The organism is Ruegeria sp. AH12 (assembly GCF_056541465.1).
The window spans coordinates 1-56,467 of the sequence record NZ_JBQFYL010000012.1 but is presented as its reverse complement, the minus strand read 5'-3'; the positions used below and the strand labels follow the sequence as shown (position 1 = coordinate 56,467).

Here is a 56,467-nt window from a genome sequence, read left to right as displayed (position 1 = left end):
TCATATAAGTCGGCTTGGACGGCACTTGGGTCGACAGCCCCAACTGGTTGGCTGCCATGGCAGGGGAGGGCTGTAGAACCTGGTTGTCTTTGCGTGCAATCGCTTTGGCTATGTCATCGGCTGACGGAGACAACAGCCCTATTCGGGCGCTCTTTCTCGGATAGTCATAAAGCCCACGCGTTAACCGTCGGATCATCCCTTGATCCGCCAAACGCGACAATGCCTGATCCACGCTTGCGCGGGAGCCAATATCCAGAAAGTCGGTTGGCGCAAAGATTGCGCCCCGGCCTTTTCCGATGATGCGTTGTCTAATCGATGAGGTGATCATAGCTTTCTCCTTGTCAGAAAATATAGTACTTTTTTCTGACATTCAAGTTAGGGGAATATCTGGGTGTTTTTGTAAGTAGGGCGGGAAGCCGTCATTCGCCGCGTTTGCCCAATGGCAAGCTTCTCGACACGGAAGCAGCCATTCGTCGTTGAGTGGCCAGTAGGGCCTGAACATTGCAGGATCTTGCCAAGCACCGAGGGTATCGTCGGAGGGCGTCAGTTACCTTTTCACGCGCCAAGAGTCTTGTCACTTGGTATTTTTTGTGAAACATTCCGCGTAACTTTGATTCACAGGCTGACTTATGTACGACAAAGAAATTCTCAGCTTGCTCCAGCGGGACCTTCGCGAGCCGTTCATTGAGACAATGTTCGATGCATTGCGCGGTGCCTACGCCGCTGCCTACGATGACATATCGCAACCGCCAGGAGGTTTCGTGATCCAGCGTCCCAGTGCAGAATGGGACCCCGTGGATCTCCAAGCCGTTCGTGATGGTCGTCGAGATAACGGCATGAAAGCTCTGATGAGGTCCTGCAGCGACCATGGCGCGCCGTATCAGTTGAAAACACTGGCCTGTAACGGGCAGAAGATCGTGGTTGGCCAGCTTGGTCAACTGCTCGTCCTGGCAGAACCAATCGACAATCTGAGGGCGCGACCGGAGCACGCAGCTTACAAAGCGGATCTCGCTGCATCACATTTCGCCGTGCGCCAGCTTGAAATGGATCTGCGTGACGGCTGGCGGCAAAGAATAGATGCGCGAAACACAATGCTTGTGGTCATTCAGCACGGCATGAGGGTGGGCGGCTTCAACCGGCGCGACACCTCGCTCGCCATGATGCGTCTTGCCGTACCAGATGCATCATTCGGATCGTGGCTTTTCCAAGCAAACGTCATGAATGGTGAGTTGGGCTCCGTTCTAGGATGGACCCAAGTTGAGAAGGTGGGAGAAGCCCGCCCGAAACAGGAGGACCGGGTCGTCGTTTCGTTGAAGCGCGGTTTGGGAGAAAGAGACATTGAGCTATGAAAAGAGTGGAAGGTTTCGTCAGCGAAAGACTGACGCAAGCAAGAGAGGCCCATGGCCTTACGAAAGCAGCGCTGAGCGGCATGCTGGAGATCTCGCCCAATGCGCTGACGGCATTGGAAACAGGGGTGTCGTTGCCGCGAGCAGAGACATTTGAAGCTATTGCGGAAAAAACGTCGTTCCCGAGGCAGTTCTTCTTGCGTCCCGCTCCACCCCCTATGAGCGGGCCAGTGTTTTGGCGGCGGCAAGCCTCAGAACCACTGCGCTCCCAAGGTAAGACATCGCAGAGAATTGAATGGGCCGCGGAGGCTTTCTCGGTTCTTTCTGAATATGTTGACTTCCCGGCTTTCGATCTTCCCCGGTTGGCAGAATGGCCGGGGAACTGGGCCAGTGTCACAAATGAGCAGATTGAGGATTTAGCCGATCATTGCAGAAACGTTTGGGGATTGGGCTCATACCCTATCCCGGATGTTTGCCTCGCCTTGGAAAACATGGGTATCCCAGTTCTCGCCTTCGAAATCGAGAACAGTAAACAGTCTGGGTATTCCCGCTGGGCAGATCACATTGAGCGGCCTGTCGTCGGTGCGAATACCCTTGAATCATCTGCAGTGCGTATGCGGTTTAACCTTGCGCACGAGCTATATCATGTGCTGGCGCACTTCGGTTCAGTAACAGAGAAGGAAGTTCGTCACCCGCAAACCTACCAAGCTATCGAGAAACAAGCCCACAGATTTGCTGGTGCGCTGCTGTTTCCAAGAGACGCTTTCCTGAAGGCAGTCCAGTATCCGTCACTGGAGGAATTCGCATCACACAAACAAGAGTGGGGCATTTCTATTCTTGCTCAGATCAAACGGGCTCAGGACCTTGGCGTTTGTGACTCAGACTGGGCCCGTGCGCTGAACATTCGTGCGTCGAAGAACGGTTACCGAGGAAAGCGCGGCGAGCCTTTCGACAAGGAGATGCCTTTGGAAAAACCGCGCATGCTTCGAAGGGCAATTGATGCAGTCGAGGGTGGAGGCGAGCTCTTGCTGCAGCAAGTTCGTCGCAGGCTTTCTTTGTCGCGTCGAGCAGAACAAGAGATTTTTGGGCGTGTATTGGAGACAACGGGCTCGAATGTCATCCAATTAAAGAACGCAAGGCAGGAGTAGAGATGACCAAAATTAAAGGCAAGAACGATGGCCCTGGTGGGCGCAACGAACACTACGACATCGGGAGGCGAAAGAACGTTCCTCGCAGAAACGTTGTGGCCGAAATCAAGAGAGGCGAGCATCAAGATGCACACGTCGTGAAGATAAATGGCCGCGAATACGCCCGAGATAATCCAGACAAATCCAAGAAAGACAATGTAAACCGATAAGGACGGGTCCGGCCGGTGGAACTAACTTACCCGATCAACTTCATCGGCCACGATGAGTGGCTGCACAGCGGGTACGAGCCAAGCTTGTCGCAGGGCGACGTCATTACACGTGACGGCGAGGTTATAGGCAGTTGGTGTGTGATGGGGTACGACCCCAACGATGAGTATTCTAGCGGCAGGTTTGAGTTCACCGCTCTTGGCGAAGAGACGGTCAAGTTTACGGAAGAATTCGCTTCGCTGGATGTGCGTATGAGCCGGGGCTTTGCATTATCAACTCTCACTAAAACCATCAGGGATTGGTACGAAGTTAACAATTCTGAGATCTCTTGATGCAGCGCCTTTAGCAATTTCCCTAGCGACCGGTAAACCGAGACTGTGTTGTCCCTCGATCTTCGGTTCGGACAAGTCGCATGTGAAATCGCGGGTCTGAAGACGCAAATCATGACTGCGCGGGTCCATCGAACGGAGGCAATCAAAAGCCGCAATGGGGCGTCTTGGACCGAGGATGAATTGGGGCTACGGCGCGCCATTCTCAATGAGATTGTCGGTGAGAGATTACGGTGTTGCAGTGCCCGTGGGTGGCGGCGCAGATGCCGCAGCGGCTGCCGGCGCTGGCGTTGCGCTCGGAGCCGCCAGAATGGTTGCATAGTGCTTTAAAACAGCTTCAATGCGCTCCAATAGTTCTTCGAAGCCAGAAAAATCGACGGTACTGGCATTCGCCCGCACGACCGATTCCGCAAAGGCCACCTTGCCGTAATGCGTGTCATCACCATGATCCTTCTTCGGATCAAAGGATTTCCCGTTCAGCTTGGTTGCCAGCAAGGCTGGCTGGAACAAGTCTTCGATTTCTCGCGGATGGGGCGTAGCGCCTTCCGGCACCTTCACGAGGTACAGGTTTTCGCCGAGATAATAGAAAGGTTCAGTCGTTGCCGTTGTGATCTTGGTGCCGCACTTCTTTTCAGCGTTCTTGAAGACCGTCTTGGGGCCATCATCATTGTCACAGAGGATGATCACGGGGTTGGCCATCGGCTTGTGAGCGTAGTTCTTCAGGTTTTTTGTGTAGCTGGATAACAGCGAGGATTGCCCGGCAGCGCCGTGGCCGAGGTTCAAGATATCCTGCGACGTGCCGGTGGGCTTTAAGAAGTGCACCAGACGGACAACCTTGCCGCCTTCCTCTTTTCCAAGGAGCGGAAATTTCTTGACCAGCGTGCGGATAGCGCATTGCAGATAGGTGATATCCGAGATGCCTTCGGTCACGATGAGCGGCGCATTGGGCGCGGCAAAGTACTTGTAAAACAGAAACTTCCGATAGAGGTTTTCGGGCGCGCGCGGTGGGTTAAACTCACCTGCGGCTTTGGCCAGCTTGTTAATCCTTGGCTTACGGTCTCGCCGCGCCTTAACGAAATAGATGTGCGATAGCGTCCCCTCCAAGGGGTTCAGATTGTCAGTGACATCTGCAGGGTCATCGCTCGGCTTGAAATAGTATCCTGTCTGGAAGAGCGAATTGCACATGGACCGCGCAGCGCGGTAGTAGTCCTGATTGATATTGGCTTTCTCGTTCACCACCAGCCCTGTGACGGTCTGGCGCGAGCGGCGCAAAGACATGCGCGTCTTCACCGGATTAATGAAGAACCCGGACTTCTCAATTTCCTTCCTAAGCGTCTTTCCGACCTCCCAATCAGCGCCGTGTACGTTCACGGCAATTTCGGTCGGGAAGAGCTTCTCGTTGGTCGAGAAGGTTAGATCATCGGCGTAGCGCGTATATGTGCAGCGCGCATCGCGCGCGAGCGCGAGAAGCCGCGAATCCAGGATATTTCCGATCAAGTTCGATATGACCGGCGAACAGGGGCTACCCTGCGGCAGAGCATTATCGTGGCATGCAATCTGGGCGATGATCGTGGCAATTTTCGGCTCCAGGGAGAACATAGAGTCGTGGATGAAAAAGCCGCGAACTCGACCGAAATTGATCGTGCCGAAGAAGTTCTCCAAATCGAGATTGAAGACGAAGCGCCGCCGCCTGTGTACTTCGGCGTTGGAGACGATGGTGCGCCCCTGATGAAAGCCATGCGAGGCAAACCAGAAACGCCGGTCAGTCTTCTTTTTCTCGTGCACGCAGGCATAGAGCAATTCGGCAAGGCGGGTCTGTAGCAAGGCAAGCTGCGGCTCAGGTGCATGAATAGCGCGTACACCGCCCGATTTCTTCGGGATATCGAAAGAGCGGTACTTCTTGGCTGAGTCCATCTTGTAGAGGACGTAGCTGACGCCTTTCGGGGTGAAGCCAAGCAGCTTGGCAAGGTCTGTGAGGCTATTTGCTTCTTGTAATTTTTCTAATGAACTCAAATGCATGTACTCTGATTCAGGTGCTTACGGGCACTCTTATGCGAGCGTCGGCGATACACCGAATAATCGAAATACCGCAAGGGAACCTGAAGGTAAGCAGCCTGCCTACCATTGTTGTCATTTGCCGCGATGCGCAGCAGGAAGTCTGCCCGTAAGCCCTTCAACTATAGCAAGAAAATTCCCACGCTAACAAGTGCTGGTCTAGCGACCATCAGAAAGGGATTTCGTCGTCTGACTCTGGCTCCGGCGGCAACGTAGCGGCGGGAAGCGGCGTGTTCGTTACGACATAAAGATTCAAGATATCATCCCGGTCCATGAACATGACCTGGGAGCGCTTGGTCGCGTCCAACTTGGTGCCGAGCCAATTCTTCGCCGCCTTGGTAATTTCACCGCCGCAGGCGATGAAGGCATGATCGACCAGGACGCGGCGCGAGACTTCGGGATCGAAGACCTCATGGCCCAGCATCATGGTCGTCTGGTTGAGGATTTCGGCGATATTTGCATTCGTCGCGCCAGAGCGCCCTGAGGCATCCAGCTTGCCCTTCTTGGCTTGCAGCCCGAAGTAAAGCACATGCTGCGTCGGCAAGACGTAGCGCATCCACAAATCCTTTCCGTATTCTAACGCTTTGTCCTTGTGCCCAGAGACACTGATCCGGTGGAAGCCAAGCTGCCGGAAGAGCGGGACGAGCACATCCTCGATGAGCTGATCTTCACTGCATTTTTCCAAAAATGCCTCCAGCCGCTCGCGGCGCTGTAGCTCTTCCGCGGAAAGCGGGCGGTGCGGATTGGCTTGCGGCGCGAGGGCTTGGTTAGTCCTGGTGTGGCGGAGATAGCAGATACGGTCATCACCGTAGAAGGCTTCGAAGTTTTCCCGCGCGAGAGCCGCGTTTAGCATCTCCAGAGCCTTCGGCCGGTCGCCCGCCTCGTTTTGGGCATCGCCTTGGTCCATGAGCGTTTCAATTACGCGTAGGAAGCTGTCCGGCGGCGAACGTGGATCAGAGCTCGGCTCGGCCAAGATGGTCTCCAGGGTACTCGCAACCCACCATTTCCGCGTGGAGCCGTCATGGACGTAGTCGGTCTCGGCGTCGGCGAAGAACTCGGTCAGATAGGAGCTACTGCGATACGGAAAAACAGAAGTGTCGCTTTCGAAATTGCCGCAGATCATGTCTGCAATCTGTTCCAAGGTGCGGCGCTTAAATTTCAAGTCTAACCTTCGGCATAAAGTCGGAATACTACGGAGTAGGAGTTTCTGCGGTGTAGCATAATACACGTGCATCGACTGACGAACGTTAGATCGGCATAAAGACCCAGTAAAGGCCTGATGCTCCAACACATATTGCCGGGTGGGAACCAAGGGAAGTGTCTGCTCTCGCAAGGCCGAGAGGCAACATCGGACCCTGACGCGAATGTCAGCTCTGCGAGCTGCGAGCGCAGCATCCGCTAAGCCGACCAGACGGCGGCTTTGGGCCGTTTCCCATCTAAGAAAGGTTAGCCTGCCAACGAGATGGTGCGATCACGTCGAGCTGCTTCGAATCCCTGATCGAAAAATAAAGTGAAGCAAACCAATGATAGTCAATCTGTGCGAGTGGTTTGAGGTATTTGCTTTTTTTGGTCAATCTCAGCAGAGTATTCGAATATTAAGTGCAAAGTAAGGAACACCGACGTTCTCGAAACACGAAATATCGGCATGACACTGACTAGAAGATGGTTCTGAAGGTGTAGACGCCCCGCTGGCCTCGATGTGCCATTATGGGCGCCTTGTTTCTGGTTGCAACAGATCCCGTCAGACAGGCTTTCGTTTGGAACCGGAGTTAGGCCAACCCTAATACAGGGTGGCCTTTCTGTTTTGCAGTGGAGTGTTTACCGATAATACCTCCAACTCTAGCCGCCGTTGTAGATTTCGTAGCACTCGACTGGGCCGATTCTACCATCCAAACAAAGAATGTCATATATGCCCTCAATCGTACCCACAACCTCAGCCCCGTACCCTGCTGCAACCAGAAACAGGGCGCCAAGGAGGTATCGACCATCTTCTTCAACTTGACCTGGCAGCAGCCCCTCCTGAGTTGGCCCCCAATTCAGGTGCGTGCCGTTTTCGAATGCGTATCCAGCAGTATCAGTTCCGGTCAAACCAACATTGGACAAGTCCCAGCTCCAATTCGGATTTATTGCGGGATACTGTTGAGGAGAGTACCGGTTGTTTTGACCCAAATGGCGCTCTGACAGCATGTCGAAGCTAAAGCCAGACGATTGCGTGGCTTGAAAGGTATTGGCTATCCCATCAGCGCGATTGTTTTTTTGCGAAGCTGATGAGTGAACTTTGGGCGCAAAACCGCGTTGGCCATGTTCGCGCAACGGACCAGCCGTGGATGTTCCAGCGCTCAGGATAATGGCAAATGCGGTGATGCATGTAATCAGTGTCTTTTTCATATCGTGGTCCCTCTCGGTTGAGCGTGTCTGATACGCTGAAGATGGAACCAACTTGGCAATTTGCGGTTCTGGTTTATTGTGGTGGCACGTCAAGCTTTTGAGAAAAGCCTTCAAGTTGACGCCGGTTAGCTTGTCCTTCCAAGATGGAGAACACCCATGGCGTTTAGATTGGTGTGGCTGAATCCGTCTGCAAAACTGATGCTTTCCATTTTTGATTTCTTTGCGTTGCGGTTACATCTCCAACCTAAGAACACTGCGACTTTGGGTATTGTGAGAAGAGCTCAGGTTTTGTCATTTCCCGTCGGGTCGCGCTGATGCTGCTTGGCACGGCTGAGGCTCCCAGTTTAATATTTTCGGAAACAACAAAGCGCGGATTGCAAAAGGCGCATCAGTCTCGGGCGGTATTGCGGCATGAAAGAGAACCAAGTGAATTCTGACAGCCAATCCTGGAATGTTCCGGGTTTCGGGGTGCATCACATCGCCAGGCTTCTGGACAACCGCGGCTCGGATATTATTGCGCTGCTGAGATTGGCCAATTTACCCGTTGATCTTCACCAAACACCCCCGAATTTTGTTGATGTCCGCAATGAGCTCCGCCTTTTGGAGCTTGCCATGGAAGAGACCAGAGATCCTTTGTTTGCGATTTCGGCGGGCAAGACATTCAACCCCAGAAAAACTACCCTTCTTAGCTACGTTGTCTTGAACTCGCCGACGGTTGGCGAGGCAATCGAAAAGGCCGTGAGTTATGCGCGCTTGGCGCGCGGCTTTGCCAAATTGTCGTTCTATGAAGAAGAGCGCGGCATGTTCTTGGAGATAGACTCTGCAGCCCAACTGATGCGTGCTGATGGCGCTCACAACGAGTTTCGGATTTCCGCATTCTTGACCAGTTTTCAAATTGCAGCCGAGGCGCCTTTGCCTGTTCTGGAGATACGGTTTCCGCATGAAGTGACCGAAGAAAAGCACTCTCAGATCTCGGATGCCTTGTCGGTCAAGGTCAAACAGAGCCAACGCGTTCCAGGTATCCTGTTCGAAAAGGCAGTGATGGACATTCCGATCAAAGATACGGACCCGGCATTGCTATTGCACCTTGAAACACATATGCAAAACTTGATGAAGGACCTGCCCCCAGCCATCGGTGAAACAAGCTCTTTGGTGCTGGGCGAGATAACGTCGCGACTGTCTTTTAGCGCACCGACACAGGATGAAATTGCGAATACGCTTGGGATGAGTGTCAGCACACTTGGGCGCAAGCTTTCGAAAGAAGGAACGACCTACAAACAGCTGTTAAAGGATACACGACACAGACTTGCAGAGCAGTATCTTGATGATCCCAAGCTCAGTCTTTCAGAGATTGCATTTGCGCTCGGGTATTCTGATCAGGCCGCGTTTACCAATGCCTACAAAAACTGGACAGGCCAATCCCCGGGGAGTGTTCGAGCGGGCTAAGGTGCCTGTCAGCTAAACGTCCTTTCAGGCACCCTTGTTAAGCTATTGCACGTCTAGGACCAAGCGTCCGAGCAAGAGTCGCAGTTGTCGGAGTTCGACAGCTCTACGTTCACATGAAAGCCGGAACTGGCAACATTGGTGGTTTGTTGAGTGTTTTCACTCAACGGACCCGCCATGGACATTCCAGCACTCAGAATGATGGCGAACGCGGTGACGGATGTAATCAGTGTCTTTTTCATATCTTGGTCCCTTTCGGTTGAGCGTGTTGATAAGCTGTGTGGGTATTCAACTCGACAGTTTCTGCGCCCGAGATTCAGAGAATCTCAGGCCAGAACACCTATTGAAATACACTGTAGTCTCTAGACCACTGATAACTACCGCCGGGTCCTTTTGACGACAGAGTAGTTGGCTGTTCACCGGTTGCTGCATTGGCAGGCACTTTATTGGCTTGGTGATAATCGGCGGTCGTATCAGCGAAGTTGTCGGTTGGCGAAGTTGCCGGGCTAAGATGCTGCGCGTGCCCGTTGTGGCCATGGCCAATCGATGGGTGTGCCGAGGACATTCCAGCACTCAGAATAAGGGCGAACGCGGTGACGGATGTAATCAGTGTCTTTTTCATTTTCCTGGTTCCTTTCGTTTGAGCGTATTTGATACGCTGTGTGTGAAACCAATCTGGCAATCTGCAGCCCAGAATTATTGCGTTAGCACGTCATAGTTTTGAGAAAACACATCAAGCTAGCGCAGGTACTCTTTTTTATTCAGGGTAGAAGCAAAACGTTTTTGAACCGGGCACGTCCGTTGAGATCGTTCACACTGCTGGGTCACTTGTGACATCGCTGGCTTAGCGCACCATGTGTTTGACCACTGTACCAGCATCAATGTCCAAAACGTTTCTAAGGTTTGTTCGATCAAAGCTGAACTCAGGCACGTCGACGTAATGCACGTCAATAGTGATGTCACATTCTGTTCCTTTGTTCCCATTTGCCCAAAGGTCCGAGCATTCTTTAGACACTATTGAAGGTGCCCCGGAACTTCCTGCAGTCGACGTCGTACCCTGCAATTGCGTTATTGAAGCGTGGGGTTTTACGTCAATCATGTTGCCCTTCCCGTCAGAATGGAATGCTTGCGAAACCGTTGAGCGAACATCATGGGCCTGTGCGCTGGGGCCATGGCCATTCCGCGGTCCAGCCATCGACGTTCCAGCGTTCAGAATAAGGGCGAATGCGGTGACGGATGTGATCAGTGTCTTTTCCATTTTCCTGGTTCCTTTCAGTTAAGCGTGCTTGATACGCTGTGTGTGAAACCAATCTGGCTATCCGCGGCCCGGATTTATTGCGCTGTCTCGTCAAGGTTATGAGAAAAGACATCAAGCTCAGGCCAGAACCCTATTTCGCTTTAGAACTGAAGCTCGAAACCGATACTCCAGCCAAAGCTGTAGTCATCCGAACTGCTTCCCAATCCGGTTTCACTGGTGATCTCGGCATAGAGTTGCGAGTAGTCGGACAGAGGGACATTACCGCCTAAAGTCAGGGCGGCAGTGTTCTGACCTCGCTCGGTGAATACAGTGTTTTGCCCAAACACCAGCGAGGTTGCGTTGTTGAAGGTATGGTAATAATCGATTTGACCATGCAGCATCGAATTGTTTGCAAGGGCATGTTCTGCGCGCAGCCCGACCCGGGTCGTCACCGTGTCACCATCTACAAGGGAACCGATCCAACCACCATCGACCCGGTCAGGGACATCGTCCATGCCGATATCGCTGTACATAAATTGCATTTGCGGGGTGAGTGTCCATTCGTTCGGCAGTATGAACGATTTGCCCACTTCAACAGATATCTCATACCCACTGCCGTTGGCATCCACGGCGGCCCCGCCGTTGGGGCGTATCTGGCCGTCGAAATACCCGTAGCGAAGCTGGCCGTCGAAATAGAGCAGACTGTCTGCCACCCATAGCGCGCTAAGGGTGGCATCGTAAGCGTCGGCCGAGATATTGGCGCTCGCCCAGTTGGTCCCGACATTCGAGGACAGGCTACCGATGCCAAACTCCAGGCCGCCAAACAGCTGTCCGCCTGCGACCTCACCCAAAAGCAAATTCGCGCCATATTGCAGACTGCCGCTGTTCGTCGTCATCTCGCCTTCACCGACATCATAGCTGTCGCGTTTCCCATCGATCTCAACCCAGAGCGTTGGTCCTGAGGTTGCAGTCAACTCAGTAATCGCATGCTTGGCGGTGACGGCTTTGGAGCCATTGCTTTGCGCGGCACTGCGGACATTCTGAAGAAACCCGCTGAGGCTGTCACGCGACGGCGCAGCTATGGACATTCCAGCACTTGCGATAAGAGCGAACGCTGTAGCGGATGCAACCATTACCTTTTTCATCTTGTGATACCTTTCTGCCAAACGTGTTTGTTGTGCGGTGTGCAATCAATCTGGCAATACGCGGGTCAATTTTATTGCGCTGGCAGGTCAAGGTTTTGAGGAAAGGCATCAGGTTAACGCCGGTTCGCCGCGCCTCACCGGTGCCTTGCTCGACCGGCTGACCCACCATGTCAGCATTCTGGAGATGAACGGAGAAAGCTATCGCCTGGCACAGAGCAGGGCTCAGCAGAATTCCTAATACACAGAAAAGATTGGTCCTGGCGGACCAGTTGGAAATTGCTAAGCTAACACAAAGAATCCGCTGCTGGCCTATCTTCGGGCAGGCCAGTTTCATTTGTTTGCTTTTGTTGGCAACGGTAGCAAAGTCCGCATCCTGTGAATTCGCAGAAGTCGGGATTTTACATTTGCAGCGAATGGCAGCAAAGCGGGCTGCGCCCGCAGAAAATCTGTGCCGTGCTGAATGTCGGCTAAGGGCCGGACCTGTCACAGATCGCTTACCCGTCCTTCTTACAAAGTCGCACTTCGTGGCTGGTGCTATTAAATATGGAGCTAGGAAACTGGGGCGATTGTCCGGGATGTTGAGAGTAGTGACGGTTTTTCGAGTGAACAAGCTTCTGATAGGAGAAGACCATCGACAAAACAGAACCCGACTGGTGCCCATGAGACAACACCGTTGTTTCCGCGGCTCCTTTCCAATTGATGATCTTTCAAGACAATTAACCCTGTTCAGAAAGCCCTGCACGCTGATCCAAGTCCAGCACCGCAGGGTCTATCATGCGGTTTTTTGCGCTCATTCTGACAGAATTCCGCATGGCTTCACTTCGGCGAAGCAATCGACGGAAACGCGCCTCGTCGAGCAAAAGTAGTGTCGAGGGCGCCAACGCCCGCACGTTAACGCGACGGGGCCGTTTCAACAGCATGGCCAATTGCCCGAACATTTCGCCACGACCTAACCGCGTAGTGTGTCTGCCTAACTCCACTTCGACTGCGCCAGAAGCGATGAAGAACACACTCCGGGCGAGTTCATCTTTGGAGATGATGGTTTCACCTGCATTGGCATAACGGGTACGCAGTGCTCTGCTGAGTTTTCTCAGTGATGCTTTGTCGAGATCAGAGAATAGCGGAAACTGCCTGACCAGATCCCGTCCTTTGAGGGCGATGTCCAGTACCGGACGCCCTTCAGTTAAGGCACGGCGTGCCGCCATTTCCTGCATCAACACCGAATAGAGTTCTTCACCCACCAGGCCGTCTTCGCGCATGACCGTGTATTCACGCTCTTCCAGTCGCAGCGCAGTTCGTCGGATGAACCGCCGCTCCAGTTTTTCGGCATAGCCTGGATATTGTAGCCGCAAACCATCAAGCGCGGTCTCAACCGCCTCGGATCGACGTGCCAACAGATCATCGAGCAATTCCGCAACCCGGCGGCCGTGAATCCGTCGTATGCGGCCACGGACAAACCCGTCGAGATCCCGCAGGATCAGGCGTTGCATGAGCAGTCTTTCAAACCGATCCGTTGTGATACGCGTGAGTGGAAACGAGATTCGAAGCCGGTTGTGCAGAAACACAGCGATCCGGAAAGACTTGCCGTAAACGACGGACCGATTTGACGCGCGTTGATAGCCGATCCGGCCTCCGGTCCGTGCCCCTTCAATGAGTCTATCCGCGTCGGACAGAACTTTTTCACTCAGAACCGACGACATGGTGCGCTCTCGCATTCGGGCCAACACGGAATCTCGCTCCGCACCGGCCAGTGCAATCAGGCCAAGCGTGATCCGGTCACGATCAAGGATCTGAGCGCTGTCTTCGGCGGCCTTTACAGCTTCATCGAGGCGTTCGCTGAACTGTTTGGCTTCGGTTCTGACGATATCGTGAGTCAGGTTGTAGTTTTCTGCGGTGCGGGACACGTCCTCGCGCACTGATTGCAAGGCGACCGCGACCACCTGGCGTGATAGTGCCGTATCAAGCGGAGAGAGCTTGTCGAGCCCCAGCTTTGTGATCACCGAGCGCAAGGTTGTGCCCTGAATAATCAGCGTAAACAGTGTAAAGCCTGTGGCCAGGATGCCAACCAGACGCTTGGTCTCGAGCGGGATATGCGTGCTTTCGGTGACTGCCAGCGCCAGCGCCAGAGTCACGGCACCCCGCAGCCCACCCCACAGCATCGCGGTGCGATAGGGGCGTTCCACAGCCGGCGACAGACCGATTGTCGTAAGCAATGGCAACAACCCGAACAGAACCGCCGCCCGCGCGAGTGTTGCAGCAAGAACCACCACAGCCAACAGGCCAAAGTCAGACGGTCGCACGCCTTCCAACAATCTCGGTATCAGCAATGCTGCAAGAATAAAGATCAGCGCCCCGGCCCAATGCGCCAGAAGGTCCCATACTTCTTGCAGATTTGCCCAAGCGACCGGTGACACTCGACCGGGGCCGGTCAGATTGAGAGTAAGCCCTGCCGCCACAACAGCGATGACACCCGAAGCACCGATGCTTTGTTCAGCAACGATATAGGAGAGATACGGCAGCGCAACGGAAACTGAAATTTGCGCCATTTCCCAGCGGTCTACGAAAGCCATCAGCCAAACCGTCATGCGCGCCATGAGCCAACCGGTGAGTACTCCGCCTAAGATCAACAGAGGAAATTGCCCCAAGGCTTCACTTAGTAAGGGATCGGGTCTTCCGAGCATGACAAAGCTCATGAATAGCCCGAAAAGAGCAATCGCTGCGGCATCGTTGAGAAGGCTTTCGCCCTCGATAATTCGTGACAGCCTGCGTGGTGCGGAGATGGATCGAAAAATGCTGACAACCGCCGAGGGATCAGTTGTCGACACAATAGCACCGATCAACAGGCAGGCGGCCAGCGGCAACGTACTTACCCAACTGAGCGCGTAGCCAATAGAAAGTGTAGCCACAATCACTGCCACAACGGCCATCATCAGGATGGGCATCCAGTCGTCCAGCATCCTGCGTAGGTTCATGCCGAGTGTGGCCTGAAAGAGCAACGTTGGCAGGAAAACATAAAGGAATGCGTTGGACCGGATCGGCAGATCAATGATCGCTTGCGCCCCAGGATTCAGCGCATCCGTCAGGTCAGTGTTGAGAAAAAAGGTCGCGCCAAGCCCGATCACCACCCCCAGGACGGCGAGAATAACGCTGAAAGGCAAGCGCAATCGAGCAGCCAGTGGCTCCGCCACGCCGATTACAACAAAAAGCGAAGTGATGATGGTCGTAATTACGACTATGTCCATCAATACCTATTACCTGAGAACTCGAACTAAGGGAATCCAACCTTCAAACCGGATCGACCCTGTGGGATCAATGTGTGAACTTACACTCGTCAATAATGTGCAGTTGCAGCGAATGTCAGGAATGACGGGCCGCAGTGCGACACCAGCGCGGTGAGTGAACGGCAGGTTTGGGCCGGTTTGGCACATTTGAGCGTCTGGTTTGGGCTACGGTTGTCATTTCTATCGCAATCAATGCGCGAAACTTGGTTAATAGCTGGGATTGAGGTTGCGGCCATGTTGATGGTCTATTCTTGGCGGATAAAAAATGAACTCCAACAAAATATCGACTGTACTGGAAACTGCTTAAACATTGCGATTTTCACCAGTGGCTTTTGTGAGCAGCGGCCTGACGAACATCTAGCGGCAAAGCTCCGCCGTATTGGTCGATAGCACACAACTTTCTAACTAAATCCTCTATCGCAAGCTACCTTGGGTTGTGTTGCGGCGAGTCTCGCGCAGGCCGCTGCCTTTTTTTATCTATAAAGAGGAACTGACATGACGACCGTTTTAGCTGCTGGCGATATTGCGTTTACCGGGTTCAATTCTGACAACCCTGATGAGTTCACTTTCGTTGCCTTGATTGACATTGAGGCCGGGACTGAGATCAGATTTACTGACAATGGCTGGTTTGCAGCGGGCGGTTTTCGCAGTACAGAGGGTGTTTTTGTCTGGACGGCACCTGCAAATATCGCGGCGGGAACCGTAGTTAATCCAGCTTTCTCGGGGCCATCCTTCTCGGCAAGCGGGGATCAGATACATGCCTATCAGGGGAACGCAACCGCACCGTCTTTTATTGCGTCGGTTCATTTCAACGGCACTGGTTATGACGCTGACGCAACTTCTTCAAACACTTCGGCTCTACCGACGGGTCTGACTGTGGGCACCAGCGCTGTGGCTATTCCAGAGACCGACAACGGAGTTTACAATGGCCCGCTTACAGGCACCAAGGCCGAGATACAGGCAGCCATCAACAACCCGGCAAACTGGGTGACCGATAATTCTCGGATCGACGATATCGAACCGGCGAGTTTCACGGTTACGGATGCCACGCCGTCGCCCTCAGTCATCATCAACGATTTGGATCTTGCCGCCGACGAAGGGGGCATGGCGGATACATACGAAGTCACATTATCTGTCGCACCTACGCAACCGGTGACAATTACCTTCGCTGTAGGCGCTGATCTGGATGTCGTACCAGCCGAGCTTGTGTTCGATGCGACCAATTTCGATCAGCCGCAGCAAGTCGCCGTGACCGCGGTGGATGACGATTTGCCAGAGGCGGCCGAGATCGCGGAAATACAGCACTCTGTCACATCCGATGATCCGGCATATGACGGCATCCTCGCCCCTGTTGTCGAAGTGTCGATCTCGGCCAGCGACATCGAAATCGTGGCGATCTACGAGATCCAAGGCGCGAGTCATGTGTCTGATTTTGTTCTGGACGAAGGGCAGACCGTTGCCGAGTTTTTTGAGACCCTCCCCGCCGGCACATCGAACGTTTTTGGCGACTTGGTTTCGACAAGCGGCATTGTCACGGCGGTGGATTCCAACGGGTTTTATTTGCAGGACCCGGATGGTGACGGTGATGATGCCACCTCCGACGCGATATTCGTGTTCACCGGTTTCAGCCCGACTATCTCGGTCGGAGACGCCGTTTCAGTGGGTGGAACAGTTGCCGAGTTTTTCCCGGGCGGCGCAGGCAGCGGAAACCTGTCGACCACACAACTGACGAATGTGTTCGATCTTGAAGTCCAGTCTTCGGGCAACGCCCTGCCAGATACGGTTCTGATCGGCAACGATCCGGGTGAACGGGCAGTACCGAACCAGAGCATCGACGATGATGCTTTTGCCTCGTTCGAGCCCACTCAGGACGGCATCGACTTCTTCGAAAGCCTCGAAGGGATGCGCGTGACGGCAACCGATCTGCAAGCCGTCAGCGGGACCAGCCGGTTTGGCGAGATCTTTGCCGTTACCGATCAGGGCAGCGGTGCCACGGGTCTTTCTGAGCGCGGCACGCTGAATATCTCGCCAGACGACTTCAACCCCGAAAAAATCCAGATCGACGAAGACAGCGGGATTTTCGACTTTGACTTCCCGACGGTAAGCGTTGGCGATCTTCTGGGCGACGTGACGGGCGTGGTCGGCTACAGTTTCGGAAACTTCGAAATCCTACCGACCGAGGATTTTACCCCGAACATTCAATCCGCCGGATTGGAACCGGAATCGACCGACCTTGCCGGATCGGCCAATGAACTGACGATTGCTACGTATAATGTACTGAACCTCGATCCCAATGATGACGACGGTGATCAGGATGTCGCCGATGGCCGGTTCGACGCCATCGCCGCGCAGATCACCAACAACCTGGGCAGCCCCGACATCATTGGCCTGCAAGAGGTGCAGGACAATTCCGGGTCGGTCAATGACGGAACCGTTTCGGCCGCCGAAACCCTGTCGGAACTGGCGGCTGCGATCGTTGCGGCGGGTGGTCCGGCTTATGAGGTGATCGACAACACGTTTATCGGTGACGGAACCTCGGGCGGTCAGCCCGGTGGTAATATCCGCACAGCTTTCCTCTATAATCCTGACCGCGTGACGTTGGTGGAAGATTCGGTGCAGACGATCAGTGGTCAAGGCCCTGGCGAAGCGTTTGAAGGCGCGCGCCTGCCGCTTGTCGCTGATTTTGTCTTCAACGGTGAGACCGTCACGGTGGTTAACAACCACTTCTCCTCCAAAGGCGGATCAGCGCCCATTCTGGGAACCGAACAAGATTTCACCACTCGGCAGGAAGATGTCACGGTGAATGGCAGCCTGGATGAGCGTCAGGCTCAGAGCCAGGCGGTGCAGGACTTTGTTAACGGTCTTGGTGCCGGGGCCAATGCGGTCGTTTTGGGTGACTTCAACGAGTTCGAATTTGTTTCGCCTGTGGCCGATCTTGAAAACAACACCAGCCTCGTCAACCTGACAAACGATATACCGGAAGACGAGCGCTATACCTTCGAGTTTCAGGGAAACAGCCAGTCGTTGGACCATATTCTGGTCTCCGAGGGTTTGTATTCCGGCGCATTGGGGGACATTGTCCATGTCAATTCGGAGTTTGCCGCAACCAGCGCGCGTGCGTCGGACCATGACCCGATGCTGACCAGCCTGTTTCTGCCCGACACACAGACACTGGCGGTCGAGTTCGAGGCAGGTCGGTGGTTCAGAACCACGGCATTTGAGAGCATCGATGGCGAAGTTGTGGATGTCGACCGGCTTGGTCCCGTGCGCAAAAGTCTTAAGTTTTCGGATGTTGGCATTAAGGTGGATGCGATTGACCCGACGAATTTCGAGCTTGTCGCCATCAAGCATGGCGCGATTGGTGTCTATTCCTTCGACGATCCGATTTTCGGACGCGAGGCCAGAACAGTTGACGGGGACGAAAGCCTGATGATCGCGTTGGAGGACGCGGATCTTGAGGCGGTAGAGTTCATCTTCAGCTTCGGCGAAAGTCATGGCAACGGCGAGGTGGAGGTTGCGTTCTACGATGACGGAGAGCTTTTGGGAACGCTGATCGCGGACGCCGCCGACGGTGATTTCCAAGGTTCGTTGGGCCGCACGAGTTTTGACGCGGTGGAGCTGACCGCAAGCGGTGACACTATGTTTACGGTCGATGAATTTGCCTTTGAGGTGATTGATCACAATCTGATCGCGTAGCGTGAAGTCGCACAAGTTTCTTGCGCACTATGAAAACAGCAAATTAGACGGGTCCGCATTGCTGTATCGCGATGCGGCCTAAACGGTGTATTGTTGGCTTCCACAGCGCAAGAGAATTCTGTCACTGCGATGGACTATTGGCGAACTCATATGTTCGGACTGTTAGCCTCCGAGTTTCGAAGGTCAGTATGGTACGCATTTCGTGAGTTCACCTGTCTTGCGATTTCTCTACCGCATCGAATGGCAGGTTTGACGTCGCGCGCCGCAGCATCACCGGTAGCGGGTGAATGTCTGCTCCGGGCCGTACATTAAAGGACATCAGTCGCTAGAAAGCATGTCACAATCGTGAACGCACTCCTCAAAAGCGCGGTGGAAACGACGTGCCCTTCAAATATTGCGAGGAACAACCGCGCTGTAGCATGCAACGCGACGTAACCTTCTAAACGCTCGGAAACTTGAAACCCTAGATCGATACTAAGGGGGTTCTCACGTCAATTGAAAAATTGAAGAGTTTTGGTAAGCTGTTCAAAGCCATTTGGGCGGAATTCTCAGCGTTTTTTCGCAATTTCAGGAGAGCATTATGAACGAAGACCAAATTGAAAAACACCTGGGCAAGTTTGAATACGACCCGCTTCGTAAAATCTACAAACGCGACCAAGGTGAGGCGCTGGAACAACACGTCCATGTGTATGGAAAGGGTGTTGTTTGCGATACAGATAAACGGGGTTTCCCGACACCGGATAACAAATCCCCACTTGAACTTGTCGTCAATGCGCCAGGTGGTGTTGTTCCGCTTTGGGCACAGGGCACAGTTCTCAGATGGCGCTTTCAAGAAGCTTCCATGGCCGTGTTTCGCGATCAGGATGCCGCAAAGACGTATCTTAGAACTCTATTTGGGCTTGGTGTTGACCTTTGGGGGCCTGGGGTGCCGGTCACGTTCAAGGAAGTGCAGGACAATTGGGATTTTGAACTTGTGGTCGCTCCGGCAGAGAATTGCAGTCCAAGCGGATGCACACTCGCTCGCGCTTTTTTCCCTGACGCCGGGCGGCATGAACTCATTCTCTTCCCCACACTCTTTGACCAATCGCATCAAGAACAAGTTGAAACCATGGCGCATGAGCTGGGGCACGTATTCGGCCTACGTCATTTCTTTGCAGATGTTTCTGAGACCGCCTGGCCGTCAGAGAAATTTGGCGAGCACAGCAAATTCAGCATCATGAACTACGGCCCAGACAGCATAATGACAGACAATGATCGCGCCGATCTTGTTGCATTATACGAAAGCTTCTGGAGCGGGTCCTTATCCAACATCAATGGAACACCTTTGGTGACTGTCCATCCCTTTAGCTCAACGCCGGCCGCTCAGCAGCCGTTTCAGATGACTGCAAAGCGAGTGGGTGCGGCATGAGACATTCATCGAGCTAGGTGCAATTTCCCGGATAAACTCAGTTTATCGGACACGTGCCTGAAATTTGTTTCCGAACCGGGCATCACAAGCCATGGTCGACCTATTTCGCCTCGGCAAAGCCGTTCTCAACCAGAAAAGTGCAGCCTGGCTCAGAGGGATATGAAATTCGTTCTAGAACTTTAAGGGAGCTATTCGATGCCAACCACACAATATCGCTTTATCGATATGCACACACACTTGTTTACTGCTCGGTATCTTCCTTTACAGGGCATATTTATGGGCTTCACGAAAGGAAAGTTTCCGCGACTTTGTCGTGGTCTTGCAAAAATTATCTATCGCATTACCGGCGAATCTCAGTTTTCCCCCGCATCGCCGGAACCTGGATTACAAAGACAATTGGCAGATGCGATCCTGAATCGCGATGCCGATGCGATGCTGAGCTTCGTGACAGGTCCAATGCGCCGCCTCTTGAACCGGCTCCCGACTGAGAGTTTCATACAGTTGGAACAACCAGATGATGTTCAAGACATGCTTGAAGCGCTTGACGACATCAGAGCGGATCTCGCAGGCGTAGCGCAAACACCATCGGCGACTGAATTACGCGATCTTGGCATTGAGCGTCCCCGGGAGCATTCAATTTTCGAAACACCTAGCAATGAACCCGATGAGCTCGACCGGCTTCTATATGAAGCTCTGATAACGGTAGGTGACGCGCTGAAGGAAGCTGATTTCCTCGAAGCTGTTGTACATCTTCATATCGACGGACCTTTTGCAGACAACACAGACCGCGGCTTGAACAAGGTGGCCCTAGACGGAAGTCAGCTGGGAAGTTTGCGCCAAATCCTCTTGTTCATAATGGTGATGGCCATGTCGGAGCGGACCCGATTTCGACTTCTGGAACGAGACTATGAGAAAGGTAAGGCACCCGATGGTCACGACGCCGAGCACTATGTTGGCGTTCTCATGGACATGACAGGCGCATATGATAGCCACTTTGAGCGCAAACTGTTGCCGCCACCAGTGCCGTTTCGGGCTCAAATTGATCGAATGAATGCGTTGTCGAAGGAACAGAGGGGGCGGCTGATTTCTTTTGCTGCGGTCGACCCTTTCCGCGAAGACTGGCGCGATCTGGTCGATCACGGAGTTGCCAATGGCGCGCGAGGTTTCAAGCTCTATTGCCCGCTCGGTGTACGCCCGACCGAAAGCAACGTCGTTACACCTGTCAATCCGGATTCCAAATACCGCGAATATCGTGATGCTGCGATGTCCCCAGTACCGGATCAGCGCGCGCAGGCCCGAATGGAAGCAATTTTGCACCATTTTGCTTCAAACGAGCTGCGCCTTTATTCACACTGCACACCCATCGGGTTCCAGGTAAAGACAGGCTTCGGGGTTTTCGGAGACCCTGAGCTCTGGGGCAAAGCCATGACGCAATACAATGCTGATGACCTCTGGCTCTTTCTCGCCCATGGCGGTGGGGCAACGGGCGTGGACTTGGGAGGCTGGGATGTCAAAGAAGATGACGGGGATGATCCGGATAGGACATTCTTTGCGAAAACATTTGCAGGCCGGGCCATCCGCCTGGCTGAGAAATCAGAGAACGTCTATCTTGGATCCGCTTTTTATGAGGGGATTGATAGCCACGCACACGGCCATGGCGATCTCAACCGCATCCAGAAACGCATGAAGCGGATCCTCACAAGTACGCGGCCGAATACTAAGAGCCACATCAGTGAGCGACTTTGTTTTGGCACCGATTGGTCCATGCCGATGGCGATTGGCAGAACCCGGGAGCTTCTACACAATTACTACGAGTTTTTTGAAGACCCAGACCTGGAGGCTATTGCCCCCTTCTTTTTTCGCGACAATGCCAGACGGTTCGTAGGGCTTGATACCGAATTGCCTCTGGCATGAGCCTGTCGTAGAGAACTTGGTGTTGTATCATTCAGCTGCTAAAGACTAGTTCGAAGAAATACGAAGCGACTTGGCAACTCGTTCATCACTAAAGTATGGACGCCTCACCTAGACTACGATCTGAAAAGTGACAAAACCCAATCCGATCAGCAGGAGCAGAAAGTAGCTTAGTTTACGCTAAAACCTGTCCAGACACCGGTGGAGTAGCTACCTTCGTCGGCATTTTTCTCATTAGCGAAGCTCGAGATTTCGCTACCAAAGCGAATGTCCGCAATGCGGGCTGCGACCGCAGCATCGGAGCTGAGTGGTGAATGTCTCTTAAGGGCCGGTATAGCTTTTCATGTTGTTGTTTCAGCGGTGCCAATACCTGTTTCGCGCGCAGGACGCCGCTTATCACAGTCCATCTTGGGTTTCGGTGGATCGCTTCTGCTGCTCGCGAAAACGCTCGAAAAAGAAGTCGGTAAATCTGCGCGTCGCAGAAGAACGGTAGGCTGTCGGCGGGAAAACGGCGGAAATTGTTCCAGACGGCAATGCAAACTCAGGGAGCAATCCGACAAGTTCCCCAGTTCTGAGTGCGTCGACAACTATGAAATCTGGCATATTTGCGACGCCACCTCCGGCCTTGACCACCGACAGGACAGCCTGAGTCGTATCTCCAGTAACAGATGGTTGAAACGTCAGATCTCGGCTCCGGCCACGCTTGTCCGTAAAGGTCAGTTTGGACGGCGTCTTCAACGCCCTGTTCTCTATGAAAGGAAGGCGCGCAAGATCGTCGAGCGTTTGCGGCGTCCCGAATGTCTCAACAATGGATGGCGCGGCAACCACAACCTGAGAGAACCCCGTCAGTTTCCGCGCAGTATTGGACGAGTCCTCCAACCAGCCGACGCGAAACGCGATGTCAAACCGCGATTCCACCGGGTCGAACCGTGTATCGCTCAACGTCAGATCAATCCTGAGAGCGGGATAGATTAAGCTGAACGCTGCGACCGCAGACGCGACATAGCCAACGCCAAATTCATGCGGGGCCGTCACACGAAGTTCTCCGGACGGCTCATCGCGACCTTTCCGCACCAGATGAAAGGCGTCATTGGCTTGCGCAACTGCGGCACGCGCGGCCTCATAGAAACCCTCGCCCGTCTCGGTCAAATTGAAATGCCGGGAGTTCCTAAGAACAAGCGTCGCGCCCAGGTCATCCTCCAAGAGTTGGAGTTGTTTGCTGACAACCGCCTTGGACACCCGCAACCGCGCGGCAGCGGCTGTGATCGTGCCTTCCTCTGCAATCGCCACAAAGTAGGTAAGCCTGTTCAGGTTCTCTGACATATCCGCTGTCTCTCGCTCGATAGCACGTTAACGCGGATCAGATCCAATGTCAGTCTTTAGTTGACCTAGCTTACATATAGTTTGCCTTTAGGTGACATCGCCACGCGCCTAACTTCATTCCAACAGTTCAGACCGACTTAGGAAAAGGCCAACGCGATGTCCCGCCGATTTACCTACATTTACGACACCTATTGCGGTTGGTGTCGCGGCGCACACCCCGTGATCGCCGCCCTGATCGACAGCGGTGCCGAGGTGGCAATGCTCCACATCCACCTCTTTCAAGGCGCAAACACCCGCCGTATGGCCGATGGCTTTGGAAAGGTGGCGCTCGCACATGATACGCGGGTTGCCGGGCTCTCTGGACAGGCATTTGATCAGCGCTACGTCGATCACGTGCTCGGGTCGCCAACGGAAGTTCTGGATTCGACCTTCACTGCTTGGGCCGCCGCCCTCGTGCACGACCAAGGTGCTCGCACAGAAATAGCCCTTGCGCACGACCTGCAAAACCAACGCTACATCGATGGCATATCTGCGCAAAACCGCGCGGCCGTAGAAGCTGCTGCCTGGCGGCTAGGCGTTATCGCAAAACTCGAAGACGGTGCGGCAGCCGCTACGCAAATCGCGGAGAAGGCCAGGCAAGCACTCGCAAGCCTGAACCTTGGCGGCGTCCCCCAACTGATCCTCGAAGAGAACGGGCTACGCCACGTCCTTTCAATCGCTGACTTCTACAAATCCCCCTCAACTGTGACCGCCTTGGCCAGTTGAACCACGCACCCGTTCCGGAGAAAGTCCCATGAAGAAAATTTCAGACCTCTACGCCTCGTTTCGACGCCTGACTGTGCCAACCCAAATCTGGATGATGCTTGTTCTCGCGCCAGCCAATTTCCTGACGCTTGCACTCATAGACGGTCCGCTTGGACTGATTGTGCCGCTGCTTTCCATGCTCGGCTTCATCCCCAATCTCGGCATCGCCTGGGTGCAGAACGGGTTTTCCGCAGCGATGGCCTTGCCGCATCTTCTCTTCTGGGCCCCGCAGGTAGCGATCCTCGGCAACTATCTCCTCCAGACCCCTGCCAATGCGAGCTTCACTTACACAGCCTACGTCATCGTCTTTGTCGTCAACACGATCTCCCTTCTGTTCGACATTCGCGAGACCACGAAATGGTTTGGCGGCCAGAAAAGCATCGCCTGACCTACTCCCTCCACAACCCCTCACCAAATGGAGAAACCCCAATGACCCGACTGACACGACACACCGTTGAGACAGCACCAGAAGCATCCAAAGACATGCTCGCTCAGACCGAAAATACCTTTGGATTTGCGCCCGGCCTATATCAAGTCATGGCCGGTGCGCCCCAACTGTTCCAAACATACGGTGCCATCCATCAGGCTTTTCAAAAAACCAGCTTCAACGCAAAAGAGCAGACCGTCGTCTGGCAGACGATCAATGTGGAGCACGAATGCACCTACTGTGTCCCCGCCCACACCGCGCTCGCAGGTATGATGAATGTCGATCCTGCCCTGAACGAAGCCCTGCGCAACGAGGCACCGTTGAATGACGCCAAATTGGAAGCGCTGCGCACCTTCACGCTGGTCGTTGTGCGCAATCGCGGCCAGGTTACCCAAGATGATTTGGACGCATTCTATGCAGTCGGATATGGCGAACAGCAGGTGCTCGAGGTCATCCTTGGTGTCGCGCAAAAGGTTCTGAGCAACTACACCAATCACATCGCGCAAACACCAGTCGATCCTGCCTTCACACAGTTTACGTGGACGCGCAGCAACTCAGAAGCTGCGTAAGCAATCATTGCGGTGGACAGGCTGTGAGCCTACGTCCGCCGCAACATCGATTGAACTTTGCCGAATAGCGCCCGACGAGCGTGATCCCATTCCATGCGTTCTAACGCCATGCAAGGAACCCATCCATCACGGCGGCGGCTACTTTGTCCCACAAGCCGTGGATCCAAACGTAGCCTAGTTTTGCACTCGCAGCGAATGGCAGCAATGCGGGTTGCGAATGCAGCACGCAGACGGGGTGCTCAACGGCAGCAAAGGGCCGTTCCCATCTGAACCGGCCGGACTTTTCGGTCGAATTCTGCGCTGGCTCCCACGTCTTGAATAAAGCCCTCAGCGGACCACTATCATCGGATCAACTTGCTCTCCATTGCTTATCCAAATGACATCACCAATGCTCTCAATGGCATCGCCATTTACGACCACACCATCCCCGTCCCTACATGCCGCTATGCTTCTTGATATTTGGGAGGAGTAAGCGAAAAGCTTTGGCAGATGGTCGGAATTCTCGTTCAAGTGGGGAAAGAACTCGAAGGGAACGATGCCCAGTGCTTTGCTGTCTTTTATTGCCCTTGGGTCATCGTCGCTAAATATCGCATCGAGGGCAATTGTTGGCGTCATTAGAATGGCTCCGGCGCTTGTCCCAATCAGAAGGCCGCCCTTCTGTGCCCATCCGGCCAAGCGGTCCAAGAGCTTGTTAATTTTTAGAAGGTGGAGGAACACTCGGGTGTTACCGCCTGCCAAATGGATCGCGTCACAATCGAACAGGGTGGCCAGTTGACCCTCTTCGACAGACGCGGATGTATCGAAGAAGACTCTAAGGTCGATATCAAGTCTGGTGTAGTAGGCGTGTCTTTCGTGATAGAAACGACGGTCTGGCTCCGGACCTGAGTACACATATCCAACACGTCTTCCTCGCTCCGCCAAGAGATTGAGCAGTCGTTCATCTATCTTTGCATTCTCCGGAACGATTTGATTGCTGTACATCACCAGAGCAACCATGAGGAGACCTTCTCCTAGTGCGTTTCTGATCTACCCATTTTCCAGATTGTCTTTGTTGGTAGAGCTTTGCAACGGGAGCTTTGTCCGCTCCGATGGCCTCGAATACTATTGAAATCGAGCAGCCGCAGTTAACGAATGCTATTCGGTTGCGACGGCAGCGCGAAAGCGGACATCCACTCACTGCGCACTGAACGTGAGCCAACCGGTATCTGTCGCTGTCGCAGACGCGGTTCCAGATTGGTCGCGGCCAATGAACAGGCGGTTTCCATCTACCTTAATCACTCCATTCCAATCGGAGCCGACGACGAGTTCGCCACGTTTGACCAAAAGACTGCGCGACGCACCGGGTTTGATTTCATCGGCGGACCAATCGGCCTCGATCCCATGATCCTCAGCACGCGACAGCAACATGATTGTGGGGAACACGCCGGACCCATCTGTCGATGATTGGCGTGTCACCAAAACTTGGACGCCGTTCGTCATGGTTCCGATGAACCGATAGGCAAAGGTGTCATCTCCGTTTGTCGAAGATACCCAGGGCGACCCTTGCTTTGCATCCGGCTGGATTTTGACAACTCCGGCAAACCGGTTGCTATTTTGTGATGCGGTTAGGTTGATTGCAACGACCTGATCGCCTGTGTCGCTTAACCATGTGGACAATTCCTGAACGATCTGAGGGTGTATGAACGGTTTGCGGTTGAAGCTCGGTTCCTGTTCCGCCTGGCTTGTCCGAACAAAGAACCCGCTGATACTGGGTGCAGAGGCGCCGCACAGCCCTTGGTTTTTGACGAGTTCATCAAACGCAGCAGGGGCCCAAACACCAGTTCCAGCAGATTGCAGTCTCGTGCTCTGACCATTGTGGGTGATTTCTAAGCTCGACCCGGCGTCGTCTTCAGTCGCAGACAGACTGCCTTCACACGTCCAGTTCTGCCCGGCGCCTGAAATGCTTACCTTATAATCTCGTTGGTCTATCTTGGTTGTAGACACTTCAAACCCAGACCAATTCTCAAAGCTCCCAGACCAACCAGCGAACACGCTATAGTCTTGATCCAGTTTTTCGAGTCGTTCCAGGTAGCTATCGACCACGCAGTCGGTATTTGGGTCACAGGCGTCGCGCTTCTTGAGCCATTGGCGCTGGTCGTCACGAAGGTGCGCACTTTGGGCGTCGGTTAGCGACGACGCCAGCGAATCATAAACCGATGCAAGTTCGCTATCCAACCTTCCGGCGTTTGGATCGCTACATATCAGCTTTTCGATATCAGTTGATGCTTTCGTACAATCAAAGCTTTGGGCGGTTCCACTTACCGGTTGGATCGTCATGACGATCAAACTGACAAAAGGAACGACAAGACCAGATCTGAACATCAACGTCCTCCGTATTGTGGTTTCACCTTTTGGAACCCAATAATGATGCTATAACGTAACGCATTCGACACGTGCATAGTCAATCATTCGGTGAGCTGTTTGACGGGAAATCTCGCTTTAGGCTTCGGGAGTGAATTCATGAAAAAGACGTTTGCAGTTTTGGCTTTGGTCATATCAATACCCTTGGGAGGAATAGCGCTTGCATCTGAGCATAGGGCCTCGACCTTTCAGGAAAGCTGTAACAATCTAGGCTACAGCGCACCTGATCTATCAGCGGAGTGTAAGACAAAGATCGGTGAAACTGTTTTCAGCTCAATTGCTCTGCGCGGTATCGAAAACATCGATGGAGCTTTACGGCATAGTTCAGGACGAAAAATCGGCACTTTCTACAAGACTTGCAGGGATATTTCTGTCTCAAAAGGTGGAAAGGCCGGTGCGAGACTGAAAGCAGAGTGTCAACGGATCGATGGTTCCTGGGTTAGATCATCAACCGGTATCCGAGGCATAGATAACATCGATGGCAACTTGGAATACAGGTTTCAAGAGAATTAAGCTCTGTAACCAGCATTTCGCCAGCGATTGGTTATGGGCTGTCGGATAAGTCGTGGAAGTACTTCGCCGTTGCGCGGCCAATCCCGCTCGAAGCCGCTGTGATGATGACCTTCGTGGGTCTATCCTCATGCCGAAAGAAGTTTGGATTTCTGAGTTTGGAGATAGAGACGTTCGGCGGGATCGTTTGAGAGCCCAATGGCGTTTGCAAAGGCCTCCAACGCGACCTCGATCTGACCATTGCGTGCCGCTAAATGGGCGCGTGTTGCATGCCAAGGTTGGTAGGTCTGACGTGCCTTTGCGCTGATGGCATTGAGTAGGTTCAAGCCATGCTCCGGACCCAACATCTCAGCCTCGACCGCGGCTTGACTGGTGAGCGCGCCTAACGTGGGGCTGACCTGGGTCAGCCCTCGATAAAGCACTAGCAGCTCGGACCAGTCAGTTTCTCCGGAATGGCGACGCGCCGCGTGGATAGCCTGGATCGAAGCCTCGAGTTGAAACCGGCCCAGTGATAGATTTTTTTGCGCGTTGCGTAGGGCTTGCTCAGCATCTGCGATCATCACCGCATCCCAAAGCCGCGTGTCCTGCTGTTGCAGTGGGATGAGTGCACCAGACTTGAGGGAATTTCGGGCGGCACGACGGCTTTCGCTGAACAGGATCAATCCAAAGAGACCATGTGCCTCTGCTGCATCTGGAAGTGCGTCGCAGATCAATCCGATGAGCCAGAGCGCTTCTCCAGCGAGATTGCCTGCCTTTGAATCTCCGGTACCCTGTCCGGTCAAACCAATGGCGTAAGCGGCGTAGATCGCGGCAAGCATGTCGTCGAGCCGTGCTTCGAACTCATCTTCACCTGTTGGCAGATCAAAGGCGACACCTGCCTGTTCAATCTTTGCCTTGGCACGCGTCAATCTTTGGCCAAGTGTGCCAGGTGAGATCAGGTAGACTGAGGCAATGCGCTTCGCGTCCAGACCAAGCACTGTCTGCAACATCAGCGGTGCGCGCAAGCGTTGATCGATAGATGGATGCGCACAGGCAAACATGAGCTTTAATCGCGGATCCGTTGTCTCAGTATCTGGGGCCTCGCTCAGCATCTGGAGCTCCGTCTTGTAGGTCTCAACCCGGTTGATGCTTCGCACCTGATCCACGGCTTTGTTGCGCGCAGCTCGCAAAAGCCAACCTTCCGGATTTTCGGGAAGACCGCGCTGCGGCCAGACCTCCAAGGCGCGAATGAGAGCATCTGCAAAAGCATCTTCTGCAGAGGCAATATCTCCTGTGCGAAAGGCAAGCGATGCAACCAACCGCCCATAGGACAGCCGTGCAATCTGCTCGACCTTCCGCGTTGCCTCGTTCATTTGAAGGAAACAACTGGTCGCACTTCAACCGCACCCAATGCCGCTGCAGGGTTGCGTGAGGCCCACAAAAGCGCCGTATCCATATCGGGGACGTCGATCACATAAAACCCTCCGAACTGTTCTTTTGTATCCGCATAGGGGCCGTCCTGAATGTCTTGGGTGGCGTCCGAGATCCGCAAAGTCGTTGCGGTATGGGAGGGATGAAGGGCTTCACCACCAACGAATACGCCGGCATCGACGAGCGCTCTGGTGTATGCCCCCCATAGCTCCCCTTCCTTTGCGGCGGCGATGTCGTCAGCAGTCGCGTCACGAGAGGGTTTTGTGTAATTCAACAGCATGTACTGCATCTGAGTGTCCTTTTTCTTGAAGGATCGCTCCTTCCGCTAGAGCGATCCAGATTTTCGCGTTCAGCTGCGCCCGCCTGGCGGGATATGAAGGCCCGTGCCTGTCTCGAGATGGGATTTCATCGAGGACAGAAACCGATCCCAATTGTCACCAATGCCAAACTCGGCACAGTTGGTCTGTGTCAGTGTGACCTTGCAGGCTTCATTTTCGGCTGACACTTCGAACACCACACGAGAACTACCATCAGCATCGGGAACCCACGCAGGCTCAAAGCCAAGTTCGAGACGCTGGTTGTTTTCCATTGCCTTTAACGGCTCACGGATAAACGTATCTCCGGTTTCCGGGCTTTGAATTTCGTGGCCGCCTTCTGGCAAAGCGGCGACTAGCATGCCCGCCGGATGAAAAGCCTGGATCGCTTTCGGGTTGGTCAACGCGTCCCAGACCGCGTCTTTGCTCGCCCGAACGAAGACGACGGACTTTACATCGATTTTACTCATATCGATCTCCTCGCTTGTGTTGAGCTTACTGGAAACGCGCCTCAACGGGCAGCAATGCCGTAGGGCGTTTGTCCGCGGTGCACATGTCGTTGTCTGGAGGGCGTACACCGAATTGCAGCCCGGTATCGGTCATGGCGAGAATGTCATGATCTTCGCCGCAGACGGATACCGGCCGCCAAGCTGCACATCCGGTCTTAGAGATGTCCGTTTCAAGATTGTAGGTCAGGCCGCAGTTCGCCATGCCCATCCCGGCTACAGTCTCCGGGTTGTCGGTCAGTAGCGTGACATGCTTCCATTCTTCAAAGAATGTTCCATTGAAGGCTCCCTCGACTGAGGCATTCGGCTCACCAATCTCGTAGGCTCCACCGGTCCGGAACACGAATGTGCGCATCGTCATGTCAGTGTCGAGCGCATGAGTGAACACCAGCTGCCACTGTCCATTCGCGAACACGAACTCGCGTGTCCCAAAACCTCCGTACCAAGGCTCGGGCGCTTCGCTTCGATAGGTGCCCTTGGCGGTTTGCACCGCGTCCGCGGCCCAGAACTCGTCCGCCTGCGCAGCGCCACTCACGCCTGCCAAGGCAAGGGCAGAGGCACATAGTATTGAATGAATGCTCATCATCTCTCTCCTGTTTGGCTACGAAGCCTGAAGAGGGCTTCAATAACTAGACGATTGGAGAGGGGACGATTTCTACATCGTGAGGAAATTTCTCGGTTACTCGAATTCTCGCGGGATCGGGCATCGCCCGCCGTCATGTCTTGAAAAGCTTCCCAGGAAGCGCTGCGATGGCCCTGTTTAGGTCCCTTTGAGGAGACCTAAGTTCAGCACTAGCCAACCCCACCGTCCACAACCTGGTCCGGGTTTTGTTCAGCCCAGTCGGATAAAAACTCCGAGACTTCCTCGGTCCCGGAAAGCTCGATAGTACGCCTTGGCAGCGGCACACCTTCAGATAGCGCGAGGCGAAGGCAACCGACGTAATCTCGCTCATTGCGCTGTGGGCAATTCTCTGACCCATGCAGGATCGTTGAGAGTAAAGTGCCTCCGTAGCTGTTCATGTGTGTAAGGTTCGGTTTAAGAGACAAAAAGAACGCCATGACATCAGGGAGGCCTTCCCATCCGGCCACCTGAACCGGGGTCAGCGCTTCCATGTCCGGGCGATCATGTTCCACACCGATTGAGACGAGGTTGCGGATGTGCTCGAGCTTTCCAGGCAAATGCAGGATCATCCGAATGATGTTCCGATAGGCATCAGGTATTGTATCGGGATCAATGCTTGGCCCTGACGGGGTGCCATCTGCAGCATCTGCGAGTCTTTTCTCTATGTCGCTAAGAGTTGTATCGGCACCGCGTTTCCGAAGCGTTTGCGCCAGTGCTTGATTTCCGAAAACACGGGCGTATGCATAGGGTGTCGTTTCTTTGAAGCGACGGTTGGGATCGGCCCCGTTGTCGAGCAACAGCTTTACCATGTCCATTCGTGCCATCCGTCGCGCGGCTTGGTGTAGGGCAGGCACAACCCAGGGCGCTTCGCCTCCTACATGTGTGCCATCGCACTCATCAACCTGCGCGCCATGATCCAGAAGCATTTGAACGGCTGCCGTGTCGTGGAAATCCATTGCGCGTAGCAGCGCATTCGTCCCTTTGGGATCAGCCCCGTGGGCCAATAACATCTCCAATCCTTCATGATGGCCCAACTCGGTTGCGTGATAGAGGCTTTCGCCGTCATTCGGGTTCGCCCCATTCTCCAGCATCCATCGCCCGAGTGGCATGTTGTTCGCGTGCCCAATGGCGAAATAGAGTGGGGACAGTTTGTAGTCATCTCCGTCATAGATCGGCGCGCCAAGATTGATGTCTGCTTCATTCGCAAGCAAAGCGCGCGCAATCTCTATCATGTCCTCAGCCAGTTCAGGCTTGTGATGAATCCATTTTGACCGGGCGAGCATGGTCAAGGGCGGGGCTTTTTGGCCGATGAACTGGGTCGCCAGTTCCGGTGCGTTTCTCAGTACCTCAAACACCTCGGGTTTTAGATACAGTCCGAGGCACAGCCCGAAATCGCCATCAGGTAGACTTGGTGTGTCGTCTAGGAGTTGGTCAGCAACGCCGAACTGACCATAATAGAGCGCCACCTTGAGACGTTGACGTTTTGCTGCGGCATCCATTCCAAGCATGTCAGCTGCGAGCTTCAGTGCAGGCCAGGAGGGAAAGCTGCTCTCTCGCGCGATGACATGCAGGTAGTCGGCGTATTTTAGTGCCGTTCCATCCGGCCGGGGCGGATAGTTGGCGATGCGCTGTTCAGCGCGAAGCTCTCCTGCTTGGTGCGCTTTGCGCAGAGCTTTCGCGTCACGGCGGAGTTGTTCCAGGGATTTTGTCATCGGATCTCTCACTTCTGGCTCGCAGGTCCGCTGGTTCGAGCATGAGACAACCGAAAAGTGGATGTCGAAAATCAAGTGGGTTGCCGATGACGGCTTTCCGCGGACCTGGATACTTACCCTGAAGCAGTTAGAGCCTAGCTGTGTCGCGGATTCATATCAAGCATTTGCGGTTTCCGTTTTTTTCAAGTGCTGAGACATGCGCCGTAGTCAATGCTCACCAATCAATCTCTGCTTATGAGAGAGCCGCTGTTCAGCCAACGGCAACGGGGAGCACGAATTCTACGACTGTCTTAATTGTTTGCTGGACGCTTGGTCGTTGCAACTTAGACTGGCGTTTGCAGCTTGAAGTGCTGTGCAACGTATCGGGCAGTCTCCAAAGGCCCGGTTGCCTCAGTTGAAAATTTCAAACAGGGCTGGCGCGGAACTGGAGCGAAACTGTTTCTGGCAAGATAGCGTTCCAAGCTATCTACGGTGGATAGTTTGCCGCGTTTCACCCGGTCTGGAGCCACAACTCGATGCTTTAGAGTCTGCTGCGAACAGGAAAGGTGCAAATAATCGATATGCCCGTCAAAATCACTTACTGCGCCTTCGTAATCTTCAAGCAACGGAAGGTCATCGGGGTGGCTGTAGGCTGCGGTGGTGATCAGAACCTCCACGTTCGACCGAGCCGCACCGCGCAACGTGGCGACCCGCACGTCATGAACCAGATCCCAGAAACCCGGCGCGCCAAATCCGAACACGTTCCGTGCTAAATCAATGGCCAAGTGATTGTCCACCAGTGGCGCACCAGTCAGGTCAGACAGCGTGCGCGCCACCGTCAGTTTACCCACCGCCGGTGGGCCATGAAACAAGATCAGTCGCATGGTGTCCTCCATTTGGAATTGAGATCGGACGCCTTCGCAAACCGCAGAATCTGTAGCCTGAAGGCGGCCCGCAGGCCCAGGGGCGGGTCAAAATGGGAACCGGTGATGGAGAGGCGGTGGGCGATCTAACTCCGGTGGGAGGCCGACGTCCTTCTTCAAGTAATTCGGCAAATCCACGCGCGCCCGCGGAGCAACGTGCTTTTCACTGGGGCGCCGGTCTAAAACGGCTACAAGCCGCAGCAAGAGGCCGTGCGACCGGCCGAAGGGGATGTAAAGGGATAAGTTTGGCATTGTTCTCTCCATTGAAGATGGAAAGCCGCCACATGAGAAAAACACAAAAAAGGCCGCTCATGGGGCGGCCTTCAGATTGGAAACCTGTCAGACCGCTTTAACGGGCTACTGCGCCTGCCGCGCGAAGCATTGAGGTCTGACAATTCAACATATCTGATCAATCCTGTATCAGGGTTTCCGGATAATCAATGTACCACTCGGAAGGGATTGGCTCAACAACTTAGAGGCGTATCGGTCGATTTTTGCCTGCTTGCAGACTCAAGGCATAACAGCCTCCTATACCAACCGGTGCGCTCGATTAACGCGTAGATCGGTTTATAATTTGAAACGATGCGTCCCAGAGGCCAGACGCCAGATAAGGTGAGCGAACAAATGGCGAGGGCAATCAACTGCCACTCTGCGCTTGAGTTCTGTGGCATATACACCAGAAACCGGTACGACATATACGCCACGAACAGCGCAAAAACGATACCGATAGCAGCGACACCACGAATGTAGCTTGGTGAGCGAACATGTAGTTTTCTGATTGAAGGAACAACCATCGCGGCCACACCGGCGCCGGATGCAATTGCAACTGCTCGGTAGGGTTGGTCTATCAGCAAAATGGTGATGCCGTAGGAGAAAGCGACCGAAAACAACGCAACGCTCGCACCCACACGCCAGTCATCGCCTTGATAAGCAAAGGCGAGATGTAACAGGCTGGCCCCAACAAACGCTGTTAAAGTATAGTACTCGTAGTAGTACCGCGGTGCGCCCGCCAATCCGTCTAGCATGCTGGCTGCAAACATCACTGCCGCGAGTGCCGAACCGGTGGATACAAATCCAATTATCCGATCAACCATTCACAACTCTCAATCAAAAGACATTTCTCCATTGTATTGAATAGCTTTGACGTCGCTGGCTCGGCGTCAGCCCAAAGTACTTCAACGACGCCCAATGAAGCTGCCTACAAGGACTTCTTCATGAACCAACGACGATGGTCTACGGGCTCATTCTCCGGTGCGTTGCTGAGACTTCCAAATTCAGAATAGCCAAGACGAATGTAGAACTCTCGGGCCTCTCGGTTCGACGTATCGAGCCAAGCACCATGACAGCCCAAAGCTCTTGCGCGCTCTTCGGCCTCAAGCATCAGCACCTTACCGACGCCGGTTCGTCTTAGGTCCTCATGTACCCACATGAGTTTAACCAGAAACCAACCGTAGGAGGTTGAGCCTGACACGCCCGCCAAGAGAGCTCCGGCTGGGTCTCTTCTTGTGAGCACAATAGTGGAGTTCGTCGATTGGTGATTCAAACGGGCCAGCGAATCAAGCAAGTTTTCTTCAATTTCTTTTGTCACATCGGAGTGTGCGGACACCGGGACAGTATGAGTCTTCGAGCTCGTCATCGAACGCTCCAAGCTGTGGTTTTTGAGATAACCATCCAAGGCAAAACCAGTTTCGGCAAGACAGACGCCGTCCACCAATCCGGACTTGCAAAGCCTCGCATTGAGCTGCTGTTTCAGGCTGACGCTGGTTATCAACGCCGGGTGCATACGGTGAAATGGCTTAGTGACCTCGCGACCCCAACCGAATAGATGCAGCTGTTGCGCTCGCGACTGTCATTCATCACCATGCCGTCATGCAGCGCGTGATGATCATCGGACAACCCGGATCCGGGAAGTCGACCCTTGCAAGACGTTTAGGGGCTTTGACCTTTTTGCCGGTTGTCCACATCGACCACATCCACTGGAAATCTGGCTGGAAGGAGAGAGCCCGGGCGGAAAAGTCGAGGACGACGCTGGAAGTCATAAAAGACCCTCAGTGGATATTTGAAGGGGGTCATAGCGCTACATGGCCCGAGCGCTTGGACCGAGCGGACACCCTAATCTGGCTTGATATTCCCTTGAGCTTAAGGGCATGGCGCGTTTTGCGACGCACTTTGCTCTATTATGGTCGAACCCGTCCGGATCTTCCCGATGGATGCCCGGAAAAACTCAGCTTGGAGTTCTGGTCTTATATCTGGCGAACCCGCCACTCAGCACGCCGGAAAATGCAGGCGCTCTATGAAGATTCAACATCTGATAAGGCCACATACCACCTCACCTCTACACGAGAAGTAAGTGTATTCCTTGCTAACCTCAGAGAAGCGTTGTCGATTGGTAATTTGGGTGTTCCACATCGCTGAGGATGCCCTGCTAGTAAACCAAATCTACAACGGTTTTCGAAAGTAAACCACTCGCTCCGTTTCTTCGAAGCCCAACGCACGGTGAAACGCATGACTTGCCACATTCTCGAGATCCGCGTCAGACGCTAATTCCGAAACCCCGCGCTCAACGGCCCACGATTGTACGGCCCTCAGTAACTGCCTGCCAATGCCGGACCCTTGGTCGTCGGGACACACAAATATACCCTCAAGGAAAGCAACAGGTGTGGTATCGCACCCATTCACGTAATCACGTCGCAACGATGCCTCGGCGAATGCTCGAACGCCAACGCCTTCGACGACGTCCAAGAATACAACGCATTCACTAGGGGATTTGGCGAGCATCGCCAAGGCTTCGTTCTTATGTTGATCTAACGAGGTTTCTTTCCAGAGTTGGGCGCGGAGTTCGACCCAAGCTGGGATGTCCGAATGTGTAGCGATCCGAATTGACATTCTTGATACGTTGGCCAGTTTCTCAAAAGTCCGCAATCATGGTCAGAGCGGAAGTCGGACCAGCTATCGTCGACATGCAAAGTACCGAGTACCCGCAAATGTACAAAACACAAAACTCACGGCCGGTCAGCTCGCAACGTCTTTCACGATATCGCCCACCGCATCAATCTCACGAAGCTTCTGCAAATCATCACATGACTTTTGGTTGCCATCGAAGCAATCAAGCTGCAGTTGCTGCTCGTTCATTTCCCTGTCCAGGTCATCGCTGATTTCGTCTGCGTCAGGAGCGTCTATACTTGGACGTGTGAGCGCACTTTGGCCCGAAGGATCGTCGGGAAGGTCACAAGCCGCAATCAGCAGCAATGCTGTCAGTACAGTCAGTGTCTTCATTGTATGCCCTTTGCCAAAAATGCTACTCAAGGACGCCTGCATTGACTGGTTGCAAGAGCGCTAGGTGAAACAATTATGACAGAAATTGAAAGCTATTGTGACAAGTTAAGGATGTTTGCCTTCAGTGCGCAAAATCATACACAACGGCGTCAACTCTATCCGTTATTCATCGTCCTGACAAAACGACTCCTGCAACGTTGCAATGACGGCAGGAACTTTTTCATCGGACACCGAGTAGTACACTTCCTTGCCTTCGCGCCGACCTGAAACCAGCCCCGACAAACGCAACCGAGTTATCTGTTGGGATGTAGCCGCCTGTCTCGTACCCAAGGCATGCTGAATCTCCGTAACAGTCATTTCGCCCTTCATCAGTAAGCATACGATTGAAAGCCGCTGGTCATGCGCCAACGCTTTCAGGAAGTCGGTAGCCTCTTGGGCTTTCTCATCGACGCTCCGCGCCGAAAACTGGTTCGATTTATCGTTCACAACACCTAGACCGTTGGGCCTGCCCCCATGAAACACAATGCACCGTCGTTGTTCAGAACTTGCGCCACTGGTTCAAGCGCACCTTAGCTCGGAGTGAAGTCTGTTTGCACATATTGCGAAAGAAACAGCTGCATAACTCAAATGCTAGGCATCATCATTTTTTGACAGGGACGCTCATGAGACCATTCCTTCAAGTTTCATCGTAGAAGTAGACGAATACTACCCAAAGAGAAAGCAGCCGTTGGTGCCAGTGCAGCGAAAGTCCAAAATGTCCCGCGATCTGTGAATTCGTTTGGTGGTTCGTTTTGCGCTTGCAGCGAATGGCAGCTTCGACGGGCCGCAGCGCAGCATTCGGATATTGCGTAGGACGGCAGCTAAGGGCCGTCACCTCAGAACATGTCCGCTCGAAAAAGCAGCAATGCAATCAAGCAAAATCAAAACTCTATTCGGTTGGATGGATCCCTTCAGCCTGGACCAAAAGCGTTCTCGATCATGTCGCGTGCTCTTTCCGCAGGCCCGAGAGGGTCAGCCCATAGATGCAGGCCACGACTACGAGCAGTGCCGCGATCTGATAGGCTTCAACGCGGTCTCCCAAAAGCGGGACAGACAACGCCATGGTGAGCGCAGGCCAAGGGGTTGTTATCGAGCTGGCGAGTGAGACGTCGATGTGACGGACCGCATAGAACCACACGATCAATTCGAGGAAATAGACCAGCCCCATGATCGCCGACATCGCTTGGAACACTGCGCTGAAGCCGTGCGTCACGCCGGACGGGACGGCAAAAACAAGGACCGCCAGCAGGAACAGCGTTGAGATTGCGACGCGGAAGAAAGTCACTTGAGCGGGCGTGATGGGCGTATTGCTCAGCTCTTCTTTGATGATGACATGCGCGATGCTCCAAAGGAGCGGAACGCCGAGAGATACAAGAAACCATGGCGATATGCCGGAGATCAGGAACGTTCCGCCTGTTCCGAGATAGTAAAGAGCGCCGATCAGAACCCCAGTCAAAGCGAGTTCAAACGGTGTCTTGCGCCGCTTGAGGAACAGGGATTCCCACAGGATCGCGAAGAGAGGATAGGCTTGGATCGCAATTGCTGCATTCGCAGCACCTGCCTTTTCGACGCCGAGGACGTAAAGGTAAGTCGAGAGGCCGAACAACGCACCCGTGAACACCGCGACAAGGATCATCCGCCTGCGTTCCCAGCGGGTCAGGTCGAGGCCGAATATGCCTTTAGTTCCGCGCCGTAGTTCAATCCCGAAGACCGGGGCAGCAAACACCACTTGCCAAACCGAAAGTGCAAAGGCGAAGCTGAGCGCGCTGGTCTCTGAGGGCCGTAGGTTCGAGATGATAGGCATGAACCCGAGCAAAGTCAGACTGACGAGGGAAAGGGCAACCCCTTTCCCGACGGATGGAGACGTGAGCACCATAATCGAGATCCAAAAAAGTGTATTGACTGGAGCAGGAATTGCACTCATCTAAAAATGAATGCAATCGAAACATTGATCTGATGGCAATTTGGCGTCCTGACCTTTCAAACCGAACCGGCCCCAAGTATCTCCGTATTGTCGAGGCGATGGCGGAGGATATCGCGGCTGGCCGTCTAGCTGCGGGAACGCGCCTGCCGCCGCATCGGGAGTTGGCCTATCAACTCGACATATCGCCCAATACAACCAGCCGCGCATATGCGGAGGCAGTGAAGCGCGCGCTTCTGAAAGGGGAGGTGGGTCGTGGCACGTTCGTGCGTGCCAGCGGTGATGCCTCTGAAGGCGTTGATCCGGAAACGCTGTATCGGACGAATACAGGCCCGATTGATCTGTCTCGTAACCTGCCAAGCCCTGGGTTTGCCGAGCCGCATATCCGCCGTGCGCTGTCCGAGATTGCCGGCGACACAGGCATGCAAGCGCTGCTGGACTACCAGACAGATGCGGACCTTTGGCCGCATCGAGAGGCCGGGCGGACATGGCTGGCCCGGAGTGGCGTAAAGACCCAAGTCGCAAATGTCATTCCTGTTGTTGGCGGGCAGCATGGCATTTTGTGTGTTTTGATGTCTTTGCTGCAGGCTGGTGACCTATTGCTTGCTGAAGCGCTGACCTACACGCCAGTGCTGGCCATGGCAGCGCGTCTCAATCTGCAGACCGGCGCCGTCGCAGTGGACGCATTCGGTGTGATCCCAGATGCCTTCGAGGTCTGGTGCAGAGAGGCCAACCCGAAAGCCTTCTATATCACGCCAACGCTACAAGCGCCGACGACGGTCACGCTGTCCATTGAACGGCGCACTCGGATTGCGGAAATCGCCGAGCAATATGGTGTGCTCATTATCGAAGATGATGTGTTTGGCCCGCTGAAACGAAACAAACCCACGCCGATTGCGGCGCTTGCCCCGGACACGACCGTTTATGTCTCAAGCCTGTCCAAAGCGGGTGCCCCAGGCCTTCGTGTGGGCTTCTTGAGTGCGCCATCAAGGCTGGCATCGGCGGTCCACCAGGCGGTCAATTTGAGCGTTTGGATGACACCGCCCATGACACTCGAGGTTGCGCGCCGTCTGATCGAAGACGGCACTACAACCCGACTTGCAGAACAGCAGCAACGCGTCGCCGCGGAACGGCAGGGGATTGTGCGGCATATGCTCGGAGCGGACGTCATGCCGGACCTGACCGATGGGTTCCACATTTGGATGCGTCTCCCCGATGGGTGGCGCGCCGATGTCTTCACAAGCGAGTGCCGCCGACAAGGCGTTCACGTCAGCGACGCGCGCAGCTTTGCTGTCCTCGCCGGGGACAGCCCAGAAGCCGTACGCATTTGCATCAGCCACGAGGCCAGCGAAGCGCGCCTCCGCGAGGGCCTCACCCTCGTCTCAAACGTGCTGCAGCAAAAACCAAGCAGCGTGTTGGTCACGATTTGATTGCCCTCGGCTTGGACAAAAAAGGCAGACACCGAACGCCGGTTTCCTTTTGTCCGCGATGTGTGAGTTTGATGATGCTCGAATTTTGCGCTTGCAGTGAATGTCCGCAATGCGGGCTGCCAACGCAGCAATGTAAGACCATCACCGACGGCGGCTTTGGGCCGAGGGCGCTTGCCAAAAGAAGCTTGGTTGACGTTTAGGCAAGACAATAGCAACCGGCGCACGCAAGGGCCATTGTAAGAGTGATATGGGCAAGGGTCACCTTCTAAAATATGCTCAGTTCAGATCTTCCTTGCTGTGCAGCACGCCATCAGCATCGGCATACAGCCAATCACCGGTCTCGATCTCGACACCGCCGATGTGAACAGGACACCCCGCCTTGCCCCAGCCTTCCTTTGCACTTTTGACCGGGCTGGTGGCCAGCGCAAAAACCAGCGTCGCCATCTCCGCGATTTCGGCGCTGTCACGAATGGCGGCGTTTAGCACGATCCCGGACCATCCATTGTCGATTGCAAGCTGTGCGAGCATGTCACCCAGTAGCGCGATACGGGTGGAGCCGCCGCCATCAACCATGAGAATGCGTCCTTCCCCGGGGGTCTCCAGCTGCGAGCGCACGACCGTGTTGTCCTCGAAGCATTTCACGGTTTGAACCGGCCCGGCAAAATGGGTTTTCGTTCCGAACCGCCGGAAGGGCAGGTGGATCAGGGAAAGCTTCTCAGCGTGATTATCGATCAGGTCTGCGGTTTTCATCGGTCCTCACATGTTGGGAAAGCTGCGGCGCAGGTCGGCGACAGCTTCATCACTCAGAAGCCGCGTTTTCTCACCGCGTGTGATCATCAGAAGCTTGGCCGTTTCTTCCAGTTCTTCAGCTGCGCAGACTGCGGAGAACAAATCCTTGCCGCTGACTACCGGTCCGTGATTGGCGAGCAATACGGCGGCATATGCGCCTTCCAAGCCTGCGATCAGATCGCCAGCTTTGGGGTCTCCGGGCTTGACATAAGGCACAAGTTTGACCTGACCGACACGCATCACGACATAGGGCGTCAAAGGTGGGACACAGTCATCGGGATCGGTATCTTCGATACAGGATATCGTAGTCGCCCAAGTTGAATGAAGATGCACCACTGCCCCACATTGCGGGCGTGTCTCATAGAAGGCGCGGTGCAGAAAGGCTTCCTTTGTGGGCTTATCCCCTGAGATGTGATTGCCCTCAGCATCCAGCTTGGCGATCCGCTCCGGATCAATCACGCCGAGTGTCGAATTGGTTGGCGTCATGAGGATATCATCACCGATCTTTGCCGAGACATTGCCCGCAGTACCGACGCTAAACCCGCGTTGGAACAGGGACGCGCAAAGCGCCGACATTTGCTGGCGAAGTTCGCTCTCATCCATCACGATGCTCCTTCCATTTTGCGCAGCGCCTTAACGAAGAAGTCCTCCGCCCCGAAGTTCCCGGACTTTAGTGCGATCGCGACGGATTGATCGGTTCCGACGGTGAGGATCGGGACACCTGGATCAATCTCGGGACCAATTGTCATGGCGGAAACGCCTAGCTGATCGGTGATCGCTTTCGCGACCGCTCCGGAGGTCTCGCCCCCTGCCACAACAATTCGGCTATATCCTTTCTTCACCAGCTGCTGCGCTGTTGTCGCGAAGAGGTCATCCAGCTTCGCTGATACCGCTTCACGACCGTATTTTGATTGGAGGTCTTTGACTTCCTCCGGCGTCCCGGACGAATAGACCAATGGAGCTAGTCCACTGTTGGCTTTGATAAACGCCACCAGGTTCGCAACGATCACCGTGCCTGACATGACGCCGGGCACATCGATTGCGAGGGCGGGATGGTTCTTAGCGTGTAAGGCGACTTGACCACGTGTGGCACCAGAGCACGAACCTGCAAGGATCGCTTCCGGTCCTGACAGCGCGGTAAACTGGACCCCGTCGCCTTTCGCCTTCCCGGCCCGGATGAAGTTTCGCGGCAGGCCCAGGGCAATGCCGGAGCCGCCAGTTATCAGAGGTCTTTCTGCGACCGCTTCTCCGAGCACGAGAACGTCGTCGTCGGTCACCGCATCCGCCACAATGAAACGATGTCCGTTCATCATCTCGGCAGACAGGATGTTCTTTGCTTCATGCACGTCCGCGAGGACTGATTTCAACGGAAGATGTCCGATGCTGCTTTTCGTCTGATGACCCAACCACCGACGCAGATCGGGATCGGTCATCGGCGTGAGCGGGTGGTGCTGCATCCCGGACTCGTTAAGCAGCTTGTCGAAAACGAATAAGTGCCCTTGGTAGACGGTGCGACCGGTGGTCGGGAAAGCGGGGCACACCAAGACGCCCTTCGCGTCAAGGGCGTCTGCCAATGCGTCTGCGACCGGGCCGATGTTGCCTGCTCTCGTCGAGTCAAAGGTTGAGCAGTATTTGAAGATGATCTGCTCGCAGCCTTGATCGCGCAGCCATTGCAGGGCTGCAAGACTGTCTGCAACCGCTTCATCTACCGGCGCGGAGCGGCTCTTGAGAGAGATCACTCCGGCTTCCAGTGTCGGGTCCGCCGAGACATTGGGAACACCGGCAAACTGAGCCGTTCTCAACCCACCTTCCGGCGCTACACCTTTCGCCAATGTGTTGGCGATGTCGCTTGCACCCGTGAAGTCGTCTGCAATAACGCCGATCAACATGACGCAGCACCTCTTCGGCTCTTCTCTACCCGGCGCCGCATTTCGTGAATGGCAGCCTCAGGACTGGTCAACACTGGTATGCTTGTCGCGGCTCGAACCGCTTCAGCTGCACCTGCCATGGAGAATTGGCCAAGCATGATCACATCGGCATCCGTGATTTGGGACGCCAGTTCTGCGATGAGCCGGTCATGTGTTGCATTATCTCCGGCACGTTTGGCATTAAGCGCACCTTCGCAGAAATAGGATGTTATCTGGGCCTTGCTGCCGCGTGCTGCCGCTGCGGCGCGAAACTCATCCTCCATGCCTCCGGCGGCGGGTCCGAATGTTGTGATCATGGCGACGCGGTCTCCGTGCGCGAAGGCCGCATCAAACATGGCCTCGTTGGGTTTCATTACGGGAATCGGACTGCCATCTGCAGCGTCTTCGATGGCTTCGCCAAAGGCGGAACAGGTAAAAAGCACGCCCTGCGATCCGGCGCACTCTGCGTATTTTGCCAGACCCACGATGCGGTCCCAGAGTGCGAGCGTGAGGCCGTCGGACTTCTGCCGATCAATGGACAAACCTTCTTCAAGGATCGTCATTGTCTCAGCCTCGGGCCACAGCCGGGCTGCTGTGGCTTCGATGGGTTCAACGGCGACACGCGTTGCATGTATGAGGGCGATGCGAGGACGAGCTTTCATGTGCCAACTTCTTCAATAAAGGAGGTGACACCGCCCGGAGACGGTGCCACCGAAAGTGCGGAGGGAGGGTCCGCAGGGAGTGCCTCAAGCAGCCACAGCTTCACGGGCAACAGCATCCGCAACAAAGCGTCCAAAAGCGTCGGTGTTGACCGAGCCGCCAAGATCACGCGTGCGCTTCGCCGGATCGTCAATGACAGCATCAACAGCATCCGCGATCGCTTTGCCCGCATCCATCAGTTTTGGAACACCGCGCTGTTCACCGAGCCATGACAGCATCATGGCGGCGGACAGGATGAGGGAGGTGGGATTGGCCACGTTTTTGCCTGCGATGTCCGGGGCGGAGCCGTGCTGGGCTTGGGCGCAGCACAAACCGGTTTCGGCATTCGCATTGATTGAACCCGCAAGCCCCAGCGACCCTGAGAGTTCGGAGGCGAGATCGGAGAGGATATCGCCGTAAAAATTGGTTGCGACGACGACATCATATTTCTCGGGCTGACGCACCAGCAGGGCAGCAAACGCGTCGACGATGAGTTCTTCGGTTTCAACCTCGGGATAATCCTTCGCGACCTCTCGGAAGCATTCCAGGAACAGCCCGTCGGTCATCAGGAAAGAGTTGGCCTTGTGGATTGCTGCAACCTTTCTGTCGCGCTGCATGGCCAATTTGAAGGCCTCGCGGCAGATACGCATTGAGCCGTGCCGCGTAATTTTGCGGACAGACAGGGCCATGTCGGGGTCCGGCATCATCTCACCGACCCCCTTGAACATATTGCGATCCGGGTAAAACCCTTCGGTGGCCTCGCGCATGATCACCAGGTCCATGCCAGCTGCCTTGTTGGGAAGGAAGTCACGCGAGCGGGCTGGGCGGACATTGGCATAAAGGTCAAGACCGATCCGAAAGCCTGCGGAAACGTTGCGCCCGCCTTCTGCGACAGGGGGGTAGTCCATATGGGACTGTGTACCCAGGATCACACCATCAAATTGGGTGCGCGCCCGGTCCAGAACTTCGTCGCGCAAGGTGATGCCGTGTTTTTTGAGGCTATCAAAACCTGACTCCTCTTCATGAAACGTTAGTCCCAAATCAAAGCGGTCGTTGGTGGCCTGCATGACCTGCAGCGTCGCGGCCATGATCTCCGGACCGATCCCATCACAGGGCAACGTCATGATCTTCATTTTCAAAACTCCTCCCGGCCAATAGCCATCTCATTCTCGGTGCTTAAATTGGCCTTTTACAGATAAATATGCAATTATCAAGCTGAAAAAGCAATTACGCTCTCGGGGCAAAAACGCCTTACAGCCCTTCTTATAGCCCAAATTTGATGTTTTCCTACGCTTTAGTGTGCATTGCTATGTTGAAACTATTGGAACTAGGATGGTCAATTTTGCATTTTTAGTTGACAAGGTGCAATTTATGGCCTTATTGCACTGAATGTCATAAAAATGCAAAATGATCCAAGGGAGGAAACCATGATCACGCGTCGAACCTTTAGCATGCTCGCAGCAGCGGCAGTTGCCACTGCAATCGCCTTGCCGGCCGCCGCCGAAGACTATCCGTCTGAGCGGCTGACTTACACAATCGCTTTCGGGCCTGGCGGCGGTAATGACCGCATGTCGCGCACGGTCGTGGATGTCCTTCGTCAATACGAGCTTTATGGAAACGACATCGTAGTCGAGAACCGCGAAGGCGGCAGCGGTGCGGTCGGCTTCAGCTACGTCAGCCAGAAAGCTGGCGACCCGTATCGTCTGACCTCCACCAGCGGCAATTTCATCGGGACGCCGCTCGTGGCCGACACGGACTGGACCTACGCCGATTTCACACCCATCGGACTGCTTGCCAGTGACGCCATGCTTCTGGTCGTGCGCTCCGATTCCGATTTCGGTGATGTCGATGCGTTTGTAGACGCAGCCAATGCGGGCCGCGTAACCATTGCAGGCAGTGGATCCGCCGGTCCCGAACGTGTCACGGCTGCTCTGTTCGCCAAAGCCGCCAGCATTGAGTTCGAATATGTCCCTATCGGATCAGGTGGTGAACTCGTGACAGCGCTGACATCGGGCAGTGTGGATGCCGTGGTTGCAAACCCCTCGGAAGTGTCCGGCCAGTTGGAAGCTGGCACTCTCAAGGCGCTGGCCTTCTCGGATTCCGCCCGCAGCACGAACAATCCAGACGTACCGACCTTCAAAGAGCTCGGCTACGACTTCAGCTTCTCCTTGCCGCGCGGCGTCGTGATGCCAAATGATCTCGACCCGGCCGTTCAGGAGTGGTGGATCGCAACCCTCAAGAAGGTTGTCGAGACCCCGGAATGGCAAGAGTATCTCGTCAAGAACGGCATGTCCGGCAACCCGATCTGGGGTGACGAGTTCGCAAGCTATCTCGAAGAGACCAGCAAGCAGTATCGCGCGACACTCGTTGAGATCGGCGCGATCACAGAATAGCTGCAAAGCGTTTCAGTGGGCGTAGATTTTCTATGCCCACCGATACCCTGAGTTCAATTCGGAAGGGGAGGTCCGATGAAAAAGTGGTTTGCAGCTGGTCTGCTTGTTTTGGCCGTTGGATACACGGCATACGGTCTCAGCACGCTGACATTGCTGACATCCTCCGGGCGTCCGGCTGCCGGGTTCTTCCCGCTCGTCATAGGCGTTCTTCTGATGATCTCCTGCGCCGTCAACCTCTGGGGTGATGTATGCGAGTGGAGGGAAGCACAACAAACCGGCATCGAGCCTGTCCACCAGGCCGATCCGGAAGCGGAAGCCAAAGCCGATGCACTCGGCGTCGACGCTCATGCGATCGATGGTGGGCCGGAATTCGGCCGGGATGTCCTGATCGTGTTTCTCTACATCTGTGGCTTCGTCGGGCTTCTGAACGTGTTGGGAGCATTGCTCGCAATGGTGGTCTTCATGCTGGTCTTCTTGTTCACCTTCAATCGCCCTCACATTGTCAGCAATCTGATCTACAGCGTCGCCTTGCCCGGCTTCCTTTACGGTCTCTTCAAAATCCTTCTGAACGCCTCGCTGCCTGTCGGCCCGCTCGGCTTTTAATCGCCCCCGAAAGGAAACGTCGGATGCTCGCCGATATCGCTTCAAATCTTGCCCTTGGTCTCAGCGTCGCTGCGTCGCCTGAAGGGTTTCTGTTCCTCGTCATTGGCGCCTTCCTTGGCATGATCGTCGGTCTGTTCCCGGGCTTTGGCCCGGCTGCCGGGATCGCCGTGCTGATCCCTATGACATTTGGGCTCCAACCCACTATCGCGATCATCATGCTCGCGGGCATTTACTACGGCTCGATGTATGGTGGGACGATTACGTCGATCCTGATCAACACACCTGGCGAGTCCGCGACGGTCGCGTCGACCATCGACGGGTACCCGCTGGCCCAGAAGGGCAGGGCAGGACCGGCCCTCGTGATGCAGGCCATTGCCTCATTCTTCGGCGGCACCATTGGCGTGATCCTGATTACCGCGCTCGCGCCGTCTCTGGCCAACTTCGCGGCTTCCTTCGGTCCCTCAGAATACTTCCTGATCATCGCCGTTGGTCTTTTGATGCTGACCACCATGATGGGCGATAACAAGTTCAAGGGATTTATCTCGGCGCTGATCGGATTTGCCATCGGCACCGTCGGTGTAGATGTGATGAGCGGCCAGCAGCGCTACACGTTCGGCTCGCCTGAACTGATCGGCGGGGTCTACTTCGTGGCAGTCGCTATCGGCTTGTTCGGTATCGGTGAGCTGCTGCACTGCATCTTCAACGGCCAGCATCGCCAACCCGCCAAACGCTTGCGGATCAGTTTCCGCGACAAGGAGTTCTGGCCTTCACGCGAGGATTATCATGAGTCCCGTTGGACCTTCTGGCGCGGCTCTGCCATCGGCTTTATCGCCGGTGTTTTGCCTGGCTCGGGCGCGACCCTTGGTTCAATCATCGGCTACTCGGTGGAAAAGAAAGTGGCCAAAGACCCAGAAAAGTTTGGCAAAGGCGAAATGCGTGGTCTGGTGGCCCCAGAAGCCGCCAACAACGCGGCCTCCGCCGGTGCAATGGTCCCGCTGCTGTCTCTTGGTATCCCCGGCTCTGGGGCAACGGCGGTCCTTTTGGGCGCGTTCCTGATGTGGGGGCTGCAACCCGGCCCGCTTCTTATCGTTAACGATCCCGAGTTTGTCTGGGGCCTCATCGCGAGCATGTATCTCGGCAATATGATCCTGATCGCGATGAGCATCTTTGCTATCCCGCTCTTCGTAAAGTTCCTCGACATCCCCTACGTGAACGTCGTCCCCGTTATCGTGCTGCTTTGTGTCATCGGTGCCTTTGCCATCAACGCCAGCATCGTAGAGACGTGGATCCTCGTTCTCAGCGGTTTGGTTGGCTTCGCCATGAAGTCCTATGGCTATTCACCGGCCGCGACGGTGCTTGCGCTTGTGCTGGGGTCGATGGCCGAAGAAACCTTCCTGCAGACCTACATTATCTCACAAGGCACCATGAGCCTATTCTGGGAGCGTCCAGTCTCACTGGTGCTGTCGATCATCCTGCTGACGATCATCGTGATACCAATCTTGCTGTCGCTGCGCAGCCGAACAAAAGACCGCCGCCTCGAAGCAAACGGCGAGGCGTCATAGGTCAGAATGAACGCAATTTTGCACCTTAACCTCGGAAAAAGCCGATTTGTGCTTATGTTTTTGGTCTAAAAGTGCAATCTGAGTGAGGTGAAACAACGGCAGCATAGCCCGGGTACCGTGGAACTCTGAAGGACGAACCTCACGCATGCGGACAAGCGACCTTTCTCAACGCATATCGCGGCGCCTACTGCAGGACATCGCTGCCGGCAGCATCGAAGCTGGTCAGCATCTTGGGGCGCAACAGCTGGCAGATAGATACGGTGTCTCCCGGACCCCTATTCGTGAAGCCATGAACATGCTTGAGGTCGATGGATTTCTCGTTCGACAGGAGAACCGGGGCTACTTTGTCGCCGATACCGATCCGGAAACATTGACCGAAGTTCTGGACCAGCAACCGGAGTCGCTCAACGATGCGTACCACCGGCTTGCAGAGGATTGGCTGACGGGACGGCTCCCTGAGGAAGTGACTGAGCAGTTTCTGCGTCAGCACTATAGCTGGTCAAAGGCTTGGGCCCACGACATTCTGGTGCGTGCCGCGCGCGAAGGTTGGATCGAACGCAAGGAAGGCTATGGATGGCGCTTTCTTGCTGTGGCCAATACGCCAGAAGCCTTCGATGAGATTTATCGGTTTCGCATGGCCATTGAGCCCGCGGCCATGCTAGAGCCATCCTTTGAGTTGGACAGGAAGATCCTGACCGAACAGCGCCGCATCCAAGAAGGCATGTTGGAGATGGATTTCAGCGCGGTTCCTGCGGAATCCCTTCTGGAGAATGGCGCGCTGTTCCATGAAGAGCTGATCAAACTCTCGGGCAACCCTTACTTCTTGATGGCCTTGCAACGGGTCAATCGTATGCGGCGTCTGATGGAGTACCGCGCCGAGGTGAACCGCGAGCGTCTCGTCGAGCAATGCACCGAGCACCTTGAAATCCTCGAACTTCTGGAAGCGGGCAATACGGTCGATGCGTCTTATCGCATGCGTCAGCATCTGAGCGGTGCCTTGAAGCGCAAGTCGCCGATTGCCTGGAATTGGGCGGCTGACAAAGACGCGCCACAGCCCCAGAAAGTTGCTAAATGAAGAACGTCGCGCTCGTGGCCCATGACAAAAAGAAAGATCAGATGATCGCATGGGTGAAGAAGCATGAAGCAGAGCTGTCTGGCCTTACACTCTTTGGGACAGGAACGACCGGTGGTCTTATCGCCGAAGAGACGGGTTTGGAGATCACGCCACTCAAAAGCGGGCCACTCGGCGGCGACGCGCAGATCGGGGCGATGATCGCGGAAGGCAGGCTCGATACGCTGATTTTTTTCATCGATCCGCTTTCGGCTTTGCCCCATGATGTCGATGTGAAATCGCTTCTGCGGCTCGCGATACTCTACGACACGACCTTGGCTGTTAATGAGGTCACTGCGTGTCAACTGTTGCGATGAAGCTACTTCGGGAGCCAAGCTATTGTTCAAACTCTTGGGCACTCAACGTCCTAATTTGATTTGACTGAGAAACCAGCATTCCAGCTTCACCGATACGCTTTGGCCTTGAGTGCTTCGGGAGATTTAGGGATGTCCGCTTTGGGGAAGCTGCGGTGCAGCAACGGATGGTGCTTCCAAGGTCAGGAATGGGCCGTCCTTTCAAAACGGACCCCTATACTTGTCTATTTCGCGACTATGAATCGCTCTGCGACCCAGGGAAGAATGATGTTTTCTAAACGATCGCTGACTTGTTCGCGATGGTCCCCCGCATAGACATCCAAACGGTGGGGAATGCGTTCCTTTCCGAACTGTTGCGACAATTCAAGCGTTCCCGTTGGGATATGCAAGAATTGATCGTTTAGACCTACATCTATTGCCAGCCCATTCAGTTGACGAAGATTGCTTCGGGCTGTTCGCACCTGCCGAACAGGCAGTTCATCCAGGTACTGATCGAACGCTGTATTGTCCAGGACGACCTCTCCGCGCACGACCTCAAATGGAAAGTCACCGTAGGTGGGTTCTGCCTCTACATCGGGGCTGAACGCCGTCACAACTCCAAGTACAGCAATTGGATAGAAATCGCGGCTATCGATAAGGTTTTGAAGATCCTCCGACTGACGGACCGATGCAGCACGCTGCCAAGCATCGTTGCCAAAGCTCAGGTCATCATTGGCGGCAAGACAACAAGGGCTGAGGGCCCAAACCACGGAAAAAACGCCGGGACGCGTCATGGCGAGATGAAGCGCGCCGTAACCACCCATGGAATGGCCCACAACGGCGCGGCCTGCGTCATTCGGGATAGTCCGGAACCGCGCATCAATTGCCCCGACCAGATCGTCCGTAATGTAATCCGCCCAGTTCCCGCTAACGGGCGAGTTGCGGTAGAACCCGCCGCCGTATTTGTTTCCGCCATTGGGCATGACCACGATCAGCTCCGGTACTTGCCCTGTTGTGATCAGACGATCCAAGATCGTTGGCACGTTAAAATTCTCTATCCAGACCCCATAATCGTCAAAGATGCCATGAAGCAGGTAGATTACCGGGAAGTGATCATCTGGCTGCTGGTCGTAGTTGGGCGGCAGATAGATGGCAGCGGATTGAATGTTGGGGCTTTCCAGAAGATTGCCCTCAAGTGCAGGTGCCGGAACCTCGATCTCGATGACGCGCCCAGTGGCTCCGACGCCGGTTTGAGCCGGTAATTGTGTTGGAGCAAAGGCAAGGATGACCGCTGAAGCCAGAACCCAGTCTCGTATGACATGCACCGCAAAACCTCCATGTAAACACCATTTACATTTAGGCGCGAATGATCAGTACACAAGAGGGCGACCCCTCAGCCCGTCGATTGGTTTATCGTGTGCTCAGCGTCCCAGTGTGTAGATCGTCAACATCGCTACCTTCATTCGGCTTACCGAGTATTGATGATGAGAGTTACAGCTCTGTGCCCAGTTAGGACCCTGGATGCCTCCTTCAGCCGTGAGCGATGTAGGGCGTGCACGAACAAGAATATGCTTCTGCCTATCCACCGAGTTCCGTTTCGAACTCATAGTCACCGATGCTGTTTGATTCATTAGCGATCGTAAGGAGGATTGTTTCATCCAATGACTGCTGACATGCAGTTGGCAGCAGTGTCTGTGTAACAGAACAACGCAAACATCTGAAAGTTGTAGAAATGAAGCGTTCACCGCATTTAACTGGGATTGTTTTGGTGGCGCTTTCGGCGGTCATCTTTAGCGTATCGGGTGTCCTGACAAAGATGATCGAAGCGGATGGTTGGACCATCGTCTGTTGGCGTGGATTGATCGGAGGGCTGGCCGTTATTGCTTATGTCGAGCTTCGCCGTGGCGGGCAGCCACGAGGTCAGGCGTTTCGGTTAGGCTGGCGAGGCTGGATGTTGGCAAGCGTCGGCAGTGTCGCAAGTATCATGTTTATCTATGCATTCAAATTAACATACGTGGCAAACGTAGCTGTGATCTACGCAACCGCCCCGTTTTCTGCAGCGGGCCTGGCATGGTTGGCCATGCGTGAAATCGCGAAGGGCCGGACATTGATTGCTGGCGCGTTTTCATTGCTTGGCGTCGTGATCATCGTGTCCGGCGGTATGGGGACCGGAAAATTGGCGGGAGACCTGCTGGCCATTGGGATGACGCTCGGCAATGCCGCATACATTGTTCTCATACGCAAATTTGCTGATGTGCCAGTTGTCTGGGCGGGTGGCGCATCGGCATTGCAACTTTTTGTCGTTGGGTCACTGATTGGAACACCTTTAGATGTCTCCGCGCAAGATGCGGCATTACTTTTCTTTTTCGGAATTGCATTTGCCAGTGCGGTAATACTTTGGACGGAAGGGACACGGCTCATCCCTTCCGCACAATCAGCCCTTCTGGGCACCATCGAGATCCCTTGCGCAACCCTGTTGGCCTGGATCTTTTTGAGTGAACTTCCGCCAGTCGCAGCGATAATTGGAGGGATCGTTATTGTCTCCGCGGTCTCGTGGCATGCTGCGATAGACTACCAAGTGGAGAGACGGGGCGCTTCGTGATAGCGGTCCTTTGTGGAGCAGTGGCGAAAAGCTGTTTTGTCCGCAAGCCGCTCAATTATCTAGTCAAGATGCTGCGATTTGTACCAACGTCTGGTTTCGGGGAATCGGATGGCCGAGAATCTGGATTGCCGGATGTCCGCGAAGGGCCGGTTAGTCTTGATGGTTATTTAGCCGAGCTGCAGAAGCTGCAGCCGACAATGACCTCAAGTTCCAAATGTTCTCGGGTTTTTGCAATTATAAGATTGGTCATTCTGTTTCTGACGACCTTGCCCATAAATTGATATCTTCTTCCGAACTGATTTCATCGATCTTTTTCAACTCGTCAGAACTGAAGTCGAGATTATCAACAACGCCTACGCAGTCGACGATCTGTTCCGGCCGGGACGCGCCGATAAGTGCGGTGGTCACGCGCTCACCTCTGAGCACCCAGGCCAGAGCCATTTGAGCCAGAGTCTGACCACGAGCTTCGGCCATGTCGTTCAGAGCACGGACACTTGCCAGAGATCGCTCGTTAATCATGTCATCGAGCAGCGACTTTCCTTGTGTGGCACGGCTGCCATCCGGAATATCGCGCAGGTATTTCGACGTAAGAATGCCTTGTGCCAGGGGCGTGAAGGCAATCGATCCTACCTCAAGATCGTCAAGGGTATCGAGCAAACCGTCCCGCTCCACCCAACGGTTGAGCAGATTGTAAGAAGGCTGGTGAATCAGACAAGGTGTCCCAAGATCGTTGAGAATCTTCACCGCCTCGCGCGTGCGTTGGGAGTTGTAGCTCGAGATAGCTGCGTAGAGCGCGCGACCCGACCGTACGATATGATCCAAGGCACCCATTGTCTCTTCGAGCGGGGTGTCGGGGTCAAAGCGGTGGGAATAAAAGATGTCGACATAATCAAGCCCCATGCGCGCGAGTGATTGGTCACAGGACGCAATCATGTACTTGCGCGACCCCCATTCTCCGTAAGGTCCCGGCCACATGTCGTAGCCTGCTTTGGAGGAAATGATCAGCTCATCCCTGTAACCCGCGAAATCCGTTTTGAGGATCTCGCCAAATGCCTCTTCGGCTGAACCGGGTGGTGGACCGTAGTTGTTCGCCAGATCAAAATGAGTGATCCCATGGTCGAACGCTGCACGACACATGGCGCGCTTGTTTTCGTGCGGTGAGTCTGCGCCGAAATTGTGCCACAGCCCCAAGCTGACAACAGGGAGTTTTATACCGGACCGCCCACATCGCCGATACACCATCCGCTCGTAGCGGTCCGACTCAGGGGTGTACGGCATGGGTTTTGGCTTTGGCGGTCGTTGAGCTTTGGTCATGCCCACATAATCAATGGATTGTTGGGCCTTAAACGGATCACCTCCATTAAGATCGACACGAGTTTCAGCGCTTCCAGGTTGGGTGCTCATGGTTAGTCTTACTTCAAGCACTAAAGTCTTACGATTTGATCGATTGCATTCGGTACCGCCGCATAGACGCCGCGAAAGTCTGCAAAGCGAGCTGCAACCGCAGCATCAATATGGCGGGTTGGATGTCGGCTCTGGGCCGAGCCTTTTCGCATCAGGTATCCGTCATATGCCGGACCAGTGAGGTCAGCTGTCTGTCGCCGTAGCCATCGTCCCAAGCCGTTTTGGTGCGGTCATGCATCAACTGTATGAAATCAGCGGGAGCATTAAGTGAGAGATAGGTCTTCAACGCATCCTTTTGCGCCATCGCGTAAACCTTCAGGGAGGCTTCCGCACTGTCGTAATCCTCAAACGGAACAGTTCTGGCAAAAAGATCATAATAGTCCTTGACCAATTTGATCGTGGCAGGGAGTTGGTCGGCATACACCTGCATCGGGATGCCCGCTTTTTGGCAGACAAGTGCACCATAGATCATTCCGAACATGAACCCCTGCCGAACCGTGAAAAGGCCGGCAAAGAGCGCGGCAAGTGCCGTTGGTTTCTCTCCAACATGGTCGGACTTTCCGCCTAATTCTCTGATGATACTGCCATAGCGGTCCCAGGTTCCGGCACTGCCCACCGTGAGGATTGTGGTTTCGTCACCACCAATGCCGGACGGATAGGCGTTGATCATGCCCAGCATGTAGTCGGCCCCCTGTCCCTCAAGGATGGCGACCAGTCTATCGGCATCCGAGGTATCGCCCGTGCTCATGTCGCAAATGGTCTTACCCTTTAGCGAAACACTCAGCCCGTTGACCAGTTCAACAGTTTCCTTGTGGCTCTTGATACAGATGATGACAAATTCAGACGCCGCAACGGCATCACCCGGTGAAGAGCAGATCGTGGCTCCAGCCCCAGCAAAAACCTCTGCCTTTTCCGACGTGCGGTTCCAAACGCTGACTTGTCGGCCTGCCTTGAGCAAGCAATGCGCCAGCGCTGACCCCATGTAGCCCAGTCCCAATACAGCAATTTTCATGATGTTTGCCTTCGGTGGTCGCCGATGAATTACTGCACCAGCATGCGCCGGCTTCGGGGGATCACATAGTTGTAAATTTTCCTATATTGTTAGATGGTCTTACTTATGGATTGGCGCACGCTTCCTTCTTTGACATCTCTCAGAGCCTTCGCCGCCGCTGCCGAGTTTCGAAATCTGACCCGGGCGGCAGAGGCACTGAACGTGACGCATTCCGCAGTCAGCCAACAGATCCGAGTGCTCGAACAGCGCATCGGCACCCGGCTTATAACCCGCACGCGATACGGCATTTCGTTGACGCCACAAGGGGAATTCCTGTCAGCGGGTTTGCTTGACGCTTTCGCTGCAATGGCGTCTTTGACCGAGAGCGTATCAAGTGCTGAGGCGGTTCGGCCACTGGTGGTCAGCGCGACACCGATGTTCTCGAGCGCGTTCCTCATGCCGCGTCTGTCGACCTTCATTGCAGAATTCCCCAATATCGAACTGAGGATCGATTCAACGATCCAGGCTGTCGACCTCAAACCGGGCGGAGTTGACATGGCCATCCGATACGGAACCGGACGCTGGCCGGGTCTCGTTTCGCAGATGCTGCTACCAGGCTGTCTGACGGTCGTCGCGTCCCGCGAACTAGTCGGAAACCGGGTGCTCACGAAACCTGCAGAATTACTTGATTTCACGATTCTTCAGGAACAAGCGTCAGTCGAATTTGACCTGTGGTTGGAAAAGGTCGGAATTCCGCCCGACGCCGACCGGAGAGTTGTCCGCATGCCGGGCAATATGCTGCTGGATGGCATCCGCCGAGGTGACGGTATCGGGGCGACGGTACCAGCCTTTATTTCTGACGAGTTGAAATCCGGACAACTCGTGGCGCTGTTTGATGATCCAATACCGCAGATCGGCTATTACCTTGTCACGCTGCCTGGTCCGGTTCGGCCAGCGGCAAAGCTGTTCATGCAGTGGCTTTCGAAATCAATTACCGAACATGAGAAAAGCCTATATCGATGGGCGCCGGCTCACTTGCTGTAGTTGGTAAAAAGCACTGGTTAGAGGTCGACCGGGTCTGACTTGTCGTATGTGACTGTGCGTACAGTGCCCGAATTGGCGCCGGATATGGTCATGTTCCCGCAACTTGGCGTTCATAATCCACACCATCATACCAACCGAGCGATTTGGTGACGTTCAGGTTGTCGTCTAAGTCCCATTCTTCCCAGCCCGAGAAACGAACATGGTTACCAGTCTCTTTATGATGGCCTTCGAAAGTCCACGCATAGACCATGTGGTGATCGGCGACGAGAACCGTGTCGAGGTTAAGAACGAGGTCAGGGAAGTCAGCCATAAATCCCGCCGCCATGTCGCCAATCTCCGTCCGGCTCTCCATTGGGTCGCCACCGTTCATTATCATGATTGTATGCTCAGCATATCTTCCGGCGACATCGCCAGGCGCCCGGTTTGTCCAAGCAGCGCAATGATCTTGAGCTATGCGGCGGGCGGTTTGTACATCAGGTGTCATCTATATCTACTTGTCCTAAAAATCGCGAAAATACATGGTTGCAGAAACGTTAGTCGGGTCTCTGAATGCAATCAAGTTTGCTTAACAGCGCTTCTCAACGATGGCAGGTTTGTTCGTCTCACGGCCATCCGCTCATTGAAATTTCTGCGTTTTGAACGAACGGCAGTTCTCGGAAAGCCGATGGGTGGACTCTGAGAGACATCTAATGTCGGCTGTGGGCCGATCGCTCTAGATAGTTGTTTGAACGGTAAGCAGGCACGCGAGATCCTGACGCTAAGCGGCGTCGATTGCGTTTGTGACGACGGGTCGACTATTCCAGAAAACCGTCGATGGTCGAGGCGACGTCAACGGCGGTTTTCACATCGGACATGCTGGTGTTTTCAAAGGCGCTGCCGCTTTCGACACTTGGCCTGAGCCGCTCATATATGGACAGGATTTCCTCTTCCAATTTGGCCGGCTTTTCGTCGGAGCAGCTGGCTTTGGTCTTTGCGATCTCCGTTGCGAGTTTCATCAGATCAAGGCGCTGAGGCAGAGTTAACATTGGTCGTTTCCGGGTCTTGCTGCGGTGTTAGGATCTTCCTATGTGCGGCTGTGCAATGGGCAGAGTGAGTCACCGTTAACCTCCCTCCGACCGTCGGGCCTCAGTCCAGCGCCCCGGTTGTGCGCAGCGCCTCGGTCATTTTCTGTGAGATGTCCGATGGCACGTGCCAGATCGCGTAAAGTGTCCGGACAAATCGATCTACATCGGGAATGTTGGTCTTCAGGGCCGACAGGGTTGAACCCAGGTCGGCGTCCGGTTCCGTGTAAGGAACGCACATAAGCTCAA

At 54.5% G+C, this 56,467-nt stretch carries 56 protein-coding genes and 1 pseudogene (1 of these 57 cut by a window edge); 22 read left to right on the top strand and 35 right to left on the bottom strand.

All coding sequences use genetic code 11. The features are described 5' to 3' along the window. On the bottom strand, positions 1 to 328 hold the 5' portion of the coding sequence (locus ACR0EL_RS16125) for a DUF6088 family protein (RefSeq protein ID WP_480501073.1). 269 nt of this gene lie to the left of the window's left edge; only the first 328 of its 597 coding nucleotides appear in the window; the start codon lies at positions 326 to 328; the stop codon falls past the left edge of the window. A 301-nt stretch (positions 329 to 629) separates the two neighbouring features. Between ACR0EL_RS16125 and ACR0EL_RS16120 the strand changes: the two genes are divergently transcribed. The 4 genes from ACR0EL_RS16120 to ACR0EL_RS16105 are packed head-to-tail and all read left to right on the top strand — an operon-like array spanning position 630 to position 3,033. Next, a complete protein-coding gene (locus ACR0EL_RS16120) occupies positions 630 to 1,349 on the top strand; it encodes a hypothetical protein (RefSeq protein ID WP_480501071.1) in 720 nt (239 codons plus the stop codon). Then, positions 1,346 to 2,494, top strand: coding sequence for a helix-turn-helix domain-containing protein (locus ACR0EL_RS16115; RefSeq protein ID WP_480501069.1), 1,149 nt, complete (start codon positions 1,346 to 1,348; stop codon positions 2,492 to 2,494). Before ACR0EL_RS16120 ends, ACR0EL_RS16115 begins: the two co-directional genes overlap by 4 nt. A gap of 2 nt (positions 2,495 to 2,496) precedes the next feature. After that, positions 2,497 to 2,703, top strand: a complete 207-nt coding sequence (locus tag ACR0EL_RS16110) for a DUF3892 domain-containing protein (protein WP_480501067.1) — start codon at positions 2,497 to 2,499, stop codon at positions 2,701 to 2,703. 15 nt (positions 2,704 to 2,718) lie between these two features. Beyond that, positions 2,719 to 3,033 (top strand): hypothetical protein, encoded by a 315-nt coding sequence (locus ACR0EL_RS16105; protein ID WP_480501065.1) that lies wholly within the window; start codon positions 2,719 to 2,721, stop codon positions 3,031 to 3,033. 225 nt (positions 3,034 to 3,258) lie between these two features. On the opposite strand, the gene ACR0EL_RS16100 is transcribed toward ACR0EL_RS16105, so the two are convergent. The 3 genes from ACR0EL_RS16100 to ACR0EL_RS16090 form a co-directional block, all read right to left on the bottom strand. Continuing rightward, complete coding sequence (locus tag ACR0EL_RS16100) at positions 3,259 to 5,049, bottom strand: retron Ec67 family RNA-directed DNA polymerase/endonuclease (protein ID WP_480501063.1); 1,791 nt, start codon at positions 5,047 to 5,049, stop codon at positions 3,259 to 3,261. A gap of 205 nt (positions 5,050 to 5,254) precedes the next feature. Further along, positions 5,255 to 6,247, bottom strand: a complete 993-nt coding sequence (locus ACR0EL_RS16095; protein ID WP_480501061.1) for a hypothetical protein — start codon at positions 6,245 to 6,247, stop codon at positions 5,255 to 5,257. 677 nt (positions 6,248 to 6,924) lie between these two features. Then, complete coding sequence (locus tag ACR0EL_RS16090; protein WP_480501059.1) at positions 6,925 to 7,473, bottom strand: hypothetical protein; 549 nt, start codon at positions 7,471 to 7,473, stop codon at positions 6,925 to 6,927. Between the two features lie 411 nt (positions 7,474 to 7,884). Here ACR0EL_RS16090 and ACR0EL_RS16085 point away from each other — a divergent pair, with 411 nt between their 5' ends. Then, positions 7,885 to 8,919, top strand: a complete 1,035-nt coding sequence (locus ACR0EL_RS16085; RefSeq protein ID WP_480501057.1) for an AraC family transcriptional regulator — start codon at positions 7,885 to 7,887, stop codon at positions 8,917 to 8,919. 53 nt (positions 8,920 to 8,972) lie between these two features. Here the strand turns inward: ACR0EL_RS16085 and ACR0EL_RS16080 are convergent, their stop codons facing one another. The 4 genes from ACR0EL_RS16080 to ACR0EL_RS16065 form a co-directional block, all read right to left on the bottom strand. Continuing rightward, positions 8,973 to 9,158 (bottom strand): hypothetical protein, encoded by a 186-nt coding sequence (locus ACR0EL_RS16080; protein WP_170410355.1) that lies wholly within the window; start codon positions 9,156 to 9,158, stop codon positions 8,973 to 8,975. 98 nt (positions 9,159 to 9,256) lie between these two features. Next, a complete protein-coding gene (locus tag ACR0EL_RS16075) occupies positions 9,257 to 9,538 on the bottom strand; it encodes a hypothetical protein (protein WP_170410353.1) in 282 nt (93 codons plus the stop codon). A gap of 222 nt (positions 9,539 to 9,760) precedes the next feature. Beyond that, positions 9,761 to 10,174: a hypothetical protein gene (locus tag ACR0EL_RS16070; RefSeq protein ID WP_480501054.1), complete on the bottom strand. Its 414-nt coding sequence runs from the start codon at positions 10,172 to 10,174 to the stop codon at positions 9,761 to 9,763. 140 nt (positions 10,175 to 10,314) lie between these two features. Beyond that, positions 10,315 to 11,241: an autotransporter outer membrane beta-barrel domain-containing protein gene (locus ACR0EL_RS16065; RefSeq protein ID WP_254429686.1), complete on the bottom strand. Its 927-nt coding sequence runs from the start codon at positions 11,239 to 11,241 to the stop codon at positions 10,315 to 10,317. 178 nt (positions 11,242 to 11,419) lie between these two features. Here ACR0EL_RS16065 and ACR0EL_RS16060 point away from each other — a divergent pair. Further along, positions 11,420 to 11,536: pseudogene (locus ACR0EL_RS16060) on the top strand (ATP-binding protein); the annotation flags it as partial. 478 nt (positions 11,537 to 12,014) lie between these two features. Here the strand turns inward: ACR0EL_RS16060 and ACR0EL_RS16055 are convergent. After that, on the bottom strand, positions 12,015 to 14,540 hold the full coding sequence (locus tag ACR0EL_RS16055; RefSeq protein WP_170511042.1) for a cation:proton antiporter: 2,526 nt from the start codon (positions 14,538 to 14,540) through the stop codon (positions 12,015 to 12,017). Positions 14,541 to 15,074: 534 nt separating this feature from the next. Between ACR0EL_RS16055 and ACR0EL_RS16050 the strand changes: the two genes are divergently transcribed. From ACR0EL_RS16050 to ACR0EL_RS16040, 3 genes are all read left to right on the top strand, one after another. Then, positions 15,075 to 18,275, top strand: coding sequence for an endonuclease/exonuclease/phosphatase family protein (locus tag ACR0EL_RS16050; protein WP_480501051.1), 3,201 nt, complete (start codon positions 15,075 to 15,077; stop codon positions 18,273 to 18,275). Between the two features lie 580 nt (positions 18,276 to 18,855). Further along, on the top strand, positions 18,856 to 19,683 hold the full coding sequence (locus ACR0EL_RS16045; RefSeq protein WP_480501049.1) for a zinc metalloprotease: 828 nt from the start codon (positions 18,856 to 18,858) through the stop codon (positions 19,681 to 19,683). A 195-nt stretch (positions 19,684 to 19,878) separates the two neighbouring features. Then, the gene (locus tag ACR0EL_RS16040) at positions 19,879 to 21,597 is read left to right on the top strand and encodes an amidohydrolase family protein (RefSeq protein ID WP_480501047.1); all 1,719 of its coding nucleotides are present in this window, start codon (positions 19,879 to 19,881) and stop codon (positions 21,595 to 21,597) included. 393 nt (positions 21,598 to 21,990) lie between these two features. Here ACR0EL_RS16040 and ACR0EL_RS16035 read toward each other — a convergent pair whose 3' ends face one another. Beyond that, a complete protein-coding gene (locus tag ACR0EL_RS16035; RefSeq protein WP_480501045.1) occupies positions 21,991 to 22,917 on the bottom strand; it encodes a LysR family transcriptional regulator in 927 nt (308 codons plus the stop codon). A gap of 156 nt (positions 22,918 to 23,073) precedes the next feature. Between ACR0EL_RS16035 and ACR0EL_RS16030 the strand changes: the two genes are divergently transcribed. The 3 genes from ACR0EL_RS16030 (at position 23,074) to ACR0EL_RS16020 (ending at position 24,717) form a co-directional block, all read left to right on the top strand. Further along, complete coding sequence (locus ACR0EL_RS16030) at positions 23,074 to 23,682, top strand: hypothetical protein (RefSeq protein ID WP_480501043.1); 609 nt, start codon at positions 23,074 to 23,076, stop codon at positions 23,680 to 23,682. Positions 23,683 to 23,710: 28 nt separating this feature from the next. Further along, a complete protein-coding gene (locus ACR0EL_RS16025; protein WP_353010946.1) occupies positions 23,711 to 24,109 on the top strand; it encodes a hypothetical protein in 399 nt (132 codons plus the stop codon). A 95-nt stretch (positions 24,110 to 24,204) separates the two neighbouring features. After that, a complete protein-coding gene (locus tag ACR0EL_RS16020; RefSeq protein WP_480501041.1) occupies positions 24,205 to 24,717 on the top strand; it encodes a carboxymuconolactone decarboxylase family protein in 513 nt (170 codons plus the stop codon). A 327-nt stretch (positions 24,718 to 25,044) separates the two neighbouring features. On the opposite strand, the gene ACR0EL_RS16015 is transcribed toward ACR0EL_RS16020, so the two are convergent. Both ACR0EL_RS16015 and ACR0EL_RS16010 read right to left on the bottom strand, forming a co-directional pair. Then, a complete protein-coding gene (locus ACR0EL_RS16015; RefSeq protein WP_480501039.1) occupies positions 25,045 to 25,713 on the bottom strand; it encodes a Type 1 glutamine amidotransferase-like domain-containing protein in 669 nt (222 codons plus the stop codon). A 177-nt stretch (positions 25,714 to 25,890) separates the two neighbouring features. After that, entirely contained in the window at positions 25,891 to 27,078 is a 1,188-nt protein-coding gene (locus tag ACR0EL_RS16010) for a lysozyme inhibitor LprI family protein (RefSeq protein ID WP_480501037.1), read from the bottom strand. Between the two features lie 138 nt (positions 27,079 to 27,216). Between ACR0EL_RS16010 and ACR0EL_RS16005 the strand changes: the two genes are divergently transcribed. Beyond that, positions 27,217 to 27,630, top strand: a complete 414-nt coding sequence (locus tag ACR0EL_RS16005) for a CVNH domain-containing protein (protein WP_480501035.1) — start codon at positions 27,217 to 27,219, stop codon at positions 27,628 to 27,630. A 125-nt stretch (positions 27,631 to 27,755) separates the two neighbouring features. On the opposite strand, the gene ACR0EL_RS16000 is transcribed toward ACR0EL_RS16005, so the two are convergent. The 8 genes from ACR0EL_RS16000 to ACR0EL_RS15965 form a co-directional block, all read right to left on the bottom strand. Beyond that, on the bottom strand, positions 27,756 to 28,979 hold the full coding sequence (locus tag ACR0EL_RS16000) for an RNA polymerase sigma factor (RefSeq protein ID WP_480501033.1): 1,224 nt from the start codon (positions 28,977 to 28,979) through the stop codon (positions 27,756 to 27,758). Beyond that, entirely contained in the window at positions 28,976 to 29,326 is a 351-nt protein-coding gene (locus ACR0EL_RS15995) for a YciI family protein (RefSeq protein ID WP_480501031.1), read from the bottom strand. Before ACR0EL_RS15995 ends, ACR0EL_RS16000 begins: the two co-directional genes overlap by 4 nt. A gap of 60 nt (positions 29,327 to 29,386) precedes the next feature. Next, a complete protein-coding gene (locus ACR0EL_RS15990) occupies positions 29,387 to 29,821 on the bottom strand; it encodes an SRPBCC domain-containing protein (RefSeq protein WP_480501029.1) in 435 nt (144 codons plus the stop codon). 25 nt (positions 29,822 to 29,846) lie between these two features. Beyond that, on the bottom strand, positions 29,847 to 30,440 hold the full coding sequence (locus tag ACR0EL_RS15985; RefSeq protein WP_480501027.1) for a hypothetical protein: 594 nt from the start codon (positions 30,438 to 30,440) through the stop codon (positions 29,847 to 29,849). 209 nt (positions 30,441 to 30,649) lie between these two features. Next, positions 30,650 to 32,191, bottom strand: a complete 1,542-nt coding sequence (locus tag ACR0EL_RS15980; RefSeq protein WP_480501025.1) for an ankyrin repeat domain-containing protein — start codon at positions 32,189 to 32,191, stop codon at positions 30,650 to 30,652. A gap of 323 nt (positions 32,192 to 32,514) precedes the next feature. After that, positions 32,515 to 33,054 carry a P-loop nucleotide/nucleoside kinase family protein gene (locus tag ACR0EL_RS15975; protein ID WP_480501023.1) on the bottom strand — a complete coding sequence of 180 codons (540 nt, stop codon included), beginning with the start codon at positions 33,052 to 33,054 and terminating at the stop codon, positions 32,515 to 32,517. A 503-nt stretch (positions 33,055 to 33,557) separates the two neighbouring features. Then, positions 33,558 to 34,187, bottom strand: coding sequence for a hypothetical protein (locus tag ACR0EL_RS15970; protein ID WP_480501021.1), 630 nt, complete (start codon positions 34,185 to 34,187; stop codon positions 33,558 to 33,560). A 104-nt stretch (positions 34,188 to 34,291) separates the two neighbouring features. Further along, on the bottom strand, positions 34,292 to 34,876 hold the full coding sequence (locus tag ACR0EL_RS15965) for a GNAT family N-acetyltransferase (RefSeq protein WP_480501019.1): 585 nt from the start codon (positions 34,874 to 34,876) through the stop codon (positions 34,292 to 34,294). Between the two features lie 86 nt (positions 34,877 to 34,962). Between ACR0EL_RS15965 and ACR0EL_RS15960 the strand changes: the two genes are divergently transcribed. Next, positions 34,963 to 35,508: a P-loop NTPase family protein gene (locus ACR0EL_RS15960; RefSeq protein ID WP_480501017.1), complete on the top strand. Its 546-nt coding sequence runs from the start codon at positions 34,963 to 34,965 to the stop codon at positions 35,506 to 35,508. A gap of 24 nt (positions 35,509 to 35,532) precedes the next feature. Here the strand turns inward: ACR0EL_RS15960 and aac(6') are convergent, their stop codons facing one another. From aac(6') to ACR0EL_RS15940, 4 genes are all read right to left on the bottom strand, one after another. Beyond that, positions 35,533 to 35,979, bottom strand: coding sequence for an aminoglycoside 6'-N-acetyltransferase (gene aac(6'), locus ACR0EL_RS15955; RefSeq protein ID WP_480501015.1), 447 nt, complete (start codon positions 35,977 to 35,979; stop codon positions 35,533 to 35,535). 126 nt (positions 35,980 to 36,105) lie between these two features. Continuing rightward, positions 36,106 to 36,369, bottom strand: coding sequence for a hypothetical protein (locus tag ACR0EL_RS15950; RefSeq protein ID WP_480501013.1), 264 nt, complete (start codon positions 36,367 to 36,369; stop codon positions 36,106 to 36,108). Positions 36,370 to 36,531: 162 nt separating this feature from the next. Beyond that, positions 36,532 to 36,855: an ArsR/SmtB family transcription factor gene (locus ACR0EL_RS15945; protein ID WP_480501011.1), complete on the bottom strand. Its 324-nt coding sequence runs from the start codon at positions 36,853 to 36,855 to the stop codon at positions 36,532 to 36,534. A 490-nt stretch (positions 36,856 to 37,345) separates the two neighbouring features. Further along, complete coding sequence (locus ACR0EL_RS15940) at positions 37,346 to 38,284, bottom strand: DMT family transporter (protein ID WP_480501009.1); 939 nt, start codon at positions 38,282 to 38,284, stop codon at positions 37,346 to 37,348. 80 nt (positions 38,285 to 38,364) lie between these two features. On the opposite strand from ACR0EL_RS15940, the gene ACR0EL_RS15935 reads away from it, so the two are divergent. Then, positions 38,365 to 39,759 carry an aminotransferase-like domain-containing protein gene (locus ACR0EL_RS15935; protein WP_480501007.1) on the top strand — a complete coding sequence of 465 codons (1,395 nt, stop codon included), beginning with the start codon at positions 38,365 to 38,367 and terminating at the stop codon, positions 39,757 to 39,759. 276 nt (positions 39,760 to 40,035) lie between these two features. Here the strand turns inward: ACR0EL_RS15935 and rraA are convergent, their stop codons facing one another. The 5 genes from rraA to ACR0EL_RS15910 all read right to left on the bottom strand — a co-directional run bounded on the left by rraA (position 40,036) and on the right by ACR0EL_RS15910 (position 44,287). After that, positions 40,036 to 40,509, bottom strand: a complete 474-nt coding sequence (gene rraA, locus ACR0EL_RS15930; RefSeq protein ID WP_480501005.1) for a ribonuclease E activity regulator RraA — start codon at positions 40,507 to 40,509, stop codon at positions 40,036 to 40,038. Positions 40,510 to 40,515: 6 nt separating this feature from the next. Further along, positions 40,516 to 41,151, bottom strand: a complete 636-nt coding sequence (gene otnC, locus ACR0EL_RS15925) for a 3-oxo-tetronate 4-phosphate decarboxylase (RefSeq protein WP_480501003.1) — start codon at positions 41,149 to 41,151, stop codon at positions 40,516 to 40,518. Further along, positions 41,151 to 42,437 carry a 3-oxo-tetronate kinase gene (gene otnK, locus ACR0EL_RS15920; RefSeq protein ID WP_480501001.1) on the bottom strand — a complete coding sequence of 429 codons (1,287 nt, stop codon included), beginning with the start codon at positions 42,435 to 42,437 and terminating at the stop codon, positions 41,151 to 41,153. The genes otnC and otnK overlap by 1 nt, the downstream gene beginning before the upstream one ends. Further along, the gene (locus tag ACR0EL_RS15915; protein ID WP_480500999.1) at positions 42,431 to 43,117 is read right to left on the bottom strand and encodes an aspartate/glutamate racemase family protein; all 687 of its coding nucleotides are present in this window, start codon (positions 43,115 to 43,117) and stop codon (positions 42,431 to 42,433) included. Before ACR0EL_RS15915 ends, otnK begins: the two co-directional genes overlap by 7 nt. 84 nt (positions 43,118 to 43,201) lie before the next feature. Continuing rightward, positions 43,202 to 44,287 (bottom strand): isocitrate/isopropylmalate dehydrogenase family protein, encoded by a 1,086-nt coding sequence (locus tag ACR0EL_RS15910; RefSeq protein ID WP_299410922.1) that lies wholly within the window; start codon positions 44,285 to 44,287, stop codon positions 43,202 to 43,204. A gap of 294 nt (positions 44,288 to 44,581) precedes the next feature. Here ACR0EL_RS15910 and ACR0EL_RS15905 point away from each other — a divergent pair, with 294 nt between their 5' ends. From ACR0EL_RS15905 to ACR0EL_RS15885, 5 genes are all read left to right on the top strand, one after another. Further along, a complete protein-coding gene (locus ACR0EL_RS15905; RefSeq protein WP_480500996.1) occupies positions 44,582 to 45,547 on the top strand; it encodes a Bug family tripartite tricarboxylate transporter substrate binding protein in 966 nt (321 codons plus the stop codon). Between the two features lie 75 nt (positions 45,548 to 45,622). Then, positions 45,623 to 46,150, top strand: a complete 528-nt coding sequence (locus ACR0EL_RS15900) for a tripartite tricarboxylate transporter TctB family protein (protein ID WP_480500994.1) — start codon at positions 45,623 to 45,625, stop codon at positions 46,148 to 46,150. Positions 46,151 to 46,173: 23 nt separating this feature from the next. Beyond that, positions 46,174 to 47,712 carry a tripartite tricarboxylate transporter permease gene (locus tag ACR0EL_RS15895; protein WP_480500992.1) on the top strand — a complete coding sequence of 513 codons (1,539 nt, stop codon included), beginning with the start codon at positions 46,174 to 46,176 and terminating at the stop codon, positions 47,710 to 47,712. Between the two features lie 145 nt (positions 47,713 to 47,857). Beyond that, positions 47,858 to 48,787: a GntR family transcriptional regulator gene (locus tag ACR0EL_RS15890; RefSeq protein ID WP_480500990.1), complete on the top strand. Its 930-nt coding sequence runs from the start codon at positions 47,858 to 47,860 to the stop codon at positions 48,785 to 48,787. Next, a complete protein-coding gene (locus ACR0EL_RS15885; protein ID WP_480500988.1) occupies positions 48,784 to 49,140 on the top strand; it encodes a methylglyoxal synthase in 357 nt (118 codons plus the stop codon). The genes ACR0EL_RS15890 and ACR0EL_RS15885 overlap by 4 nt, the downstream gene beginning before the upstream one ends. Positions 49,141 to 49,361: 221 nt before the next feature. Here ACR0EL_RS15885 and ACR0EL_RS15880 read toward each other — a convergent pair whose 3' ends face one another. Further along, positions 49,362 to 50,441 (bottom strand): alpha/beta hydrolase, encoded by a 1,080-nt coding sequence (locus ACR0EL_RS15880; RefSeq protein WP_480500986.1) that lies wholly within the window; start codon positions 50,439 to 50,441, stop codon positions 49,362 to 49,364. A gap of 407 nt (positions 50,442 to 50,848) precedes the next feature. On the opposite strand from ACR0EL_RS15880, the gene ACR0EL_RS15875 reads away from it, so the two are divergent. Then, positions 50,849 to 51,718, top strand: a complete 870-nt coding sequence (locus tag ACR0EL_RS15875) for a DMT family transporter (RefSeq protein WP_480500984.1) — start codon at positions 50,849 to 50,851, stop codon at positions 51,716 to 51,718. A gap of 246 nt (positions 51,719 to 51,964) precedes the next feature. Here the strand turns inward: ACR0EL_RS15875 and mgrA are convergent, their stop codons facing one another. Together mgrA and ACR0EL_RS15865 are read right to left on the bottom strand one after the other, a co-directional pair. Continuing rightward, positions 51,965 to 52,996 (bottom strand): L-glyceraldehyde 3-phosphate reductase, encoded by a 1,032-nt coding sequence (mgrA, locus tag ACR0EL_RS15870; protein WP_480501181.1) that lies wholly within the window; start codon positions 52,994 to 52,996, stop codon positions 51,965 to 51,967. Positions 52,997 to 53,273: 277 nt separating this feature from the next. Then, entirely contained in the window at positions 53,274 to 54,134 is an 861-nt protein-coding gene (locus tag ACR0EL_RS15865; RefSeq protein WP_480500982.1) for an NAD(P)-dependent oxidoreductase, read from the bottom strand. Positions 54,135 to 54,263: 129 nt separating this feature from the next. On the opposite strand from ACR0EL_RS15865, the gene ACR0EL_RS15860 reads away from it, so the two are divergent. Then, entirely contained in the window at positions 54,264 to 55,157 is an 894-nt protein-coding gene (locus ACR0EL_RS15860; RefSeq protein WP_480500980.1) for a LysR family transcriptional regulator, read from the top strand. Between the two features lie 88 nt (positions 55,158 to 55,245). Here ACR0EL_RS15860 and ACR0EL_RS15855 read toward each other — a convergent pair whose 3' ends face one another. The 3 genes from ACR0EL_RS15855 to ACR0EL_RS15845 all read right to left on the bottom strand — a co-directional run. After that, positions 55,246 to 55,641: a nuclear transport factor 2 family protein gene (locus ACR0EL_RS15855; RefSeq protein ID WP_170347506.1), complete on the bottom strand. Its 396-nt coding sequence runs from the start codon at positions 55,639 to 55,641 to the stop codon at positions 55,246 to 55,248. A gap of 310 nt (positions 55,642 to 55,951) precedes the next feature. Then, the gene (locus ACR0EL_RS15850) at positions 55,952 to 56,182 is read right to left on the bottom strand and encodes a hypothetical protein (protein WP_480500978.1); all 231 of its coding nucleotides are present in this window, start codon (positions 56,180 to 56,182) and stop codon (positions 55,952 to 55,954) included. Positions 56,183 to 56,282: 100 nt separating this feature from the next. Then, a partial coding sequence (locus ACR0EL_RS15845; RefSeq protein WP_480500976.1) for a hypothetical protein occupies positions 56,283 to 56,467 on the bottom strand: 185 nt, incomplete at its 5' end.

Coding starts and splice junctions, on each gene's coding strand:
- ACR0EL_RS16120 (WP_480501071.1), top strand. CDS start 630: ATGTACGACAAAGAAATTCTCAGCTTGCTCCAGCGGGACCTTCGCGAG.
- ACR0EL_RS16115 (WP_480501069.1), top strand. CDS start 1,346: ATGAAAAGAGTGGAAGGTTTCGTCAGCGAAAGACTGACGCAAGCAAGA.
- ACR0EL_RS16110 (WP_480501067.1), top strand. CDS start 2,497: ATGACCAAAATTAAAGGCAAGAACGATGGCCCTGGTGGGCGCAACGAA.
- ACR0EL_RS16100 (WP_480501063.1), bottom strand. CDS start 5,049: ATGCATTTGAGTTCATTAGAAAAATTACAAGAAGCAAATAGCCTCACA.
- ACR0EL_RS16090 (WP_480501059.1), bottom strand. CDS start 7,473: ATGAAAAAGACACTGATTACATGCATCACCGCATTTGCCATTATCCTG.
- ACR0EL_RS16085 (WP_480501057.1), top strand. CDS start 7,885: ATGAAAGAGAACCAAGTGAATTCTGACAGCCAATCCTGGAATGTTCCG.
- ACR0EL_RS16080 (WP_170410355.1), bottom strand. CDS start 9,158: ATGAAAAAGACACTGATTACATCCGTCACCGCGTTCGCCATCATTCTG.
- ACR0EL_RS16075 (WP_170410353.1), bottom strand. CDS start 9,538: ATGAAAAAGACACTGATTACATCCGTCACCGCGTTCGCCCTTATTCTG.
- ACR0EL_RS16070 (WP_480501054.1), bottom strand. CDS start 10,174: ATGGAAAAGACACTGATCACATCCGTCACCGCATTCGCCCTTATTCTG.
- ACR0EL_RS16065 (WP_254429686.1), bottom strand. CDS start 11,241: ATGTCCATAGCTGCGCCGTCGCGTGACAGCCTCAGCGGGTTTCTTCAG.
- ACR0EL_RS16055 (WP_170511042.1), bottom strand. CDS start 14,540: ATGGACATAGTCGTAATTACGACCATCATCACTTCGCTTTTTGTTGTA.
- ACR0EL_RS16050 (WP_480501051.1), top strand. CDS start 15,075: ATGACGACCGTTTTAGCTGCTGGCGATATTGCGTTTACCGGGTTCAAT.
- ACR0EL_RS16045 (WP_480501049.1), top strand. CDS start 18,856: ATGAACGAAGACCAAATTGAAAAACACCTGGGCAAGTTTGAATACGAC.
- ACR0EL_RS16040 (WP_480501047.1), top strand. CDS start 19,879: ATGCCAACCACACAATATCGCTTTATCGATATGCACACACACTTGTTT.
- ACR0EL_RS16035 (WP_480501045.1), bottom strand. CDS start 22,917: ATGTCAGAGAACCTGAACAGGCTTACCTACTTTGTGGCGATTGCAGAG.
- ACR0EL_RS16030 (WP_480501043.1), top strand. CDS start 23,074: ATGTCCCGCCGATTTACCTACATTTACGACACCTATTGCGGTTGGTGT.
- ACR0EL_RS16025 (WP_353010946.1), top strand. CDS start 23,711: ATGAAGAAAATTTCAGACCTCTACGCCTCGTTTCGACGCCTGACTGTG.
- ACR0EL_RS16020 (WP_480501041.1), top strand. CDS start 24,205: ATGCTCGCTCAGACCGAAAATACCTTTGGATTTGCGCCCGGCCTATAT.
- ACR0EL_RS16015 (WP_480501039.1), bottom strand. CDS start 25,713: ATGGTTGCTCTGGTGATGTACAGCAATCAAATCGTTCCGGAGAATGCA.
- ACR0EL_RS16010 (WP_480501037.1), bottom strand. CDS start 27,078: ATGTTCAGATCTGGTCTTGTCGTTCCTTTTGTCAGTTTGATCGTCATG.
- ACR0EL_RS16005 (WP_480501035.1), top strand. CDS start 27,217: ATGAAAAAGACGTTTGCAGTTTTGGCTTTGGTCATATCAATACCCTTG.
- ACR0EL_RS16000 (WP_480501033.1), bottom strand. CDS start 28,979: ATGAACGAGGCAACGCGGAAGGTCGAGCAGATTGCACGGCTGTCCTAT.
- ACR0EL_RS15995 (WP_480501031.1), bottom strand. CDS start 29,326: ATGCAGTACATGCTGTTGAATTACACAAAACCCTCTCGTGACGCGACT.
- ACR0EL_RS15990 (WP_480501029.1), bottom strand. CDS start 29,821: ATGAGTAAAATCGATGTAAAGTCCGTCGTCTTCGTTCGGGCGAGCAAA.
- ACR0EL_RS15985 (WP_480501027.1), bottom strand. CDS start 30,440: ATGAGCATTCATTCAATACTATGTGCCTCTGCCCTTGCCTTGGCAGGC.
- ACR0EL_RS15980 (WP_480501025.1), bottom strand. CDS start 32,191: ATGACAAAATCCCTGGAACAACTCCGCCGTGACGCGAAAGCTCTGCGC.
- ACR0EL_RS15975 (WP_480501023.1), bottom strand. CDS start 33,054: ATGCGACTGATCTTGTTTCATGGCCCACCGGCGGTGGGTAAACTGACG.
- ACR0EL_RS15970 (WP_480501021.1), bottom strand. CDS start 34,187: ATGGTTGATCGGATAATTGGATTTGTATCCACCGGTTCGGCACTCGCG.
- ACR0EL_RS15965 (WP_480501019.1), bottom strand. CDS start 34,876: ATGCACCCGGCGTTGATAACCAGCGTCAGCCTGAAACAGCAGCTCAAT.
- ACR0EL_RS15960 (WP_480501017.1), top strand. CDS start 34,963: ATGCAGCGCGTGATGATCATCGGACAACCCGGATCCGGGAAGTCGACC.
- ACR0EL_RS15950 (WP_480501013.1), bottom strand. CDS start 36,369: ATGAAGACACTGACTGTACTGACAGCATTGCTGCTGATTGCGGCTTGT.
- ACR0EL_RS15940 (WP_480501009.1), bottom strand. CDS start 38,284: ATGGTGCTCACGTCTCCATCCGTCGGGAAAGGGGTTGCCCTTTCCCTC.
- ACR0EL_RS15935 (WP_480501007.1), top strand. CDS start 38,365: ATGGCAATTTGGCGTCCTGACCTTTCAAACCGAACCGGCCCCAAGTAT.
- rraA (WP_480501005.1), bottom strand. CDS start 40,509: ATGAAAACCGCAGACCTGATCGATAATCACGCTGAGAAGCTTTCCCTG.
- otnC (WP_480501003.1), bottom strand. CDS start 41,151: ATGGATGAGAGCGAACTTCGCCAGCAAATGTCGGCGCTTTGCGCGTCC.
- otnK (WP_480501001.1), bottom strand. CDS start 42,437: ATGTTGATCGGCGTTATTGCAGACGACTTCACGGGTGCAAGCGACATC.
- ACR0EL_RS15915 (WP_480500999.1), bottom strand. CDS start 43,117: ATGAAAGCTCGTCCTCGCATCGCCCTCATACATGCAACGCGTGTCGCC.
- ACR0EL_RS15910 (WP_299410922.1), bottom strand. CDS start 44,287: ATGAAGATCATGACGTTGCCCTGTGATGGGATCGGTCCGGAGATCATG.
- ACR0EL_RS15905 (WP_480500996.1), top strand. CDS start 44,582: ATGATCACGCGTCGAACCTTTAGCATGCTCGCAGCAGCGGCAGTTGCC.
- ACR0EL_RS15900 (WP_480500994.1), top strand. CDS start 45,623: ATGAAAAAGTGGTTTGCAGCTGGTCTGCTTGTTTTGGCCGTTGGATAC.
- ACR0EL_RS15895 (WP_480500992.1), top strand. CDS start 46,174: ATGCTCGCCGATATCGCTTCAAATCTTGCCCTTGGTCTCAGCGTCGCT.
- ACR0EL_RS15890 (WP_480500990.1), top strand. CDS start 47,858: ATGCGGACAAGCGACCTTTCTCAACGCATATCGCGGCGCCTACTGCAG.
- ACR0EL_RS15885 (WP_480500988.1), top strand. CDS start 48,784: ATGAAGAACGTCGCGCTCGTGGCCCATGACAAAAAGAAAGATCAGATG.
- ACR0EL_RS15875 (WP_480500984.1), top strand. CDS start 50,849: ATGAAGCGTTCACCGCATTTAACTGGGATTGTTTTGGTGGCGCTTTCG.
- mgrA (WP_480501181.1), bottom strand. CDS start 52,996: ATGCCGTACACCCCTGAGTCGGACCGCTACGAGCGGATGGTGTATCGG.
- ACR0EL_RS15865 (WP_480500982.1), bottom strand. CDS start 54,134: ATGAAAATTGCTGTATTGGGACTGGGCTACATGGGGTCAGCGCTGGCG.
- ACR0EL_RS15855 (WP_170347506.1), bottom strand. CDS start 55,641: ATGACACCTGATGTACAAACCGCCCGCCGCATAGCTCAAGATCATTGC.
- ACR0EL_RS15850 (WP_480500978.1), bottom strand. CDS start 56,182: ATGTTAACTCTGCCTCAGCGCCTTGATCTGATGAAACTCGCAACGGAG.